At 68.5% G+C, this 55,275-nt stretch carries 54 protein-coding genes and 4 tRNA genes (1 of these 58 only partly in view); 38 read left to right on the top strand and 20 right to left on the bottom strand.

All coding sequences use genetic code 11. The annotated features are described in order from the left end of the window. The 3 genes in view from SNE35_RS27400 to SNE35_RS27390 are tightly spaced (at most 2 nt apart) and all read left to right on the top strand, a layout consistent with a single transcriptional unit that may run on beyond the window. A protein-coding gene (locus tag SNE35_RS27400; protein ID WP_320426227.1) for a Rieske 2Fe-2S domain-containing protein crosses the window boundary here: on the top strand, nt 1–537 show its 3' portion. 96 nt of this gene lie to the left of the window's left edge; 537 of the gene's 633 nt are visible here — the last part of the coding sequence; its start codon lies beyond the left edge, outside the window; it ends in the stop codon at nt 535–537. Further along, on the top strand, nt 534–1,391 hold the full coding sequence (locus SNE35_RS27395; RefSeq protein ID WP_320426226.1) for an aromatic ring-hydroxylating dioxygenase subunit alpha: 858 nt from the start codon (nt 534–536) through the stop codon (nt 1,389–1,391). The genes SNE35_RS27400 and SNE35_RS27395 overlap by 4 nt, the downstream gene beginning before the upstream one ends. 2 nt (nt 1,392–1,393) lie before the next feature. Beyond that, nucleotides 1,394–2,029 (top strand): glutathione S-transferase family protein, encoded by a 636-nt coding sequence (locus SNE35_RS27390; RefSeq protein WP_320426225.1) that lies wholly within the window; start codon nt 1,394–1,396, stop codon nt 2,027–2,029. 3 nt (nt 2,030–2,032) lie between these two features. Here SNE35_RS27390 and SNE35_RS27385 read toward each other — a convergent pair whose 3' ends face one another. Then, nucleotides 2,033–3,241 (bottom strand): MFS transporter, encoded by a 1,209-nt coding sequence (locus SNE35_RS27385; RefSeq protein ID WP_320426224.1) that lies wholly within the window; start codon nt 3,239–3,241, stop codon nt 2,033–2,035. A gap of 71 nt (nt 3,242–3,312) precedes the next feature. Here SNE35_RS27385 and SNE35_RS27380 point away from each other — a divergent pair, with 71 nt between their 5' ends. Beyond that, nucleotides 3,313–4,116, top strand: a complete 804-nt coding sequence (locus SNE35_RS27380; RefSeq protein ID WP_320426223.1) for an AraC family transcriptional regulator — start codon at nt 3,313–3,315, stop codon at nt 4,114–4,116. Here SNE35_RS27380 and SNE35_RS27375 read toward each other — a convergent pair. Next, nucleotides 4,104–4,607 (bottom strand): acyl-CoA thioesterase, encoded by a 504-nt coding sequence (locus tag SNE35_RS27375; RefSeq protein ID WP_320426222.1) that lies wholly within the window; start codon nt 4,605–4,607, stop codon nt 4,104–4,106. The two genes, SNE35_RS27380 and SNE35_RS27375, sit on opposite strands and share 13 nt — an antisense overlap. An 82-nt stretch (nt 4,608–4,689) precedes the next feature. Further along, nucleotides 4,690–5,949 carry a glycerate kinase type-2 family protein gene (locus tag SNE35_RS27370; RefSeq protein ID WP_320426221.1) on the bottom strand — a complete coding sequence of 420 codons (1,260 nt, stop codon included), beginning with the start codon at nt 5,947–5,949 and terminating at the stop codon, nt 4,690–4,692. Between the two features lie 145 nt (nt 5,950–6,094). On the opposite strand from SNE35_RS27370, the gene SNE35_RS27365 reads away from it, so the two are divergent. The 3 genes from SNE35_RS27365 to SNE35_RS27355 all read left to right on the top strand — a co-directional run bounded on the left by SNE35_RS27365 (nt 6,095) and on the right by SNE35_RS27355 (nt 9,382). Then, entirely contained in the window at nt 6,095–7,546 is a 1,452-nt protein-coding gene (locus SNE35_RS27365) for an aldehyde dehydrogenase family protein (protein ID WP_320426220.1), read from the top strand. A 46-nt stretch (nt 7,547–7,592) separates the two neighbouring features. Then, nucleotides 7,593–8,999 (top strand): ATP-dependent RNA helicase DbpA, encoded by a 1,407-nt coding sequence (dbpA, locus tag SNE35_RS27360; RefSeq protein ID WP_320426219.1) that lies wholly within the window; start codon nt 7,593–7,595, stop codon nt 8,997–8,999. Nucleotides 9,000–9,160: 161 nt separating this feature from the next. Next, nucleotides 9,161–9,382 (top strand): hypothetical protein, encoded by a 222-nt coding sequence (locus SNE35_RS27355; RefSeq protein WP_320426218.1) that lies wholly within the window; start codon nt 9,161–9,163, stop codon nt 9,380–9,382. 9 nt (nt 9,383–9,391) lie between these two features. Here the strand turns inward: SNE35_RS27355 and SNE35_RS27350 are convergent, their stop codons facing one another. The 6 genes from SNE35_RS27350 to SNE35_RS27325 form a co-directional block, all read right to left on the bottom strand. Further along, nucleotides 9,392–11,176: a glutamine--tRNA ligase/YqeY domain fusion protein gene (locus tag SNE35_RS27350; protein ID WP_320426217.1), complete on the bottom strand. Its 1,785-nt coding sequence runs from the start codon at nt 11,174–11,176 to the stop codon at nt 9,392–9,394. 58 nt (nt 11,177–11,234) lie between these two features. After that, nucleotides 11,235–12,392, bottom strand: coding sequence for a low temperature requirement protein A (locus tag SNE35_RS27345; protein WP_320426216.1), 1,158 nt, complete (start codon nt 12,390–12,392; stop codon nt 11,235–11,237). A 7-nt stretch (nt 12,393–12,399) separates the two neighbouring features. After that, nucleotides 12,400–13,203, bottom strand: a complete 804-nt coding sequence (locus SNE35_RS27340; RefSeq protein WP_320426215.1) for a LytR/AlgR family response regulator transcription factor — start codon at nt 13,201–13,203, stop codon at nt 12,400–12,402. Then, entirely contained in the window at nt 13,200–14,273 is a 1,074-nt protein-coding gene (locus tag SNE35_RS27335) for a sensor histidine kinase (RefSeq protein WP_320426214.1), read from the bottom strand. Before SNE35_RS27335 ends, SNE35_RS27340 begins: the two co-directional genes overlap by 4 nt. A gap of 23 nt (nt 14,274–14,296) precedes the next feature. Then, the gene (locus SNE35_RS27330; RefSeq protein WP_320426213.1) at nt 14,297–14,830 is read right to left on the bottom strand and encodes a DUF6622 family protein; all 534 of its coding nucleotides are present in this window, start codon (nt 14,828–14,830) and stop codon (nt 14,297–14,299) included. A gap of 105 nt (nt 14,831–14,935) precedes the next feature. Continuing rightward, a complete protein-coding gene (locus SNE35_RS27325; RefSeq protein ID WP_320426212.1) occupies nt 14,936–16,477 on the bottom strand; it encodes a helicase HerA-like domain-containing protein in 1,542 nt (513 codons plus the stop codon). Nucleotides 16,478–16,578: 101 nt separating this feature from the next. Here SNE35_RS27325 and SNE35_RS27320 point away from each other — a divergent pair, with 101 nt between their 5' ends. The 17 genes from SNE35_RS27320 (at nt 16,579) to SNE35_RS27240 (ending at nt 29,345) form a co-directional block, all read left to right on the top strand. Next, on the top strand, nt 16,579–17,304 hold the full coding sequence (locus SNE35_RS27320; protein ID WP_320426211.1) for a YebC/PmpR family DNA-binding transcriptional regulator: 726 nt from the start codon (nt 16,579–16,581) through the stop codon (nt 17,302–17,304). Continuing rightward, nucleotides 17,301–18,581: a phosphoribosylamine--glycine ligase gene (gene purD / locus SNE35_RS27315; RefSeq protein WP_320426210.1), complete on the top strand. Its 1,281-nt coding sequence runs from the start codon at nt 17,301–17,303 to the stop codon at nt 18,579–18,581. Before SNE35_RS27320 ends, purD begins: the two co-directional genes overlap by 4 nt. Before the next feature lie 4 nt (nt 18,582–18,585). Next, nucleotides 18,586–19,221, top strand: a complete 636-nt coding sequence (locus tag SNE35_RS27310) for a 1-acyl-sn-glycerol-3-phosphate acyltransferase (RefSeq protein ID WP_320426209.1) — start codon at nt 18,586–18,588, stop codon at nt 19,219–19,221. Beyond that, nucleotides 19,218–20,156: an oxygen-dependent coproporphyrinogen oxidase gene (gene hemF, locus SNE35_RS27305; RefSeq protein ID WP_320426208.1), complete on the top strand. Its 939-nt coding sequence runs from the start codon at nt 19,218–19,220 to the stop codon at nt 20,154–20,156. The genes SNE35_RS27310 and hemF overlap by 4 nt, the downstream gene beginning before the upstream one ends. Continuing rightward, nucleotides 20,147–20,755, top strand: a complete 609-nt coding sequence (gene nadD, locus SNE35_RS27300; protein WP_320426207.1) for a nicotinate-nucleotide adenylyltransferase — start codon at nt 20,147–20,149, stop codon at nt 20,753–20,755. The genes hemF and nadD overlap by 10 nt, the downstream gene beginning before the upstream one ends. Further along, a complete protein-coding gene (rsfS, locus tag SNE35_RS27295; RefSeq protein ID WP_320426206.1) occupies nt 20,742–21,458 on the top strand; it encodes a ribosome silencing factor in 717 nt (238 codons plus the stop codon). The genes nadD and rsfS overlap by 14 nt, the downstream gene beginning before the upstream one ends. Beyond that, the gene (gene rlmH / locus SNE35_RS27290; RefSeq protein ID WP_320426205.1) at nt 21,458–21,928 is read left to right on the top strand and encodes a 23S rRNA (pseudouridine(1915)-N(3))-methyltransferase RlmH; all 471 of its coding nucleotides are present in this window, start codon (nt 21,458–21,460) and stop codon (nt 21,926–21,928) included. The genes rsfS and rlmH overlap by 1 nt, the downstream gene beginning before the upstream one ends. After that, nucleotides 21,925–22,518 carry a Maf family protein gene (locus SNE35_RS27285; protein ID WP_320426204.1) on the top strand — a complete coding sequence of 198 codons (594 nt, stop codon included), beginning with the start codon at nt 21,925–21,927 and terminating at the stop codon, nt 22,516–22,518. The genes rlmH and SNE35_RS27285 overlap by 4 nt, the downstream gene beginning before the upstream one ends. Before the next feature lie 72 nt (nt 22,519–22,590). Continuing rightward, nucleotides 22,591–24,072 (top strand): ribonuclease G, encoded by a 1,482-nt coding sequence (rng, locus tag SNE35_RS27280; RefSeq protein ID WP_320426203.1) that lies wholly within the window; start codon nt 22,591–22,593, stop codon nt 24,070–24,072. Between the two features lie 78 nt (nt 24,073–24,150). After that, entirely contained in the window at nt 24,151–25,476 is a 1,326-nt protein-coding gene (gene tolB, locus SNE35_RS27275; RefSeq protein WP_320426202.1) for a Tol-Pal system beta propeller repeat protein TolB, read from the top strand. A gap of 185 nt (nt 25,477–25,661) precedes the next feature. Next, nucleotides 25,662–26,207, top strand: coding sequence for a peptidoglycan-associated lipoprotein Pal (gene pal, locus SNE35_RS27270; RefSeq protein ID WP_320426201.1), 546 nt, complete (start codon nt 25,662–25,664; stop codon nt 26,205–26,207). A gap of 2 nt (nt 26,208–26,209) precedes the next feature. Continuing rightward, the gene (gene ybgF / locus SNE35_RS27265; protein ID WP_320426200.1) at nt 26,210–26,986 is read left to right on the top strand and encodes a tol-pal system protein YbgF; all 777 of its coding nucleotides are present in this window, start codon (nt 26,210–26,212) and stop codon (nt 26,984–26,986) included. Between the two features lie 70 nt (nt 26,987–27,056). Further along, nucleotides 27,057–28,175 carry a YeeE/YedE family protein gene (locus tag SNE35_RS27260; protein WP_320426199.1) on the top strand — a complete coding sequence of 373 codons (1,119 nt, stop codon included), beginning with the start codon at nt 27,057–27,059 and terminating at the stop codon, nt 28,173–28,175. 2 nt (nt 28,176–28,177) lie between these two features. Next, on the top strand, nt 28,178–28,990 hold the full coding sequence (locus SNE35_RS27255; RefSeq protein ID WP_320426496.1) for a tRNA threonylcarbamoyladenosine dehydratase: 813 nt from the start codon (nt 28,178–28,180) through the stop codon (nt 28,988–28,990). 56 nt (nt 28,991–29,046) lie between these two features. Beyond that, nucleotides 29,047–29,122: transfer RNA gene (locus SNE35_RS27250), tRNA-Lys, on the top strand. 30 nt (nt 29,123–29,152) lie between these two features. Continuing rightward, a tRNA-Lys gene (locus SNE35_RS27245) sits at nt 29,153–29,228 on the top strand. Nucleotides 29,229–29,269: 41 nt separating this feature from the next. Continuing rightward, nucleotides 29,270–29,345: transfer RNA gene (locus SNE35_RS27240), tRNA-Lys, on the top strand. Between the two features lie 42 nt (nt 29,346–29,387). Here the strand turns inward: SNE35_RS27240 and SNE35_RS27235 are convergent. Further along, nucleotides 29,388–29,999, bottom strand: coding sequence for a nucleoside/nucleotide kinase family protein (locus tag SNE35_RS27235; RefSeq protein ID WP_320426198.1), 612 nt, complete (start codon nt 29,997–29,999; stop codon nt 29,388–29,390). 67 nt (nt 30,000–30,066) lie between these two features. Between SNE35_RS27235 and apbC the strand changes: the two genes are divergently transcribed. The 13 genes from apbC (at nt 30,067) to SNE35_RS27170 (ending at nt 43,643) form a co-directional block, all read left to right on the top strand. Continuing rightward, complete coding sequence (gene apbC / locus SNE35_RS27230) at nt 30,067–31,158, top strand: iron-sulfur cluster carrier protein ApbC (protein WP_320426197.1); 1,092 nt, start codon at nt 30,067–30,069, stop codon at nt 31,156–31,158. 112 nt (nt 31,159–31,270) lie between these two features. Beyond that, entirely contained in the window at nt 31,271–34,342 is a 3,072-nt protein-coding gene (fdnG, locus tag SNE35_RS27225) for a formate dehydrogenase-N subunit alpha (RefSeq protein ID WP_320426196.1), read from the top strand. Between the two features lie 13 nt (nt 34,343–34,355). Continuing rightward, on the top strand, nt 34,356–35,234 hold the full coding sequence (gene fdxH, locus SNE35_RS27220) for a formate dehydrogenase subunit beta (RefSeq protein WP_320426195.1): 879 nt from the start codon (nt 34,356–34,358) through the stop codon (nt 35,232–35,234). Nucleotides 35,235–35,236: 2 nt separating this feature from the next. Then, nucleotides 35,237–35,857 (top strand): formate dehydrogenase subunit gamma, encoded by a 621-nt coding sequence (locus tag SNE35_RS27215; RefSeq protein ID WP_320426194.1) that lies wholly within the window; start codon nt 35,237–35,239, stop codon nt 35,855–35,857. Continuing rightward, complete coding sequence (gene fdhE / locus SNE35_RS27210) at nt 35,854–36,822, top strand: formate dehydrogenase accessory protein FdhE (RefSeq protein ID WP_320426193.1); 969 nt, start codon at nt 35,854–35,856, stop codon at nt 36,820–36,822. Before SNE35_RS27215 ends, fdhE begins: the two co-directional genes overlap by 4 nt. Nucleotide 36,823: 1 nt before the next feature. Then, entirely contained in the window at nt 36,824–38,287 is a 1,464-nt protein-coding gene (selA, locus tag SNE35_RS27205; RefSeq protein WP_320426192.1) for an L-seryl-tRNA(Sec) selenium transferase, read from the top strand. Beyond that, nucleotides 38,280–38,810, top strand: coding sequence for a TlpA family protein disulfide reductase (locus SNE35_RS27200; protein ID WP_320426191.1), 531 nt, complete (start codon nt 38,280–38,282; stop codon nt 38,808–38,810). Before selA ends, SNE35_RS27200 begins: the two co-directional genes overlap by 8 nt. 20 nt (nt 38,811–38,830) lie before the next feature. Further along, nucleotides 38,831–39,946 carry a transglutaminase-like domain-containing protein gene (locus SNE35_RS27195; protein ID WP_320426190.1) on the top strand — a complete coding sequence of 372 codons (1,116 nt, stop codon included), beginning with the start codon at nt 38,831–38,833 and terminating at the stop codon, nt 39,944–39,946. 158 nt (nt 39,947–40,104) lie between these two features. Beyond that, entirely contained in the window at nt 40,105–42,006 is a 1,902-nt protein-coding gene (gene selB / locus SNE35_RS27190; protein WP_320426189.1) for a selenocysteine-specific translation elongation factor, read from the top strand. 3 nt (nt 42,007–42,009) lie between these two features. Continuing rightward, a tRNA-Sec gene (locus SNE35_RS27185) sits at nt 42,010–42,102 on the top strand. A gap of 24 nt (nt 42,103–42,126) precedes the next feature. After that, on the top strand, nt 42,127–42,534 hold the full coding sequence (locus SNE35_RS27180; RefSeq protein WP_320426188.1) for a VOC family protein: 408 nt from the start codon (nt 42,127–42,129) through the stop codon (nt 42,532–42,534). A gap of 31 nt (nt 42,535–42,565) precedes the next feature. Beyond that, nucleotides 42,566–43,081: a hypothetical protein gene (locus SNE35_RS27175; protein ID WP_320426187.1), complete on the top strand. Its 516-nt coding sequence runs from the start codon at nt 42,566–42,568 to the stop codon at nt 43,079–43,081. Continuing rightward, nucleotides 43,071–43,643 carry a nitroreductase family protein gene (locus SNE35_RS27170; RefSeq protein WP_320426186.1) on the top strand — a complete coding sequence of 191 codons (573 nt, stop codon included), beginning with the start codon at nt 43,071–43,073 and terminating at the stop codon, nt 43,641–43,643. The genes SNE35_RS27175 and SNE35_RS27170 overlap by 11 nt, the downstream gene beginning before the upstream one ends. A gap of 16 nt (nt 43,644–43,659) precedes the next feature. Here SNE35_RS27170 and SNE35_RS27165 read toward each other — a convergent pair whose 3' ends face one another. The 6 genes from SNE35_RS27165 to SNE35_RS27140 form a co-directional block, all read right to left on the bottom strand. Next, nucleotides 43,660–45,213: a methyl-accepting chemotaxis protein gene (locus SNE35_RS27165; RefSeq protein WP_320426185.1), complete on the bottom strand. Its 1,554-nt coding sequence runs from the start codon at nt 45,211–45,213 to the stop codon at nt 43,660–43,662. Nucleotides 45,214–45,401: 188 nt separating this feature from the next. Then, nucleotides 45,402–45,617, bottom strand: a complete 216-nt coding sequence (locus SNE35_RS27160) for a DUF3820 family protein (protein WP_320426184.1) — start codon at nt 45,615–45,617, stop codon at nt 45,402–45,404. Further along, nucleotides 45,614–46,780 (bottom strand): MFS transporter, encoded by a 1,167-nt coding sequence (locus SNE35_RS27155; protein ID WP_320426183.1) that lies wholly within the window; start codon nt 46,778–46,780, stop codon nt 45,614–45,616. The genes SNE35_RS27160 and SNE35_RS27155 overlap by 4 nt, the downstream gene beginning before the upstream one ends. Then, nucleotides 46,777–49,065, bottom strand: a complete 2,289-nt coding sequence (locus SNE35_RS27150; RefSeq protein ID WP_320426182.1) for a glycoside hydrolase family 3 C-terminal domain-containing protein — start codon at nt 49,063–49,065, stop codon at nt 46,777–46,779. Before SNE35_RS27150 ends, SNE35_RS27155 begins: the two co-directional genes overlap by 4 nt. Before the next feature lie 33 nt (nt 49,066–49,098). Beyond that, nucleotides 49,099–50,118: a 2-dehydropantoate 2-reductase gene (locus SNE35_RS27145; protein WP_320426181.1), complete on the bottom strand. Its 1,020-nt coding sequence runs from the start codon at nt 50,116–50,118 to the stop codon at nt 49,099–49,101. Between the two features lie 60 nt (nt 50,119–50,178). Then, nucleotides 50,179–50,724 (bottom strand): Mpo1 family 2-hydroxy fatty acid dioxygenase, encoded by a 546-nt coding sequence (locus SNE35_RS27140; RefSeq protein WP_320426180.1) that lies wholly within the window; start codon nt 50,722–50,724, stop codon nt 50,179–50,181. 69 nt (nt 50,725–50,793) lie between these two features. Here SNE35_RS27140 and SNE35_RS27135 point away from each other — a divergent pair, with 69 nt between their 5' ends. Continuing rightward, nucleotides 50,794–51,507 (top strand): YceI family protein, encoded by a 714-nt coding sequence (locus SNE35_RS27135; RefSeq protein WP_320426179.1) that lies wholly within the window; start codon nt 50,794–50,796, stop codon nt 51,505–51,507. A 3-nt stretch (nt 51,508–51,510) separates the two neighbouring features. On the opposite strand, the gene moeA is transcribed toward SNE35_RS27135, so the two are convergent. From moeA to moaA, 4 genes are read right to left on the bottom strand one after another with little or no spacing between them, the layout of a single operon-like run. Beyond that, entirely contained in the window at nt 51,511–52,785 is a 1,275-nt protein-coding gene (gene moeA, locus SNE35_RS27130) for a molybdopterin molybdotransferase MoeA (protein WP_320426178.1), read from the bottom strand. 15 nt (nt 52,786–52,800) lie between these two features. After that, nucleotides 52,801–53,352, bottom strand: coding sequence for a GNAT family N-acetyltransferase (locus SNE35_RS27125; RefSeq protein WP_320426177.1), 552 nt, complete (start codon nt 53,350–53,352; stop codon nt 52,801–52,803). Then, the gene (mobA, locus tag SNE35_RS27120; RefSeq protein ID WP_320426176.1) at nt 53,345–53,944 is read right to left on the bottom strand and encodes a molybdenum cofactor guanylyltransferase MobA; all 600 of its coding nucleotides are present in this window, start codon (nt 53,942–53,944) and stop codon (nt 53,345–53,347) included. Before mobA ends, SNE35_RS27125 begins: the two co-directional genes overlap by 8 nt. Beyond that, complete coding sequence (gene moaA / locus SNE35_RS27115) at nt 53,937–55,049, bottom strand: GTP 3',8-cyclase MoaA (RefSeq protein ID WP_320426175.1); 1,113 nt, start codon at nt 55,047–55,049, stop codon at nt 53,937–53,939. The genes mobA and moaA overlap by 8 nt, the downstream gene beginning before the upstream one ends. Nucleotides 55,050–55,275: the final 226 nt, after the last annotated feature.

The raw sequence follows: 55,275 nt of genomic DNA, 5'->3' as shown, positions 1-55,275 counted from the left end.
TCGGTCGATGGCGTCGCCCAGGCCTGGGAGAACCGCTGCCCGCATCGCGGCACGCGGTTGACGATGGGGCGCATCCTGGAAGGGCGGCTTTCCTGCGCGTACCACGGCTGGGAGTTCGAAGCCGGTACCGGCAACTGCAGCCACATCCCCGCGCAACCGCAGCAGGCCGCGCCGCAGGGCGTGTGCGTCAAGACCTGGCGCGTGGCCGAAGCGCAGGGCATGGTGTGGGTGTCGTCGCGAGCGATCGGCACGGCGGCACCCGCCCTGGCCGCGCGTGCCGAGCAGCAGTTCTGCCGCTCGCTGTCGGTGCGTCGCTCGGGCGAGGCATTGCAGCAGCGCCTGCGCGCCCTTGGCTTTGCCGAGTCGCAGCCCTGCGTCTGGCACGGCGAGCTGGGCGGCGTGCCGGCGACGCTCTATCTCAACGAGGCCAAGGCCGACTGGACGATGCTGCACCTGTTCGCCCGCACGGCAGATGAGGCGGCTGTGGCCACCCAGGCATCGCGCCGGCTGCGCGATGCGATCGAGGAGGGCGCATGAGCGGCTTCAACACCATTGATCCGAACATGCTGGGCGACTGGCTGACCGTCGGCCCGGCCACGCGCCTGGACCACGGCGCCTACGAGACGAAGCTGCTCGGCAGCCGCGTGCGCCTGTGGCGCGATGAGGCTGGCCAACTGCAAGCCTGCGCCGCCGATGGCCGCACGCTGCAGGCGCAGCAGCGCTACGGCTACCTGTGGGTCTGCGCCGGCGAAGGCGCCGAGCCCAGGCCCCTGTTCGACTTCCCCGAGTTCGACGAACCCGGCCGTCGCATCGTCGATTGCGACGGCATCGGCGTGAACGTCTCCGGCCTGCGCATGGTGGAGAACTTCCTCGACATGGCGCACTTCCCCTACGTGCACTCGCACTACCTCGGCGAGGTGCCGCATACCGAGGTGGCGCCGTACAAGGTCAGCATCGACGAGGAGGCCGACGAGATCTGGGCCACCGAGTGCCGCTTCTACCAGCCGCGCACTTCGGGCAGCGCCACCGAGGGTGTGGAGGCGCAGTACCGCTACCGCGTGATGCAGCCGATGACGGCGATGCTCTACAAGACCTCGGTGCCGCGCCCCGGTGCGCAGGACGCGATCGGCCTGTTCGTGCAGCCGGTCGACGAGGAGCACATCATTGCCTACTGCCTGCTGGCCTATTTCGAGGACACGCTTAGCGACACCGAGCTGATCGCCTTCCAGCACACGATCTTCGGCCAGGACAAGCCGATCCTCGAGAACCAGATGCCCAAGAAAATGCCGCTGGTGGCCGGCATGGAGACGCCGACCCGCTGCGACGCGATGTCCGGTGCCTACCGCCGCTGGCTCCGGAAGCGCGGCATGAGCTACGGCGCGATCGCCTGATCATGAAGCTCTACGACTACGAACTCTCCGGCAACTGCTGGAAGGTGCGCTACCTGCTGAACGCGCTGGGGCAGCGCTTCGACAGGCAGCCGATCAACTTCCACCCGGGCCGCGAACACAAGTCGGCCTGGTTCATCGAGCAGGTCAACCCGCTCGGGCAGATTCCGGTGCTGGAGGACGGCGGCTTCCTGCTGCGCGACGCGCAGGCCATCCTGGTCTACCTTGCGAGTGCCTACGACCCGTCGGGCCGCTGGTATCCGGCCGGAGCGCGTGCCCGTGGCGAGATCCAGCTGTGGCTGGCGGTGGCCGAGGACATCACCCGCAGCGCCTCGGCGGCGCGCCTGCACGATGGCTTCGGCTTCGCGCACATCGACCTGGAGGCCGCGCGCCGCAGTGCGCGCGCGCTGTTCCGCCAGCTCGACGACCACCTGGCTGAGCGCCAGCAGCAGGGCCAGCGTTGGCTCGTGGCCGGCGAGCGTTCGACGATCGCCGACCTGGCCTGCTTCCCCTACGTGGCGCTGGCGCCCGAGGGCGGCATCGCGCTGGACGAATGGCCCGCGCTGCGCCGCTGGGTCTGGGACTTCCGGCACCAGCCGGAGTTCATCGGCATGCCCGGCATCCTCGCGCCGGGGCTTTGAGAATCAGGCCTTCTTCCGAATTGTCGGAAGGAGTGCCGCCGTGATACCCAGCAGCGGCAGCCAGGCGATCGTCTCGTAGACGAAGTCGATGCTGGTGCGGTCAGCCACGATGCCCAGCACCGCGGCGCCCAGGCCGCCCATGCCGAAGGCGAAGCCGAAGAACAGGCCTGAGACCATGCCCACCTTGCCGGGGATCAGCTCCTGCGCATAGACCAGGATGGCCGAGAACGCCGAGGACAGGACGAGGCCGATCAGGATCGTCAGCGCCGTGCTCCAGAACAGGTTGGCGTGCGGCAGCAGCAGGGCCAGCGGGGCCACGCCCAGGATGCTGAACCAGATCACCGGCTTGCGCCCGATGCGGTCGCCGATCGGGCCGCCGGCGAGGGTGCCCAGCGCCGAAGCGAACAGGAAGATGAACAGGTGCATCTGCGCGCTCTGCACCGAGACGTGGAACTTCTCGATCACGTAGAAGGTGTAGAAGCTCGACAGCCCGGCGATGTAGAAATACTTCGAGAAGATCAGCAGCAGCAGGATGCTGACGACGAAGGCCGTCTTGCCCGGCGGCAGCGGTGCCTTGGCGGCGGGTTTCATGGGCTTGCCCTTGGCGGCCAGATGCTGGTGTGCATACCAGCGGCTGACCTGGCTCAGCAGCGAGATCCCGACCAGGGCCACCAGCGCGAACCACGCGACGCTGCGCTGGCCGAAGGGCTCGATCACCAGCGCGGCCACCAGCGGGCCCAGCGCGCTGCCGGTGTTGCCGCCGACCTGGAACAGCGACTGCGCCAGACCGTGTCGCCCGCCCGAAGCCATGCGCGCCACGCGCGACGATTCGGGGTGGAACACCGACGAACCCGTGCCGACGAAGGCCGCGGCCAGCAGCACGGTGCCGTAGTTCGGTGCAAAAGCCAGCAGCAGCAGGCCGCACAGCGTGAAGCCCATGCCGATCGGCAGCGAGTAGGGCGTCGGCTTCTTGTCGGTGTACAGGCCGATCAGCGGCTGCAGCAGCGAGGCGGTCAGCTGGTATGTCAGCGTGATCAGGCCGATCTGGGTGAAGCTCAGCGAGAACGTGCCCTTCAGGATCGGATACATCGCCAGGATCAGCGACTGCATCATGTCGTTGATCATGTGCGAGGCGCTGATGAAGCCGATGATGCGGAAGACGGTCCGGTTCGGAGCGCCGCTCGTGGGGATGGAGGCGGGGATTGCAGACATGGCGCGAAGAATAAGGGTTAGCATCGATGTCTGTCTTGCGCCGTTCGGGCGATGACTTTTGCAAAAAGGACATGAACTACTCTGTTCCCTCCTACCCCGTTCCCTCGCTGCCCGAGCGCCTGATCGACATCGACGCCTCGACGATGCCGATCTTCAGCAAGGCCACCGACTACCCGCGCGGCCACCTGATCGCCCGCCACTCGCACAACAAGGGTCAGCTGATCTACGCCTCCAGCGGCGTGATGGTGGTGACCTCGGACGACGGCCAGTGGGTGGTGCCGCCCACGCGGGCGATCTGGATGCCGACGGGCTTCGTGCATGGCATCCGCTGCGTAGGCGACCTGCGGATGCGCAGCCTCTACGTGCGGCCGGAGGTGGCGCCCCAACTGCCCGCGCTGCCGCAGGCGGTGGGCGTGTCGGGGCTGCTGCGCGAGCTGATCCTGGCGGCGATGACCCTGAGCGAGAGCTACGCCGCGGATTCCCGCGACGGGCGCCTCGCCGCACTGATCATCGACGAGCTGCAGGCGCTGCCGGTGCTGCCGCTGCACCTGCCGCAGCCCGGCGATGCACGGCTGCGCCGGATCTGCGAGCGCTTGCAGGCCCAGCCCGATGACGACACCACCTTGCAGGACTGGGCGCTGCGCCTGTCTGTCGACGTGAAGACCCTGCAGCGCAGCTTCGCGCGCGAGACCGGCATGACCTTCGGCCAGTGGCGCCAGCAGTCCCGCCTGATGCACGGGCTGGAGCTGCTGGCCGGCGGCGAGAAGGTGATCAACGTCGCGCTGGCGCTGGGCTATGCCAGCCCGAGCGCGTTCGCGACGATGTTCAAGCGGCAGTTCGGGCAGACGCCCAGCGAGTTCTTTCAGTTGGCCTGAGGAGGCTGTTCCATCTTGCGGCTGGCCTCCAGCCGCTGCGCGAACTCATGCCGCAGATCCTTGCGCACCTTGGCGGCAGCGTGGCGGCGCTCTTCATCGGCATTGCCCGGTACCAGCTTCGGCACGGCCACCGGCTTGCGGTTGTCGTCCACGGCGACCATCGTGAAGAAGCAGCTGTTGGCGTGCCGCAGCTCCTGCGTGCGGATGTTCTCGGTCAGCACCTTGATGCCCACCTCCATCGACGAGGTGCCGGTATGGTTGATCGAGGCCTTGAAGGTGACCAGTTCGCCGACGTGGATCGGCTCGCGGAACATCACCTGATCCACCGACAGCGTGACGACGTAGCGGCCGGCGTAGCGGCTCGCGCAGGCGTAGGCCACCTGGTCGAGGAACTTGAGGATGGTGCCGCCGTGGACGTTGCCGGCGAAGTTCGCCATGTCCGGCGTCATCAGCACCGTCATTTCCAGTCGATGTTTGTGTTCGTCGCTCATTGGAGCCCCTCGGTCGATGGGTACATCGCCCGGTCCCCCGAGGGGACGCGAGCTTGCTTGGGGCGGCCCTGCGCTGCGCTCGTCATTCGATATAGATCGCGCGGAAGTCGTTGACGTTGGTCAGCGTCGGGCCCGTGACGATCGAGTCGCCCAAGGCCTGGAAGAAGCCGTGGCCGTCATTGTTATCCAGGCTGGCGCGCGGGTTGATGCCTTGTGCCCAGGCACGTGCCAAGGTGTCGGGCGTGCAGACCGCGCCGGCGATCTCCTCGGCGCCGTCGACGCCGTCGGTATCTCCAGCCGCCGCGTACACGCCCTTCAGGCCGTTGAGCCCGACGGCCAGGCTCAGCAGGAATTCGACGTTGCGCCCGCCACGGCCCGTGCCCGTCAAGGTCACCGTCGTCTCGCCACCGGACAGCAGCACGCAGGGCCGCTTGAACGGCTGTTCGTGCACCACCACCTGCCGCGCGATGCCGGCCATGGCCAGGCCCAGGTCGCGCGCCTCGCCTTCCAGGCTGTCGCCGAGGATGTAGGGCGTGATGCCGGCGTCCAGCGCCACCTGGGCTGCGGCCACCAGCGCGATCTGCGGGGCGGTGATCATGCGCGTCTCGCTGTTGGCCAGGCGCGGATCGCCGGGCTTCACCGTCTCGGCCTCGCCGTTTTCGAGCCGCGCGCGCACGGCCGGCGGGATCTCGATGCGGAAGCGATCGATGATGGCCAGCGCGTCCGCGCAAGTCGTTGGGTCGCCCACCGTCGGGCCGGAGGCGATGTCGATCGGGTCGTCGCCCGGCACGTCGGAGATCAGCAGGGTCACCAGCCGCGCCGGGTGGCAGGCCGCGCCCAGCCGGCCGCCCTTGATGGCGGACAGGTGCCGGCGCACGCAGTTCATCTCGGAAATCGTCGCGCCGCTGGCCAGCAGCGCCTTGTTGATCGCCTGCTTGTCCTGCAGGGTCAGCCCCGGCGCGGGCGACACCAGCAGGGCCGAGCCGCCGCCGGAGATCAGCGCGATGACGAGGTCGTCCTCGGTGAGGCCGCTGACCTTGTCCAGCAAGCGCTGCGAGGCGGCCAGGCTGGCAGCGTCGGGCACCGGATGGGCGGCCTGGATGATCTCGATCCGCTCGCAGGGGACTTCATAGCCGTAACGCGTGACCACGACGCCCTCCAGCGGGCCGGGCCAGTGCTTTTCCAGCGCCTGCGCCATCGCGGCCGAGGCCTTGCCGGCACCGATGATGATCGTGCGGCCCTTCGGCGGGGACGGCAGATGCGGCGGCAGGCACAGGGCTGGCTGGGCTGCGGCGACGGCGGCGTCGAACATCGAGCGGAGCAGGGTGCGCGGATCGGTCATGTCGGGTCCTGGGCGTCTTCTCGTAGGGGCGGAGGGCGCACGAACCATACCAGCGGATCGGCAAGCGATTCTTCGCCAGAATCGAAGTAAGCTCACGCGCTTTCAGGATCCAATCCGCCTTTTCACATTGCAGGAACGCTCCACCATGACCTCGTCCTCTCAGCAACGCTTCGACAACCTCATCAACGGTGAATGGGTGCCCGGCGCCAGCTACGCCCCGAACATCAACCCGTCGGACGTCAGCGATGTGCTGGGCGAGTACGCGCAGGCCGATGTGGCGCAGGTCGAGGCGGCCGTTGCCGCCGCGCGCGCTGCCTTCCCGAAGTGGAGCGTCTCCGGCATCCAGGCCCGCGCCGACGCGCTGGACAAGATCGGCACCGAGATCCTGGCCCGCCGCGACGAACTGGGCCGCCTGCTGGCCCGCGAAGAGGGCAAGGTGCTGCCGGAAGCGATCGGCGAGGTGGTGCGCGCCGGCAATATCTTCAAGTTCTTCGCCGGCGAATGCCTGCGCCTGTCGGGTGAGATCCTGCCCTCGGTGCGCCCGGGCATTGGCGTCGAAGTCACGCGCGAACCGATCGGCGTCGTCGGCATGATCACGCCCTGGAACTTCCCGATCGCGATCCCGAGCTGGAAGATCGCCCCCGCGCTGGCCTACGGCTGCTGCGTCGTGCTGAAGCCGGCCGACCTGGTGCCGGGCTGCGCCTGGGCGCTGGCCGACATCATCCACCGCTCGGGCATTCCGGCCGGCGTGTTCAACCTGGTGATGGGTCGTGGCAGCCTGGTCGGTAACGCGATCGTGACGAACCCGCAAGTCGACGCGATCAGCTTCACCGGCTCGGTAGGCGTCGGCCGCCAGATCGCGCAGACGGCCGTGGGCCTGGGCAAGAAGGTGCAGCTCGAGATGGGCGGCAAGAACCCGCAGGTGATCCTGGACGACGCGGACCTGAACCTGGCCGTCGAGCTCAGCGCCAACAGTGGCTTCTTCTCGACCGGCCAGCGCTGCACGGCGTCCAGCCGCCTGATCGTCACCGAAGGCATCCACGACAAGTTCATCGCCGCGCTGGCCGAGCGCACGAAGAAGCTGAAGGTCGGCGCCGCGCTGGCTGCCGGCACCGACATCGGCCCGGTCGTCTCGCAGGCGCAGCTCGACCAGGACATGAGCTACGTGACCCTGGGCCAGGAAGAGGGCGGCAAGATCGTCGCCGGCGGCTCGCTGGTCGAGTACGAGACCAAGGGCTTCTTCATGGCCCCGACCTTGCTGACCGAAACCACGTCCGCGATGCGCATCAACCGCGAGGAAGTGTTCGGCCCGGTCGTCAGCGTGATCCGCGTGAAGGACTACGAGGAAGCGCTGGCCGTGGCCAACGACACGCCGTTCGGCCTGTCCGCCGGCATCGCCACGACCTCGCTGAAGTACGCCACGCACTTCAAGCGCCACTCGCAGGTCGGCATGGTGATGGTCAACCTGCCGACGGCGGGCGTGGACTATCACGTACCCTTCGGCGGCCGCAAGGGCTCGTCCTACGGTCCGCGTGAGCAGGGCCGCTACGCGGCCGAGTTCTTCACCGTGGTGAAGACGGCCTATACGCTGGCTTGAACGCTGGCCTGAGAAAGTGATCGGAGCGCTCGGGGACAATAGCCCGATGAGCGCTCCCTTCACCGAACTTTCCGAACTCTCCGCACCGATGCTGGCCAACCTGGCCCAGCTCGGCTACGAGCAGATGACGCCGATCCAGGCCGCCAGCCTGCCGCACGCGCTGGCCGGCCAGGACCTGATCGCCCAGGCCCAGACCGGCAGCGGCAAGACGGCCGCCTTCGCCATCGCGCTGCTGCACCGCCTCGATGCCGCCGATCCGCGCACCCAGGCCCTGGTCCTGTGCCCGACGCGAGAGCTGGCCGAACAGGTCACGCAGGAGATCCGCCGCCTGGCCCGCGCGGCCGACAACGTCAAGGTGCTTACCTTGACCGGCGGTTCGCCAATGAAGCCGCAGATGGAGAGCCTGGCTTTCGGCGCGCACATCGCCGTCGGCACGCCGGGCCGCGTGCTCGATCATCTGGATCGAGGCAGCCTGGACCTGTCGGCGCTGAACACGCTGGTGCTCGACGAGGCCGACCGCATGCTGGACATGGGCTTCGTCGACGACATCAAGTCCGTCGCCAAGCGCGCGCCCAAGGCCCGCCAGACCTTACTGTTCTCCGCCACCTACCCGGAAGGCATCGCCCAGCTCAGCGCGCAATTCCTGCGCGAGCCCCGGCGGATCGAGGTCGCCACCGCCGCGCCGGCGCAGATCCGCCAGCTCGCCTACGAGGTGGCCGAGGACGAACGTCTGCACGCCGTCTCGCTGCTGCTGAACCACTTCCGCCCGGCCAGCGCGATCGCCTTCTGCAACACCAAGCGCCAGTGCAACGACCTGGTGGACGTGCTGAGCGCCCAGGGTTTCGTCGCGATGGCCCTGCATGGCGACCTGGAGCAGCGCGATCGTGACCAGGTGCTGATCCAGTTCGCCAACCGCTCCTGCTCGGTGCTCGTCGCCACCGACGTGGCGGCCCGCGGCCTGGACATCGCGCAGCTGGAATGCGTGATCAACGTGGACACGACGCCCGACGCCGAGGTCCACATTCACCGCATCGGCCGCACCGGTCGTGCCGGCGCCGAGGGGCTGGCGCTGACGCTGGCGAGCCTGGACGAGATGGGACGTATCGGCCGCATCGAACAGATGCTGGGCCGCGAATCGACCTGGGGCAAGCTCGACGAGCTGAAGCCCGCGCCCGGCGGCCCGCTGCTGCCGGCGATGGACACCCTGCAGATCCTCGGCGGCCGCAAGGACAAGATCCGCCCCGGCGACATCCTCGGCGCGCTGACCGGCGAGGCCGGGTTCACGGCCGCGCAGATCGGCAAGATCAACGTGACCGACTTCCACAGCTACGTGGCGGTGGAGCGCAGCATCGCCCGCGAGGCGGTGAAGCGGCTGAGCAACGGCAAGCTCAAAGGCCGCAAGGTCAAGGTGCGGCGCATGGCCGACCTGGCCTCTGCTGAAGGTGACCGTTAGGTCGTGACGTAGTTCCACGAACACCCGACCGCGGGGGTGATCCCCCAAACAGTGGGTAATTCCTGCGGCGTTTGCACGTGCAGCGCCCGCATCATCGGCCTAGTCTTGCGTCAACGGTTCTGCAAAAGAATGCGTTGCAGCCGTACACGTTGGAGCAGTACATGGACACCACCACCGCTTCCGCCAGCAAACGCCCGCCCTCGAAGTTCGAGCTGCGCTTCCAGTCGCTGTTCCACAGCGGCAAGGCGCTGATCTTCCCCTGCGACGAGCATGGCTCGGTCTTTCTCGACATGCTCAGCGAGCGGGCGCGCGAGAACTACCTGTTCGCGCGCGCCGTCATCGGCCACGAGTACGCCACGCCGGTCGTCCTCGCGAGCGATTGAACCAGACGTTTACTTCGCCCAGTTGCTGTCGCGCAGCCCGGTGATCTTGTTGAAGACCGGCTTGTCGGCGCGATGATCGACGCGATCCGCCACGAAGTAGCCGTGGCGTTCGAACTGGAAGGCGGCGCCGGCCGCCACGTCCTTCAGTGAAGGCTCCAGCCAGGCCTGGACCACCTTCAGGCTTCCCGGGTTCAGCACCTCCAGGAAGTCCCGGCCGCCCGCATCGGGCTGGGCCTCGGTGAACAGCCGGTCGTACAGCCGCACCTCGGCGGCGACGGCGTCCTGCACGCCGACCCAGGTGATCACGCCCTTGACCTTGATCGCGTCGGCGCCCGGCGTGCCGCTCTTGGTGTCCGGCACGATGGTGGCCAGCACGGCGGTGATCGTGCCGTCGGCATCCTTCTCGCAGCCGGTGCACTCGACGACGTAGCCGTACTTCAGGCGCGTCTTGTTGCCCGGGAACAGGCGCTGGTAGCCCTTGACCGGCACTTCCAGGAAGTCGTCGCGCTCGATCCAGACCTCGGAGCCCATCTTGAACTCGCGCGTGCCGAGTTCCGGCAGGTGCGGGTGGGCGGGGGCGTGGGACAGCTCGACGTGGTCTTCGCTGCCGAACAGCTCGGCCCAGTTCGTGAACTTCAGCTTCACCGGGTCCAGCACCGCGCAGGCACGGGCGGCCTTGCCTTCGAGGTCGGCGCGCAGGTAGCCGTCGAGCACCGAGTAGTCGATCCAGGAATTGCTCTTCGTCACGCCGGTCGAGTCGACCATGTTGCGGATGCTCTCCGGCGTGTAGCCGCGGCGACGCATGCCGACCAGGGTGGGCATGCGCGGGTCGTCCCAGCCCTTGACGTGCTTCTCCTCGACCAGCTGGCGCAGCTTGCGCTTGCTGGTGACGACGTAGCTGAGGTTCATGCGGCCGAACTCGTATTGCTTGGGCAGCGGGTGGGCCAGCAGGCCGCCGGCGGCGAGCGATTCGAGCAGCCAGTCGTAGAACGGGCGCTGGTCTTCGAACTCCAGCGTGCAGACGCTGTGGGTGATCCGCTCCAGCGCGTCCTCGATCGGGTGCGCGTAGGTGTACATCGGGTAGATGCACCACTTGTCGCCGGTGTTGTGGTGGGTGGCGCGGCGGATGCGATACAGCGTCGGGTCGCGCAGGTTGATGTTGGGCGAGGCCATGTCGATCTTCGCGCGCAGCACCATCGCGCCGTCGGCATGCTTGCCGTCGCGCATCTCGCGGAAGCGGGCCAGGTTTTCCTCCGGCGTGCGCGAGCGGAACGGGCTGTCGGTGCCGGGCGTGTTGAAGTCGCCGCGGTGCAGGCGCATCTCTTCGGGCGTCTGCTCGTCCACGTAGGCCAGGCCGGCGGAGATCAGGTACTCGGCCGCGCGGTACATGAAGTCGAAGTAGTTGCTGGCGAAGAACAGATGCGAGGTGTCGTTCGATTCCCAGTTCCAGCCCAGCCACTTCACCATCTCCTCGATGGCGTCGACGTACTCCTGCTCTTCCTTCTCCGGATTGGTGTCGTCGAAGCGCAGGTGGCAGATGCCGCCGTAGTCGCGTGCCAGGCCGAAGTTCAGGCAGATGCTCTTGGCGTGCCCGACGTGCAGGTAGCCGTTGGGCTCGGGCGGGAAACGGAGGCGCACCTTGGCCGGATCGGGGGCGCCCGCCTGGTGGTGGGCGGCATCGCCGGGCGTGCCGGCGAAGTTGCGGCCGGCGTTGGTGCCGGCCTCGAGATCGCGTTCGATGATGGCGCGCAGGAAGTTGCTGACCTTGACGGTGTCGTCGGCGGAATGGGACATGAATGCCAACGCCGCCCGGCGAGGGGCGGCGCGTCGAGTTATCGGGTTAGGTCGATTATCACTGCCGCTGCGTGCAGCCGTCCCAGGCCGCGACGATCAGCAGCAGTGCGACGATGCCGGCGCACAGCGCCAGCAGGCTCAGGCCCAGCGCCGTCGCGGCGGCTGCCCACACCGCCAGCCCCAGCAGCCCGGCGATGTGCGAGGCCGGCACGCTGCCGTAGACGACCCGGCGGAACAGCGCATTGCCGAGCAGGTACAGCCCCGGCCCGCCCAGGGTGGCCGCCACGTGCTGGAGGCCGACGTGCTCGTGCGGATGCGCCATCAGCAGCTCGCAGCCCACGGCCACGACGATCACGCTGCCGACGATCAGCACGTGCAGGTAGTGGAACAGCGCGCCCATGCCGCCCGGGTCGGCCGCATGGGCGATGCGATGGCTGGCATCGCGGCTGCTGGTGTCGAAGTAAATCCACCACAGCACCAGGCTGGTGGCGAAGGCGAGGGCGAAGGCCAGCGGCGTGTCGCCGCCCCAGTCGGCCGACTGGGCCAAGGTGGCGCCGGTGACGAGGATCGATTCGCCCAGCGCGACGATCACGAACAGCTGGCAGCGCTCGGCCAGGTGGCCGCCTTCGATCGTCCAGTCCTGCGTGCTGGAGCGCCCCAGGCCCGGCAGCACGAAGCCGAACATCGGCGAGACGTATTCGCACAGCACGGCCACCGCCCACAGCGCCAGCCGCAGCGTGGCGTCCTCCTGCAAGGCGCCAGCGATCCAGAAGATGCCGGAGATCACGGTCCAGCCGAGGATGCGCAGGAAGTTCGGCGTCAAGGCGTTTCCACGGCCCAGGCACAGCAGCACGAAGACCGAACGGCCGACCTGCAGGCCCACGTAGCAGGCGGCGAAAAGCAGCCCGCGCTCGCCGAAGGCCTCGGGAATCGCCGCCGACATCGGCAGCGCGACCAGCATCAGCGCGAACAGCAGCACACGGATCTGCAGCTTCTCCGGGTCGAACCAGTTGGTTACCCAGCAGGTGTATTGCCAGCCGAGCCAGACGGCGAACCACAGCAGCAGGGTCTGCAGCGCGCCGATCGGGCTCATGTGCTCCAGCAGGCGGTGCGAAAGCTGCGTGACCGCGAACACGTAGACGAGGTCGAAGAACAGCTCGACGCTGGAGACCTTGGCTTCCTCGCCGTGGATGCGTTCGCGCAGCAGTGTGCTCATGAGGTGACTACAGGCCTTTGAAGAGATGGGTGTGCATGCGGCTGACGGCCAGCTTGTCGGGGCTGCCGCGCAGGTGCAGGGTCAGCTTGCCGGCCTCGTCGCGCACGGCGCGCTCGATGGCGTCGGCCCGCACGATCGTGCCGCGGTGGACCTGCCAGAAGCGCTGCGTGTCCAGCTGCGGCAGCAGTTCGCGCAGCGAGACCCGCACGAGATGCTCCTTGCCGCCCTCGGTCATCACGCGCACGTACTTGTCGGCCGCCTCGAAGTACAGCACCTCGTCGACCGGCACCATCAGGATGCTGTTACCCAGGCTCACCTGCAGCAGGCGCAGCGGTGCGGCGGCGGGCACGGCGGCTTGCGCGCCGAGCAGGCTGCGCAACTGGTCCACGGCGGCGCCGAGGTCGAGCTGGCGCTGCTGTTGTTGCGACTGGAGCGCGGCCTTCAGCCGCTGCACCGTCTGCGCCAGCCGTTCCGTCTGCAGCGGCTTCAGCAGGTAGTCGAAGGCGGCGCGCTCGAAGGCCTGCACGGCGTACTGGTCGTAGGCGGTAACGAAGACCAGCAGCGGGAAGGGCGTGCCGTCGTCGGGCCACTCGTCGGCCAGGGCCGCGGCGGCCTCGAGGCCGGTCATGCCGGGCATGCGGATGTCGAGAAAGCAGACCTGCGGGCGCTTCGCCAGCGCCTCGTCGACGGCGGCCTGGCCGTGCGGCGCGAGGGCGACGATCTGCAGCTCCGGCCACAGCCGGGCCAGCTCCTGCTTCAGGTGGGCGGCGAGCAGCGGCTCGTCCTCGGCGATCAGTGCGCTTGGATTCATGAAAGGGGAAGGGTGAGGGTGACGAGGGTACCGGCGCCGGGCGCAGGCACAGGCGCGATCGCGAGCGAGGCTGCGTCGCCGTAACGGGTGACAAGGCGTTCGCGGACCTGGTGTAGGCCGAACTGCGTTCCCTGCTCGCGGGAATTGCCCAGGCCCACGCCGCCGTCGCGGACTTCGAGGATCAGTTGACCGCCTTGCCGGCGCGCGCTGACGACCAGCGCGCCGCCCTCGATCTTGGGCTCCAGGCCGTGTTTGATCGCGTTCTCCACCAGCGGCTGCAGCAGCAGCGGCGGGACGGGCTGCTCGGCCAGCTCCGCCGGCAGCTCGAAGGCCGGCTGCAGGCGCTCTCCCATGCGCACCTGCATCAACGCCAGGTAGTCCTGCAGCCGCGCGAACTCCTCGCGCAGCGAGTGGCTGCCGCTGCGCGAGGCGGTGAGCGTGGCACGCAGGAAGGCGATCATGTGGTCCAGCATGGCCTGGGCACGCGTGGGGTCCAGCCCGATCAGCACGCGCAGGTTGGCCAGGGTGTTGAACAGCATGTGCGGCTCGAGCTGCGATTCGAGCAGCCGCAGCTGCGTCTCGGCGGCTTGGCGCTGGGCGGTCTGCACGCGCAGTTCGGCGGCGGCCAGTCGTCCGCGGCTGAGGAAGAAGTAGGTGGTGCCGATGCCGGGGATCAAGGCCACGACGAGGATCGTCAGCGCATCGCGCAGGTTGACGTCGTGCAGCGCGCTGTTGTGCAGGCCGGTCAGCCAGTTGCCGGCGGCGGTGCCGACACCGTAGCCGCCGATGGTGCCGAGCACCAGGCTGACCAGCATCAGCGGCCAGCCGGGCCACTGCCGGCGCTCCTCGCTGGCGTCGCCCAGGCGCTGCATCAGCAGGCGGCTGGCACGGCTCAGGCTCTGGACGAAGAAGGCGCAGGCGGCGGTGATGCAGAAGCTGTAGACCAGCGTGATGCCTACCGGCAGCCGGAAGACCACCACGAGACCGACAGAAACGGCCAGGGCGACGATGACGATCAACAGGACCTGGCGGCCGGCCCAGCGCGCCAGATCGGGAACGGAAAGGAGCATGGCCGTATTGTCGGCGCCGGTCATCAGGCCTGGGCCTCGCACAAACCCGCCGCGGGGCGCACGCCGCGGGCCAGGATGTTGCGTGAACGGCCGAGGAACGCACCGCTGAGCGCGCCGAACAGGGCGCTGAAGCCGATCGCGGCGGCGGTCTGCTGCGCCAGCGCCGGGTTCATCGCCAGGCTCATGCCCAGGGCGAACTTGGCGCAGAAGATCGTCAGCATCAGCGCCATCGGCGTCCAGCTGCCGGGCACGAAATAGCGCTGAGCTTCGGCCTTGCCTTCGGCGTAGGCACCACCGGGCCAGCCCGAGCGGCGGACCAGCGCGAGGCTCGCGGCCAGGCCGGCCACCCAGGCGAGCAGCGGCGCGGCGTGCAGCCCGAAGGTCGTCTCCACGCCCCAGAAGCCGAAGGCCAGCCAGACGATCGGCAGGATCAGCAGGCGGCCGCGGCTCATCGATTGATCGCGGCTCTGGCGGACGCCCATCACGATGATGAAGACGAGGATGGCCCAAACCCAGGTCGGGACGTGGGAGAGGATCTGGGTGATGACTTCTTGCATGGCGGGCTCCGATAGGCGGGTTGGAATGGTCGCCATCGTGCCCAGCCCTGCCGCCGCCGGCGATGCCGCTGCGACGAACGGCGGCGGCGCGGCGCGAACGGTCGGTCAGCGGCGCCGGCTGTTGCCCCCGCCGAGGATGCTGCCCAGCACGCCGCGGATGATCTCCCGCCCGGCTGCCGAACCCATCGTCCGAATGGCTGAGCGGGCCGCCACCTCCACCAGGCCCTCGTGGTGCGCGCCACGCGGGCCGGTGGTGCCGAACAGCACGCCCTTGAGGCCGTCGAACATGCCGCCGCCCCCATCGCTCCCCGCCTGGCCGGCCGGCGTCGGGACGCCCGGTATCGGCTGCACCGGCTGTCCGCCCGCCGCGGGCGCCGCCACGCCGCGCAGCTTCTCGTAGGCGGACTCCCGGTCCAGCACCTTCTCGTAGACGCCGGCGACCAGGGAGTTCTGCATCAGCGCCGCACGCTGCTCGGCCGTGATCGGCCCGATCTGGCTGCCCGGCGGCAGCACGAACACGCGCTCGGTGACGCCGGGCCGGCCCTTCTCGTCGAGCAGGCTCACCAGCGCCTCGCCGACGGCCAGTTCGGTGATCGCCGTGGCGATGTCCAGCCCCGGCTTGGCGCGCATCGTCTCGGCCGCGGCCTTGACGGCCTTCTGGTCGCGCGGCGTGAAGGCCCGCAGCGCATGCTGGACGCGGTTGCCGAGCTGGCCCAGCACCGAGTCCGGGATGTCCAGCGGGTTCTGTGTCACGAAATAGACGCCGACACCCTTGGAGCGCACCAGCCGCACGACCAGCTCGATCCGGTCGATCAACGCCTTGGGCGCGTCCTTGAACAGCAGGTGCGCCTCGTCGAAGAAGAACACCAGCTTCGGCTTGTCCAGGTCGCCGACCTCGGGCAGGGTCTCGAACAACTCTGACAGCATCCACAGCAGGAAGGTGGCGTAGAGCAGCGGCGAGGCCATCAGCTTGTCGGCCGCCAGGATGTTGATGACGCCCAGGCCGTTCTCGGTCTGCATCAGGTCGGCGATGTTGAGCATCGGCTCACCGAAAAACTTGTCGCCGCCCTGGGCCTCGATGCTCATCAGCCCGCGCTGGATCGCGCCGACGCTGGCCGCGCTGACGTTGCCGTACTTGGTCTGGTACTCGGACGCGTTGTCGGCCACGTGCTGCAGCATCGCGCGCAGGTCCTTCAGGTCCAGCAGCAGCAGGCCGGCGTCGTCGGCGATCTTGAACACCAGCTGCAGCACGCCCTGCTGGGTGTCGTTCAGCGACAACATGCGCGCCAGCAGCAGCGGCCCCATGTCGGAGATGGTGGCGCGCACCGGGTGGCCCTGCTCGCCGAACACGTCCCAGACGGTGGTCGGGCATTTGATCGATGCGGGGGCGTCCAGGCCCCGTTCCTTCAGTGTGGCGAGCAGCTTGGCGCCGGGCTGGCCGGCCTGCGAGATGCCGGTCAGGTCGCCCTTGACGTCGGCCATGAAGACCGGCACGCCCAGCCGCGAGAAGCTTTCCGCCAGCGTCTGCAGGCTGATCGTCTTGCCGGTGCCGGTCGCGCCGGTGACGAGGCCGTGGCGGTTGGCCAGCGCCGGCAGCAGCAGGCATTCGACGTCCTTGTTTCGGGCAAGCAGGATCGGGTCGGTCATGGGGACTCCAGGGGGCACAGACTAAAATGCCAGTCTATCCAAGCAAAACCAGGGCCGCGGCCTCACGCAGCCCCTACGAGCAAGAGCAGGAGCAGGACTCAATGGCTGGTCATTCCAAATGGGCCAATATTCAGCATCGCAAGGGCCGCCAGGACGAGAAGCGCGGCAAGGTCTGGACCCGTATCGTTCGTGAAATTGCCGTGGCGGCCCGCCAGGGTGGCCCCGACCTGAACGCCAACCCGCGCCTGCGCCTGGCCGTGGACAAGGCCAAGGCCGCCAACATGCCGGCCGACCGCATCAAGTACAACATCGAGAAGGCCAGCGGCACGCTCGAAGGCATCAGCTACGAGGAAATCCGCTACGAGGGCTACGGCATCGGCGGCGCCGCCATCATCATCGACACGATGACGGACAACCGGGTCCGCACGGTCGCCGAGGTGCGCCACGCCTTCAGCAAGTACGGCGGCAATATGGGCACCGAAGGCGCGGTGGCCTTCCAGTTCAAGCACTGCGGCCAGCTGATCTATGCGCCCGGCACCTCGGAAGACAAGGTGATGGAAGTGGCGCTGGATGCCGGCGCCGAGGACGTGGTCACCGATGACGACGGCGCCATCGAGGTGCTGACCGCGCCGGCCGATTTCGAGAAGGTGCGCGACGCGCTGGAAGCTGCCGGCCTGAAGGCCGAGGTGGCCGAGGTGACGATGCGGCCCGAGAACACGATCGCCCTGACCGGCGAGGACGCCCAGCGCATGCAGAAGCTGCTGGACGTGATTGAAGACCTGGATGACACGCAAGCCGTGTTCCACAACGCGAGCATCGAAGAATGAAGGTCCTGGTCCTGGGTGGTGGCGGGCGCGAGCATGCGCTGGCCTGGAAGCTGGCGCAATCCGAGCGGGTGAGCCAGGTCTACGTGGCGCCGGGCAATGGCGGCACGGCGCGCGACGAGCGCTTGAAGAACATCCCGATTACCGACGTCAAGGCGCTGGCCGACTTCGCGGCCGACGAGAAGATCGCGCTGACCGTCGTGGGCCCGGAGGTCTATCTGGCGGCCGGCGTGGTCGACGAGTTCCGCGCTCGCGGCCTGCGCATCTTCGGCCCGACCAAGGCCGCCGCGCAGCTCGAATCGTCCAAGGCCTTCGCCAAGGACTTCATGAAGCGCCACAACATCCCGACGGCCGCCTACGAGACCTTCGGTGACGCGCCCTCGGCGCATGCCTACGTGGACCGCATGGGCGCGCCGATCGTCATCAAGGCCGACGGCCTGGCGGCGGGCAAGGGCGTGGTCGTCGCGATGACGCTGGCCGAGGCGCACGAGGCGATCGACTGGATCCTTGAAGACAACAAGCTCGGCGTCACCCACAACGCGGGCGGCGCCTGCGTGGTGATCGAGCAGTTCCTCGAAGGCGAGGAAGCCTCGTTCATCGTGCTGTGCGATGGCAAGAACGTCGTCTCGCTGGCCACCAGCCAGGACCACAAGCGCCTGCTCGACAAGGACGAAGGCCCGAACACCGGCGGCATGGGTGCGTATTCGCCCGCGCCGGTCGTCACGCCCAACGTCCATGCCAAGGTGATGCACGAGATCGTCATGCCGACGGTGGCCGGCATGGCCAAGGACGGCATCCCGTTCACCGGCTTCCTGTACGCCGGCCTGATGATCGACAGCCACGGCGACCCGCGCACCGTGGAGTTCAACACCCGCATGGGCGACCCCGAGACGCAGCCGATCATGATGCGGCTGAAGAGCGACCTGTTCGAGGTGCTGCTGCACGCGACCGACGGCACGCTCGACCAGGTCGAGCTGCAATGGGACCGCCGCGTGGCGCTGGGCGTGGTGATGGCCGCCGACGGCTACCCGCTGACGCCGCGCAAGGGCGACGCGATCAGCGGCCTGCCGGCCGACGCGGAAGATGCGATGGTCTTCCACGCCGGCACGGCCGACGTCGACGGCAAGCTCGTGACCTCCGGCGGCCGCGTGCTCTGCGTGACGGCGCTGGGCGAATCGGTGAAGAAGGCGCAGCAGCACGCCTACGAGGCGCTGACCGGCATCCAGTTCGACGGCAAGCAGTACCGCCAGGACATTGGTCATCGCGCCGTCAAGCGCTGAGCGGATGAGCGCCCGCGACGTCCTCGTCCCGCCCGAACTGATCACCGGCCCGCGCGTCTTCAAGCCGGCCGGCAGCGCGCTCGCGCGCGGGCTGATGGGGCTGTTCGGCTGGAAGGTGGATTTCGATGGCCTGCCCGCGATGCAGGGCGTCGTGATGGTCTATCCGCACACCTCGAACTGGGACTTCATCGTCGGCATCTTCGCCAAGTGGGCGTTGGGCCTGCAGGTGCGCTACTGGGCCAAGGACAGCCTGTTCCGCGTGCCGCTGTTCGGCCGCTGGGCGAAGTGGCTCGGCGGCGTGGCGGTCAACCGCGCCAGCAGCAGCGGCCTGGTCGGCGGTACCGTGCAGCAGATGCAGGCGGCGCGCGAGCGCGGCGAGCTGTTCTGGCTGGCCGTGGCGCCGGAAGGCACGCGCTCGCGGGCGGCCGGCTGGCGTTCCGGCGCCTATCAAGTGGCGTTGCAGGCGCAGGTGCCGGTGGGCCTGGCCTACCTGGACTACGCGACGCGCACCGTCGGCTTCAACACCTTCGTCCGCCTCGGCGGCGACCCGGAACGGGACCTCGCGCTGATGGCCGCGCACCTGGCTCAGCACACCGGCAAGCGCCCCGAGATGGCGAGTCCGATTCGCTTCCGCACATGATCGACACCCTCGCAGTCCGGAACTACCTGCTCGACCTGCAGCAGCGCATTGCCGCGGCCCTGCAGGCGGCAGACGGCAACCCCTTCATCACCGACGCCTGGGAGCGCGAGCCCGGCGGCCGGCTGGAGGGTGACGGGATCGTGCGCCTGATCGAGAACGGCGCGCTGTTCGAACGCGGCGGCTGCAACTTCTCGCACGTGCGGGGCCGGGTCTTGCCGCCATCGGCCACGCAGCACCGGCCGGAGCTGGCCGGCGCCGCCTTCGAGGCGATGGGGGTCTCGCTGGTGATCCACCCGCACAACCCTTTCGTGCCCACGGTGCACATGAACGTGCGCATGTTCGCGGCGATGCCCCCGGATGCCGAGCCCGTCGTGTGGTTCGGCGGCGGCATGGACCTGACGCCCTACTACGGCTTCGAGCGCGACGCCCAGCACTTCCACCGGACCTGCCGCACCGCGCTGCAGCCGCACGGCGAAGACCTGTACCCGCGCTACAAGACCTGGTGCGACGAGTACTTTTTCCTGAAGCACCGCGACGAGCCGCGCGGCATCGGCGGCATCTTCTTCGACGATCACGACGAAGGCGGTTTCGACGCCTCGTTCGCGCTGATGCGCGCGGTCGGCGATGCCTTCTTGCCGGCCTACCTGCCCATCGTCGAGCGCCGCCAGGTGCTGGCCTATGGCGAGCGCGAGCGCGACTTCCAGGCCTATCGTCGTGGCCGCTACGTCGAGTTCAACCTGGTGTTCGACCGCGGCACGCTGTTCGGCCTGCAGTCGGGCGGCCGCACCGAATCGATCCTGATGAGCATGCCGCCGCAGGTGAAGTGGCGCTACGACTGGGCGCCGGAGGAGGGCACGCAGGAGGCCCGCCTCTACACCGATTTCCTGCGCCCGCGCGACTGGGCCGACGAGCAGGCCACGCATCTATGGCTCTAGCGCGGATCGGGCTGTTCGGCGGCTCCTTCGATCCGGTTCACCTGGCCCACCTGGCGCTCGCGCGCTGCGCGGTCGATCAGTTGAAGCTGGATCAATTGCTCTGGGTGCCAGCCGGCAATCCCTGGCAGAAGCCGGGGGTGACCGAGGCGGCGCACCGGCTGGCGATGGTCTACCTGATGGTGGAGGGCGAGCCCTCATTCGCCGTCGACGAGCGGGAGCTGAAGCGCGAGGGCGCCAGCTATACCGTCGACACGGTGGAGGAACTGCGGGTGGCCCACCCCGGCGCCGAGCTGTTCCTCGTCATCGGGCAGGACCAGTACGCGCGCCTGCCCAGCTGGCATCGCTGGCAGGATCTGCTCGGGCAGGTGACCTTGGCCGTGGCGGCGCGTGCCGACGAAGAAGTTCATGCCGCTGCGGAAGTCGCAGCGGTGTCAGGAAAGGTGCAGAGACTGGCGATGCCGGCGATGCACGTTTCATCGACCGAAGTGCGCGAGAAAGTCTCGCGCGGCGAGGACATCCGCCCGCTGGTGGGCGACGCGGTGGCGCAGTACATTAGCCGCCACCGCCTTTACAACAAGGTAATGAATGGACATTCGTAAGCTGCAACGCGCCATCGTCGATGGTCTGGAAGACGTGAAGGCACAGAACATCGTCGTCTTCAACACGGAGCACCTGTCTCCGCTGTTCGAGCGCGTGATCATCGCTTCCGGCACCAGCAATCGGCAGACGAAGTCGCTGGCCAACAGCGTGCGCGAAACCGTCAAGGGCCGCGGCATGCAGGTGATGCGGACCGAGGGCGAGGACAACGGCGAATGGATCATCGTCGACTGCGGCGCCGCCGTCGTCCACGTGATGCAACCGGCGATCCGCGACTACTACCACCTCGAAGAAATCTGGGGCGGCAAGCCGGTCAAGCTGAAGCTGGGCGACAGCGAGGTCCGGCTGGTCAAGGCCTCGGAACCCGACGACGAGGACGACGCGCCGAAAGCGAAGAAGCCGCGCGCTGCCGCGAAGAAGGCCGCTCCGGCCAAGACACCCGCCGCCAAGAAGGCACCGGCCGCCAAGAAGGGCGTGACCCGCGTGGTCGGCGTGAAGACGCCGGCGACCAAGACGATCAAGGTCGGCGCGGCCAAGCCGGCTGCCAAGAAGGCCGCATCGTCAGCCAAGCCCGCGGCCAAGCCCGCAGCCAAGAAGGCGGCGCCGGCCAAGAAGACTGCCGCTCCCGCCAAGAAGGCCGCAGCGCCCGCCAAGAAGGCGGCTCCTGCAAAGAAGGCTCCCGCCCGCAAGACGACGAAGGCCTGATGCGCTTGTTCCTTGTTGCCGTCGGCCAGCGCCAGCCGGCCTGGGCCGACGCGGCCTACGAGGACTTCGCCAAGCGCTTCCCGCCCGAGCTGCGGCTGGAGCTGAAGGCCGTGAAGGCCGAGCCGCGCACCAGCGGCAAGACGGCCGAGCAGCTGATGACGGCGGAGGCCGCGCGCATCGAGGCGGCCTTGCCCAAGGGCGTGCGCCGCCTGATCCTCGATGAGCGCGGCGAGCGTCGCACCAGCATGCAACTGGCCGAGCGGATGAAGCTCTGGATGGGCGATGGCCGGGACGTGGCGCTGATCATCGGCGGGCCCGACGGCCTGCTGCCCGCGCTGAAAGCCACGGCCGACGAGACGCTGCGCCTGTCCGACCTGACTTTGCCGCACGCCTTCGCCCGTGTGCTGCTGGCCGAGGGCCTGTACCGCGCCTGGACTGTGATGACCGGTCACCCCTACCACCGCGAATGATCTACCTCGCCTCCCAAAGCCCGCGCCGCCGGCAACTGCTCGACCAGCTCGGCGTGCGCCACGAACTGCTGCTGGCCGGTCCGGACGAGGATGCCGAGGCGCTGGAGGCGGTGATCGATGGCGAGGATCCTGAGCGTTATGTCACCCGCGTCACCGCGGCCAAGCTCGACGCCGCTCTGGTTCGGCTGCAGCGGCGCGGTCTGCCGCGGGCGCCGGTGCTCTGCTCCGACACGACCGTGACGATCGATGGCCGCATTCTCGGCAAGCCCGCCGATGCCGGCGATGCGTTCGCGATGCTGAGCCTGTTGTCGGGCCGCACGCACCGCGTGATGACGGCGGTGGCGGTGGGTTCGAGCGAGCGGCGCGAGGCTGCGATCAGCATCTCGGAAGTGGACTTCGCCCCGGTCTCTGCCGCCGAGATCCAGCGTTATGTGGACGGCGGCGAGCCCTTCGGCAAGGCTGGCGCGTATGCTATACAAAGCCAGGCTGCGGCCTGGATCTCGCGCATCGCGGGCAGCTATTCAGGCATCATGGGCCTGCCGCTGTTCGAGACCGCGCAGCTGCTGCGAGCCTGGCAGATCGAGTTCTGAGCGAGTTCCGACGAGTCGTGCTGCATGGCCCGGCGCCATGCAACAACACTCAAAAAGAATTGGCGACGAGCGATGGAAGACATTCTGATCAACTGGTCCCCGCAGGAGACGCGCGTGGCCATCGTCGAGAACGGCGCGGTGCAGGAGCTGCACATCGAGCGGACGCTCGAGCGGGGTCTCGTCGGCAACGTCTATTCGGGCAAGGTCGCGCGGGTGCTGCCCGGCATGCAGTCGGCCTTCATCGACATCGGCCTGGAGCGTGCGGCCTTCCTGCACGTGGCCGACCTGCACGTCAACGGCGCCACGCCGCGCAACCACCATGGCGAGGCCGGCGCGGCCGTGCCGATCGAGCGGCTGGTGTTCGAGGGTCAGGCCTTGACCGTGCAGGTCATCAAGGACCCGATCGGCACCAAGGGTGCGCGGCTGTCCACGCAGATCTCGATTGCCGGGCGCATGCTGGTCTTCCTGCCGCAGGACGACCACATCGGCATCTCGCAGAAGATCGGCTCGCCCGAGGCGCGCGAGCAACTGCGCGCGCGGATGCAGGGTCTGGTCGGCAAGCGTGAGGAGGGCGGCGGTGGCGGCTTCATCCTGCGCACGAACGCCGAGGACGCTTCCGACGAGGAGCTGGGCTCGGACATCGCCTACCTGCGCAAGACCTGGGGCACGATCCGCGAACGGGCGCAGAAGTCGCCGCCCGGCAGCCTGCTGCATCAGGACCTGAGCCTGGTGGAGCGCGTGCTGCGCGACCTGACCAGCGAGAAGACCAACTCGATCCGCATCGATTCCAAGATGCAGACCGAGGTGCTGCACGGCTTCGGCGAGGTGTTCATGCCGGCGGCCACGGCCAAGCTGGAGCACTACCGCGGCGAGCGGCCGATCTTCGATCTCTACAACATCGATGCGGAGCTGGATCGCGCGCTGGCGCGGCGGGTGGACCTGAAGTCCGGCGGCTACCTGATCGTCGACCAGACCGAGGCGATGACGACGATCGACGTCAACACCGGCGGCTTCGTCGGCGCCCGCAACTTCGACGACACGATCTTCAAGACCAATCTCGAAGCGGCCGGCGCCATCGCGCGGCAACTGCGGCTGCGCAACCTGGGCGGCATCATCATCGTCGACTTCATCGACATGACGCGCGAGGAGCACAAGACCGCCGTGCTCAGCGAGTTCCGCAAGCAGCTCGCCAAGGACCGCACGAAGGTGACGGTGGGCGGCTTCACGCAACTGGGCCTCGTCGAGATGACCCGTAAGCGCACGCGCGAGTCGCTGGCGCGCATGCTCTGCGAGCCGTGCCCGACCTGCGAAGGCCGCGGCCAGATCAAGACGGCCCGCTCGGTCTGCTACGACATCATGCGGGAGATCCTGCGCGAGGCGCGCCAGTTCAGTCCGCGCGAGTTCCGCGTCGTGGCGGCGGCCAACGTCGTCGAGATGCTGCTGGACGAGGAGAGCCAACACCTGGCCGGCCTGTCCGACTTCATCGGCAAGCCGATCTCGCTGACCGCGGAGCCGGCCAACCAGACCGAGCACTACGACATCGTGCTGCTCTAGGCCTTTCCGGGTTACAGCCGTAATTCAAGCGGCGCTGTCTTACAAAGCCTTTCAAGTTTGCTGAGGCAAAATGAGTGGATGCTTGAGCCCGAAAAATCCAAGAGCACCCTCTCGAGTTCGCGCCGCCACTGGCTGACCGGTGCGGCGGCCGTAGCAGCCACGACACTCGTCGGCAGACCGGCCCTGGCGCAGTTCCGCGTCGAGATCTCCGGCGTCGGCAGCGTCCAGGTGCCGATCGCGATTCCCGATCTGCGCGACGAAGCGCGTGCCGGCCAGCCGGTCGCCTCGATCGTGCGTGCCGACCTGGAGCGCAGCGGCCAGTTCCGCATCATCGATGCGCCAGCGGGCCTCACCGAGACATCCTCCCCGGTCTGGACCGAATGGCGTGGCCGTGGTGCCGATGCGCTGGCCGCGGGTTCGTGCGCCAAGCTGGCCGATGGCCGCGTGGACGTGCGCTACAAGCTCTGGGATGCCGTCAAGGGCCAGGACCTCGGCGGCGAGGCCCAGGCCGTGGCGCCCGACGACGTGCGCTTGGCGGCGCACCGCATGGCCGATGCCATCTATCAAAAGCTCACTGGCGAGCGCGGCGTGTTCGCCACGCGCATGGCCTACGTCACCAAGGCCGGCGGCCGCTACAGCCTGCGCATCGCCGATGCCGACGGCGAGGGCGGCCAGGTCGCGCTGGCGAGTCCCGATCCGATCATCTCGCCGGCCTGGTCGCGCGATGGCCGCGAACTGGCCTACGTGTCCTTCGAGACGCGCAAGGCGGTCGTGTGGATTCAGAACCTGCAGACCGGCCAGCGCCGGCAGGTCGCCAACTTCAAGGGCAGCAACAGCGCACCGACCTTCTCGCCGGACGGCTCGCAACTCGCGCTGACCTTGTCGCGCGACGGCGGCTCGCAGCTCTTCCTGATCAACCGCGACGGCAGCGGCGTGCGGCGCCTGACGACCTCGCCGGCCATCGACACCGAGCCGGTGTTCACGCCCGACGGCTCGGCGATCTACTTCGTCAGCGACCGCGGCGGCAGCCCGCAGATCTACCGCATGCCGGCCCAGGGCGGCCCGGCACAGCGCGTCACCTTCACCGGCAACTACAACATCAGCCCGGACATCTCGCCCGACGGCCGCACGCTGGCGTACATCACGCGCGTGGGCGGCGGCTCGTTCAAGCTCTGCGTGATGGACCTGGCCAGCGGCAGCGTCAACCAGATCACCGAGACGACCGACGACGAGAGCCCCAGCTTCGCGCCGAACGGCCGGCTGATCGTCTATGCCACCAAGGCCGGCGGCCGCGACGTGCTCGTCACGACGACGCTGGACGGCAAGATCAAGGCCAAGCTGATTTCCACTTCGGCGGATGTTCGCGAGCCGACCTGGGGCCCGTTCGGCCAGGACAGGAAGTAATGACACCCATGCGAAATTGCGCGTCTTGCAGGCCTGCCTTCAGCCAGTCCTAAGCAAGTCGCCGACAAGCATTGGACAATTACATTTGTTACTTTATTTCGCCGCGGACCGGTCGGCGTTCTTGTCATAGACATGCCGGCCCGTAGTGCCTACCGATCAAACGCCACCCCAACAGGAGCAATCCAATGAAGATGAACCGCACCCTGAGCTATTTCGCACTGAGCCTGTTGGCGTCGGCCGCCCTGGTCGGCTGCTCGTCCACCAAGCTGGAAGAACCCGCACCGGTCGAGAGCCGTCCGGTCGCCCCGGCCCAGCCGACCGCTGCCCAGCCCAGCACCGCTCCGGTGGCTGAGTCCAAGGTCGCCACCGTCGACCTGAACGCCCAGTACACGGCCGAAGTCGCCAACCAGCGCGCCGTCTACTTCGACTTCGACAGCTACACCGTCAAGGACGACTACCGTGGCCTGATCGAAGCTCACGCCAAGCGCCTGAACTACAACAAGAACCTGAACCTGCGCCTGGAAGGCAACACCGACGAGCGCGGTGGCAGCGAATACAACCTGGCCCTGGGCCAGAAGCGCGCTGAAGCCGTTGCCAAGTCGCTGACCCTGCTGGGCGTGAACGCTGCCCAGGTCGAAGCCACCAGCTTCGGCAAGGAGCGCCCGATGGACGCCGGCCACACTGAAGCCTCCTGGGCCAAGAACCGTCGCGTTGACCTGAAGGACAAGTGATCATGATGTTGCGTCATCGTTTCTCCGCGCTGGGCCTAGCCGTGGCGTTGGCCGCGGCAGCGCTGCCTGCGCGCGCCGCGCTGTTCGAGGACGACGAGGCCCGCAAGGCCATCCTCGACCTGCGCGCCAAGCAGCAGCAGAACGATGACGCGACGCGTGCGCGCCTGGACCGCCTGGTCCAGGAGCAGATCGATCCGCTGCGCCGCAGCATCCTCGACCTCAACGGCCAGATCGACTCGCTGCGCGGCGAGATCGCCAAGCTGCGCGGCCAGAACGAGCAGCTCGCCCGCGATCTGTCGGACACGCAGCGCAAGCTGCTCGACCAGCAGGACTCGCTGAACACCCGGCTCAAGCCGCTGGAGCCGCAGAAGGTCTCGCTGGACGGCAAGGAGTTCCAGGTCTCGCCGGAAGAGAAGCGCGGCTACGACGCAGCGATGGCCGCGGTCCGCCGCGGTGATTTCGACGAGGCGGCCTCCGGCCTGAACGGCTTCCTGCGCCAGTTCCCGGCCAGCGGCTATGCCGACTCGTCGCGCTTCTGGCTGGGCAATGCCCAGTACGGTCAGCGCAACTACAAGGACGCCGTGGCGACCTTCAAGGCCTTCCTCGCGGCAACGCCGGATCATCCGCGCGCACCCGAGGCGATGCTCGCGCTGGCGAACTGCCAGATCGAGCTGAAGGACAACAAGAGCGCCCGCAAGAGCCTGCAGGACCTGATCAAGGCCTTCCCCACGTCCGAGGCGGCCCAGGCCGGCAAGGAGCGGCTGGCTTCGCTCAAGTAAGGCGTTAGTGCACTGACACGAGGCCCTGCGACGCAGGGCCTTTTTATTGGCTATTTACAATCCGCGCCCTATGCAAGACATCGACATGGCCGCCTTGGGCCACCAAGTTCTCTGGGCGGCCTTCGGTCTGTCTTTCCTGTTCGGCGCGATCGCGCAACGCACGCACTTCTGCACGATGGGCGCCGTGGCCGACATCGTGAACATGGGCGACTGGGCACGCATGCGCATGTGGGTGATGGCCATCGGCGTGGCGATGCTGGGCTTCAACGCGATGGTCTTCCTCGGCTGGCTCGATGCCGGCAAGACGATCTACGCGGCGCCGCGGCTGCTGTGGCTGTCGAACATCGTCGGCGGGCTGATGTTCGGCTTCGGCATGGTGCTGGCCTCGGGCTGCGGCAGCAAAACGCTGGTGCGGCTCGGCGCGGGCAACCTGAAATCGCTGGTGGTCTTCCTCGTGATGGGCATCGCAGCCTTCGCGACGTTGAAGGGCATCACGGCCGTGCTGCGCGTGGAGACCGTCGACGCGGTGGCGGTGACCTTGCCGACCGGCCAGGACCTGCCTTCGTTGCTGGCGCCTTCGCTCGGTGCGGCCAAGCAGACGCTGGCCCTCGCCATCGGCGGCGTGCTGGGCCTGCTGCTGGTCGGCTGGGCGCTGATGAAGGGTGAGGGGCGCAGTGCCGATGCGCTGGTCGGCGGCATCGGCAGCGGGCTCGTGGTGGCCGGGCTCTGGTGGGTCGGCGGCCGGCTCGGCTATGTGGCTGAGGATCCGAACACGCTGCAGGAAGCCTTCGTCGGCGCCACCACCGCATCGCGCATGGACGGATTGAGCTTCGTGGCGCCGGTTGCCTACACCCTGGACTGGCTGATGTTCTTCAGCGACAAGAGCAAGGTGCTGACCTGGCCGATCGTTGCCTGCCTCGGCGTGGCCGCCGGCTCGGGCGCCTATGCGCTGGCGACGAAGAGCTTCCGCTGGGAAGGCTTCGGCCGCGTCGATGACGTGGCGAACCACCTGATCGGTGCCGTGCTGATGGGCGTCGGTGGCGTCGTCGCGCTGGGCTGCACGATCGGGCAGGGCATCTCGGGCGTGTCGACCCTGAGCATCGGCAGCTTCCTGGCGCTGGCCGCCATCATCATCGGCGCGGTGGCCTCGCTGCGCTTCCAGATGTGGCGCATGGAGCGGATGGTCTGATGATGCTCACCGAACTCGATGCCGATCTGGAGCGCCGCTTCGGCGGGCTGAGGCGTCTCTATGGCGCGCGCGACTATGCGCGGCTGCGCGGCGCGCGCTTTGCCGTCGTCGGCCTCGGCGGCGTCGGCTCCTGGGTTGTCGAGGCGCTGGCACGCTCGGGCGTGGCGGCCCTGACCCTGATCGATTTCGACCAGGTCTCCGAATCGAACATCAACCGCCAGATCCAGGCCCTGGGTTCGACCGTCGGCATGGCCAAGGGCGACGCGCTGAAGCAGCGCATCGCCGACATCCACCCGGGCTGCGAGGTCACGATCGTCGACGACTTCGTGACCGAGGAGAACTGGCCCGCGCTGCTAACGACAGAAGTCGACGGACTGATCGACGCCTGCGACCAGGTCCGCGCCAAGGCGAAGCTGGCGGCCTGGGCGCGCGAGCGCAGTCTGCCCTTCGTCACCGTGGGTGCAGCCGGCGGCAAGCGGCAGGCGCATCTGCTGTCGATCGAAGACCTGGCCGACACGACGCACGACCCGCTGCTCGCCTCGCTGCGCCAGCGCCTGCGCAAGCAGTACGGCGCGCCGCGCAGCGGCAAGATGAAAGTGGCCTGCGTGTTCTCGCGTGAGCCGGTGCACATGCCCGCGGCGGACGAGAGCGATGCCTGCGAAGTTGCCGAGTCCAGCGACGGCAGCCTCAACTGCCACGGCTATGGTTCGAGCGCGGCGGTGACCGCGAGTTTCGGCATGGCGGCAGCTGCCGAGTTGATCAGAAGTTTTTTGCAAAACTCTTGCGAAGGCCAAAAAACTCGTCCTATAATGTGAGGCTCTGCTGAAGAGCAGAACAACTACAAGTTCTCTCGAAAGAGGGGATGTATTCAGGGTTGTTAGCTCAGTTGGTAGAGCACCGGACTTTTAATCCGATGGTCGTGGGTTCGAGCCCCGCACAACCCACCAGATTTCAGTCTCTCGCGATGTTTTTGTCGTGGGTCCTTAGCTCAGTTGGTAGAGCAGCGGACTCTTAATCCGTTGGTCGAAGGTTCGAATCCTTCAGGGCCCACCACAAAAACATTGCAGTACCAGATTCCCCCGCAAGGGAGAGCTGGGTCCTTAGCTCAGTTGGTAGAGCAGCGGACTCTTAATCCGTTGGTCGAAGGTTCGAATCCTTCAGGGCCCACCAAAAACGAAGAAGCACCTGACGCGAAAGCCTCAGGTGCTTTTTTCATTCATGCACGACTCGATCGGCGCGTCCGCGCGTTGCGGCAATGACTTCCGCATTCAGCGCATCGTTGCCCGCGATCCAGGCCAGCGCAGCCTCGCGAGTGCGGCCGAAGCGCTGATGCCGGGCGACGAGCCGCTCGTTGCGCAGCGTGTCGTCCACATCGACGAACCACACCTCGTCCAGCAGCGGCCGCACGCGTGCCCATGGGCTTTCGTCCAGCAGCAGGTAGTTGCCTTCGGTGATCACGAGGCGCGTCTCGGGGAAGACGGGAATCGCGCCGGCGACGGGCTCCTCGATTTCGCGACGGAACTCGGGCGCGTAGACGACTTCGCCCTCGCGCTGCGCGCGCAGTCGCTGCAGCAGCGCGACGTAGCCGGCCGCGTCGAAGGTGTGCTGCGCGCCCTTGCGCGAGGCGAAGCCGAGCCGCTGAAGCTCGACGTTAGCGAGGTGGAAGCCGTCCATCGGCACGACCTGCGCGATGTCGGGGAAAGCTTGTTGTAGCGACTCGGCGAGCGTCGACTTGCCGGCACCGGGGCAGCCGACCAGGCCCAGCATGACGCGCCGCCCGCCGGCAAGCAGGCCGCTCAGATGATCGATCAAGGGTGTATTCATGGCCACCAGTGTAGGCACGCCTTGCGTGGAACAATGGCGGCCATTCCCTCTGACCAGACTCATCGCCATGATCCAAGAATCCGCGCTGCTCCAGGCTTTGCAGGCCGTCATCGACCCGAACACGGGCAGCGACTTCGTCAGCACCAAGCAGCTGAAGAACCTGAGCATCGCCGCCGACGGCGATGTCGGCTTCGAAGTCGAACTGGGCTATCCCGGGGCCAGTCAATTCGAGGCGCTGCGTGCGGCGCTGGAAGCCGCGGCGCGCACCGTGTCCGGCGTGAGCCGGGTCGTCATCGACATCCGCAGCCGCATCACCGCCCACGCGGTGCAGCGCGGCGTACAGCTGCTGCCGGGCGTCAAGAACATCATCGCCGTCGCCTCCGGCAAGGGTGGTGTCGGCAAGAGCACGACGGCGGCGAACCTCGCACTGGCACTGGCCGCCGAGGGCGCGCGCGTCGGCATTCTGGATGCCGACATCTACGGCCCCAGCCAGCCGACGATGCTGGGCGCCAAGGGTCGGCCCGAGAGCCTGGACGGCAAGATCATGGAGCCCCTGCGGAACCACGGCCTGCAGATCATGTCGATCGGCTTCCTGGTCGATGACGACCAGGCGATGATCTGGCGTGGTCCGATGGCCACGCAGGCGCTGGAGCAGTTGCTGCGTCAGACCCGCTGGCAAGACCTGGACTACCTGATCGTCGACATGCCGCCCGGCACCGGCGACATCCAACTGACCCTCTCGCAGCGCGTGCCGGTGACCGGCGCCGTCATCGTGACGACGCCGCAGGACATCGCGCTGATCGATGCCAAGAAGGGCCTGAAGATGTTCGAGAAGGTCGGCGTGCCCATCCTCGGCGTGATCGAGAACATGGCGGTCCACGTCTGCACGAACTGCGGCCATGCGGAGCACATCTTCGGCGCCGATGGTGGCGAGAAGATGGCCCGGCAATACGACATCGACTATCTCGGTGGCCTGCCCCTGGCGATGGCGATCCGCGTCCATGCGGACGAGGGCCGCCCGACCGTCGTCGCCGAGCCGGACGGCGAGCATGCGAAGCAGTACAAGGCGCTGGCCCGCCGCATCGCCGTGAAGATCGCAGCGCAGGCCAAGGACTACTCGGCCAAGTTCCCGACGATCTCGATCTCCAAGAACACCTGATCTTCGGTTCGTCTGCGCAAATCCGGCCGCAGCGCGTAATATCGCCACAAGGCGCTCCACGCGCCTTGCATCAGCTCACCCAACAGCGGCATGACCGCAGGAGGCCCAGGCGATGGACATGGACCGGAGACAGTTCTTCCGGGTGAGCGGGGCGGGCCTGATCGGCTCCAGCCTGGCGGTGCTGGGGTTCTCCCCCACGGCAGCTCTTGCCGAGACCCGCAACTTCAAGCTCGCGCGGACCACCGAGACCCGCAACACCTGCCCCTACTGCTCGGTAGGCTGCGGGATCATCATGTACTCGCTCGGCGACCGGGCGAAGAACGTGACCACCGAGATCCTCCACATCGAGGGCGACCCCGACCACCCGGTCAACCGCGGCACCTTGTGCCCCAAGGGCGCCGGCCTGCTGGACTTCGTCCACAGCCCCAACCGGCTGAAGTGGCCGGAGATCCGCGAGCCCGGCGCCAAGGAGTGGAAGCGCGTCAGCTGGGACGAGGCGATGGACCGCATCGTCAAGCTGATGAAGGCCGACCGCGACGCCAATTTCGTCGCCCAGAACGCCGACGGCAAGACGGTCAACCGCTGGCTCTCCACCGGCATGCTCTGTGCGAGCGCATCCTCGAATGAATCGGGCTACATCACGCACAAGGTGATGCGCTCGATGGGGATGCTGGCCTTCGACAACCAGGCGCGCGTTTGACACGGACCGACGGTGGCCAGTCTGGCCCCGACGTTCGGACGCGGCGCGATGACCAACCACTGGGTCGACATCAAGAATGCCGACCTCGTGCTGATCATGGGCGGCAATGCCGCCGAGGCGCATCCCTGCGGCTTCAAGTGGGTGATCGAAGCCAAGCATCACAACAAGGCGCGGCTGATCGTCGTTGATCCGCGCTTCACCCGCTCGGCCGCGATGAGCGACTACTACGCGCCGATCCGCGCGGGTAGCGACATCGCCTTCCTCGGCGGCGTCATCAACTACCTGTTGAGCAAGGATCTGTACCAGAAGGAGTACGTGCGGAGCTACACGAACGCCAGCTTCATCATCAATGAGGGCTACGCGTTCAACGAGGGGCTCTTCAGCGGCTACAACGAGGAGAAGCGCAGCTACGACAACAAGTCGTGGAACTACGAGATGGACGACAAGGGCTTCGCCAAGGTCGACGACACGCTGCAGCACCCGCGCTGCGTGCTGCAGATCATGAAGACCCACTACTCGCGCTACACGCCCGAGATGGTCAGCCGCATCACCGGCACGCCGCAGGACAAGTTCCTGAAGATCTGCGAAATGATCTCGGCCACGGCCAAGCCGGACAAGGTGATGACCATCATGTACGCGCTGGGCTGGACGCAGCACAGCCAGGGCTCGCAGATCATCCGCACCGGTGCGCTGGTGCAACTGCTGCTGGGCAATATCGGCGTGGCCGGCGGCGGCATGAATGCGCTGCGCGGGCACAGCAACATCCAGGGCCTCACCGACCTGGGTCTGCTGAGCACCAGCCTCACCGGCTACATGACGCTGGCCAAGGAGAGCGAGCAGGACCTCGAGACCTACTACAAGCCCCGCGCCACCAAGCCGCTGCGGCCCAACCAGATGAGCTACTGGCAGAACTATCCGAAGTTCTTCGTCAGCCAGCAGAAGGCCTGGTGGGGCGCCGCGGCGACGGCCGAGAACGACTGGGCCTTCCACTGGCTGCCCAAGTACGACAAGCTCTACGACGGCCTGCAGGCCTTCGACCTGATGAACCAGGGCAAGCTGACTGGCTACATCTGCCAGGGCTTCAACCCGGTCGGTTCCTTCCCGAACAAGGGCAAGATCGTCGCCTCGCTGTCCAAGCTCAAGTTCCTCGTCACCATCGATCCGCTGAACACCGAGACCTCGGAGTTCTGGAAGAACTACGGCGAGCACAACGACGTCAAGAGCGAAGACATCCAGACCACCGTGTTCCGCCTGCCCAGCACCTGCTTCGCGGAGGAGGAGGGCTCGCTCACCAACTCCGGCCGCTGGCTGCAGTGGCACTGGAAGGGTGCCGAGCCACCGGGCGAGGCCAAGGGCGATGCCGAGATCATCGGCGAGCTGTTCGTGCGCATGCGCGCGGCCTACCAGAAGGACGGTGGGGCCTTTCCCGACCCCATCGTCAAGCTGAGCTGGCCCTACCTGATCCCCACCAGCCCCTCGCCCGAGGAACTGGCCAAGGAGTTCAACGGCAAGGCGCTGGCCGACCTGCCTGACCCGAAGGACCCGACCAAGCTGCTGGCCAAGGCCGGCGAGCAGCTCTCGGGCTTCGGCCTGCTGCGCGACGACGGCAGCACGTCCAGCGGCTGCTGGATTTACGCCGGCGCCTGGACCCAGGCCGGCAACCAGATGGCCCGCCGCGACAACGCCGACCCCTACGGCATCGGCCAGACGCTCAACTGGGCCTGGGCCTGGCCGGCGAACCGGCGCGTGCTCTACAACGCCGCCGCCGCCGACCCCGCCACCGGCAAGCCCTGGAACCCGAAACGGCGTCAGGTCTTCTGGAACGGCAAGGCCTGGGTGGGCTCCGACGTGCCGGACATCCGCCCTGATGCCGACCCCGCCGAGGCCGACCGCGTCCAGCCCTTCATCATGACGGCCGAGGGCGTGGCCCGGCTGTTCGCACCCTCGGGCATGGCCGACGGCCCGCTGCCCGAGCACTACGAGCCCTTCGAGTCGCCGTTGGAAAACAACCCGCTGACGCACAACCCCAAGGCCCGCGCCAACCCGGCCGCCCGCATCTTCAAGGGCGACCTGGCCGACCTGGGCAAGCCCAAGGACTTCCCGTACGTCGCCACGAGCTACCGGCTGACCGAGCACTTCCACTACTGGACCAAGAACGTCCAGGTGAACGCCATCATCCAGCCGCAGCAGTTCGTCGAGATCAGCGAGGAACTGGCCCAGGAGAAGGGCATCACCCACGGCGGCTGGGTCAAGGTCTCGTCCAACCGGGGCTTCATCAAGGCCGTGGCGGTCGTCACCAAGCGCATTCCGGTGCTGACGGTGGACGGCAAGAAGGTGCACACGGTGGGTCTGCCCAACCACTGGGGCTTCGTCGGCCTGGCCAAGCCGGGCTTTCTGGTGAACACGCTGACGCCCTTCGTCGGCGATGCGAACAGCCAGACGCCCGAGTACAAGAGCTTCACCGTGAACATCGAGAAAGCTTGAGGAGATACACACCATGTCATCGCTTCAATCGCTCGACATCCATCGCCGCTCCGCCACGACGACGCAGTCGCCCGACGCGCGCCGCCACGTCACCGAAGTCGCCAAGCTGATCGACGTGTCCTCCTGCATCGGCTGCAAGGCCTGCCAGGTGGCATGCATGCAGTGGAACGACCTGCGCGACGAGGTCGGCGACAACCTCGGCACCTACGACAACCCGCGCGACCTGAGCGCGCAGTCCTGGACCGTGATGCGCTTCAGCGAGGTCGAGCCGGAGCCCAACCGGCTCGAATGGCTGATCCGCAAGGACGGCTGCATGCACTGTGCTGATCCTGGCTGCCTGAAGTCCTGTCCCTCGCCCGGTGCGATCGTGCAGTACACGAACGGCATCGTCGACTTCATCAGCGAGCACTGCGTCGGCTGCGGCAACTGCGTCACCGGCTGCCCGTTCGACGTGCCGCGGCTCTCCAAGGCCGACAACAAGGCCTACAAGTGCAGCCTCTGCTCCGACCGCGTCGGCGTGGGCATGGAGCCCGCCTGCGTCAAGGCCTGCCCGACCGGCGCCATCCGCTTCGGCGCCAAGGAAGACATGCTGGACTTCGGCGCCGAGCGCATCGTCGACCTGAAGTCCCGCGGCTTCGACAAGGCCGCCGTCTACGACCCGCCCGGCGTCGGCGGCACCCACGTCATGTACGTGCTGCAGCACGGTGACCAGCCCGAGCTCTACGCCGGCCTGCCGTCGAACCCGACGATCAGCCCCTGGGTCTGGCTCTGGAAAGGCGCAGCCAAGCCGCTGGCGGTGGCGGCGATGGTCGGCGCCGCGGTGATGGGCTTCCTGCACTACGTCAAGGTCGGCCCGCTGCGCACCGAAGGCGGCACCAAGGAGGAGTCCTGATCATGCGCATGCTCCAACGCTACAAGGACGGCGACCGCGTCAACCACTGGATCGTCGCGCTGCTGTTCCTCTGTGCCGGCCTGTCGGGTCTGGCTTTCTTCCATCCGGCCTTCTTCTTTCTCAGCGCCTTGTTCGGCGGCGGGCCGTGGACGCGCATCCTGCATCCCTTCTTCGGCGTGCTGATGTTCCTCGGCTTCGTCGGCCTGTTCCTGCGCTTTCGCAGCCGCAACGTCTGGAAGGCGCGCGACAGCGAATGGGTGCGCAAGGCGCCGCAGCTGCTCCGAGGACATGAAGAGGGCATGCCCGCCGTCGGCAAGAACAACGCCGGCCAGAAGGGCGTGTTCTGGGGCATGACCGTCTGCCTGCTCCTGCTGCTCGTCACCGGCGTGATGTTCTGGCAGCCCTGGTTCGCCGATAGCTTCCCGATCCTGGCGCGGCGCATCGCGGTGGTGGTGCACGCACTGTCCGCCACGATCCTGATCCTGATCGCGATCGTTCACATCTACGCCGCCATCTGGGTCAAGGGCTCTGTGCCGGCGATGATGCGCGGCACTGTCAGCGAGGCCTGGGCGCGCAAGCACCACCTGCTGTGGTACCGCGAAGTGACGGGCGACAAGCAGTGACGGGCCGCATCCTCAGCCCCGAAGAGATCGCGGTTCGCGCGGGGCGGGCCGACCCCTTCCTGCGCCTGCCCGACGCGACCGTGTTCGCCGAGCGCGAGATGCGCCTGCGCCAGCGCGCCGCCGGCCATGCGATGCGCGAGTACCTGCTGTTCATCGCCGACGTCGCGCACGCGCAGCACGAGTTGCTGCAACAGCTGGTGGCGTTGCAATTGCCCGATGTCGCCCAGGTCGAGCTGGCCGCCAATGCCGGCGTGCCGCTGCTGCCGGCGGACGTCTTCCCGCGCGAGGCCGCCTGGCGCGAGGGCCTGCGTGCGCTGCTCGACAAGCTGCTGGCGCGCACGGCCGCAGTGCCTGCGTTGGCGATGTTGGCCACGCTGCGCGAGGCCGACGACGCCCATCTGGATATGCAGGCCCAGCGCCTGCTGAACGGCGTGATGCTGGGCCTGGACCTCGGCAGCGCGCCGCTGATCGGCGCGGCGCTGCAGCTGCACTGGGTCCGCCTGGTCAGCCAGACGCAGGCGGCGCACGGGCAGGCGCGTGTCGTGCCCTTCGGCCGCACCGACGTGCCCACGTTGTGCCCCTGCTGCGGCTCGCGCCCGGTGGCCGCCATCACGCGGCTGGGTGCCGAGCTGTCGGGCACCCGCTACCTGCACTGCTCGCTGTGCGCGGCCGAGTGGCATTACGTGCGCATCAAGTGCACGCACTGCCAGAACACCAAGGGCATCCATTTCCAGGAGCTGGAGGGCGGAACGCACGCGGCGCAGGCCGAGTGTTGCGACGAGTGCGGCCACTACCTCAAAATCGTTCACATGGAAAAGGATCATCAGGTCGACCCGGTGGCAGACGATCTCGCCTCGCTGACCCTGGACCTGCTCGTCTCCGAGACCGGCCTGCAGCGCAGCGGCGTCAACCTGATGCTGCTGTTCGGCGATCCCGAGCCGCCGCCAGATCCGGGAGGTCCTTGAGATGAAGCCCGAAGCATCCGTGGTCCACGGTCTGAAGGCGGAACCCAAAGATATCCCCTCCGTCGACCGACTGCTGGCCCGCGTGCCCGCGCTGGTCGAGGCGCACGGCCACCGCTTCGTGGCCGACGAGGCGAGGGCGCTGCTGGACGGTCTGCGCGTGCGCGCGTTGGCGACTGAGCTGGAACGCTCGGAACTCGAACCCGCCACGCTCGCCGCCGCGCTGGAAGCGCGCTGCGTGCAACGGCTGACGCCGCGCATCCGCCGCGTGCTGAACCTTACCGGCACCGTCATCCACACCAACCTCGGCCGTTCGCTGCTGGCCGATGCCGCGCTGGCCGAACTGCCGGCGCTGATGAGCGCGCCGAACAACCTGGAATACGACCTGGCCAGCGGCGGCCGCGGCGATCGCGACAGCCTCGTCGAAGGCCTGCTGTGCGAACTGACCGGCGCCGAGGCCGCGACCGTCGTCAACAACAACGCGGCGGCCGTGCTGCTGTCCATCGCCGCCCTGGCTGGCGGCAGGGAAGTGATCGTCTCGCGCGGCGAGCTGGTCGAGATCGGCGGCGCCTTCCGCATGCCCGACGTGATGGCCGCCGCCGGGGCGCGGCTGGTCGAGGTCGGCACCACCAACCGCACCCACCCGCGCGACTACGAGAACGCGATCGGCCCGCAGACGGCGATGCTGATGAAGGTCCACACCAGCAACTACCGCGTGCAGGGCTTCACCTCGGCGGTGGACGAAGCCACGCTGGCCGAGATTGCGCATCGCCACGGCCTGCCATTGGTCAGCGACCTCGGCAGCGGCTCGCTGGTCGACCTCGCGCAATGGGGTCTGCCGCGCGAGCCACTGCCACAGGAGATGCTGAAGGCCGGCTGCGATGTCGTGACCTTCAGCGGCGACAAGCTGCTAGGCGGCCCACAGGCCGGCCTGATCGTCGGCAAGAAGGCCGTCATCGAGCGCATCCGCAAGTTCCCGATGAAGCGGGCGCTGCGCATGTCCAAGCTGCCGCTGGCGGCGCTGGAGGCCACCTTGCGGCTGTACCTGCAGCCCGAGCGCCTGACCAAGGACTTGCCGACGCTGCGATTGCTGACCCGCCCGCTGGCCGAGATCGAGCGGCAGGCGCAGCGCCTGCAGCCGGCCGTGCAGCAGGCGCTGCAGCCGCGCTACGCCGTCTCGGTGCGCGCGATGCAGGGCCAGATCGGCTCCGGCTCGCTGCCGGTCGAAAGCCTGCCGTCCGCCGGCCTCGTGATCGCGCCGTTGGCCGCGAAAGGCCGGGGCCGGGCGCTGGAGGCACTGGCGAAGGTGCTGCGCGAGTTGCCGGTGCCGGTGATCGGCCGCATCGCGGACGACATGCTGTGGCTGGACCTGCGCTGCCTGGAACGGGACGAAGATCTTGCAGCACAACTGGCTTCACTTTCACGCTGGACAATCGCCGCTTCCAACGACGAGGCTCCGCTTGAGTAACGCAACCGTTCCACTGACCCGACGCAGCGTCATCGCCCTGGGCGCCGGCGCGGCCCTTCCGGCGCTGGCGCAGGAATCCAAGGGCTTCCTGCGCCGCCCCTGGCCCAAGGGCCAGGCCACGCCGCCGCTGGACCTGCCTGGCTATGACGGCCCGCGCTGGAAGCTGGGCGACGCGCACGGCAAGCTCGTGCTGCTGAACTTCTGGGCCACCTGGTGCGAGCCCTGCCGCGACGAGATGCCCACGCTGGAACTGCTGGCCACCTTGTACGAGAAGCAGGGCCTCGTCATCATGGCCGTGAACCAGCGCGAGACCGATGCCGCGATCAAGCGCTTCATGGACCAGATGCCCATCAGCCTGCCGATCCTGCGCGATGCCGACGGGCTCACCTCCCGCGCCTGGGGCGCCCGCGCGTTCCCGACCAGCGTCGTCGTCGGCCGCGATGGCCAGGCCCGCTTCACCGTCGTCGGCCAGGTCGACTGGAACGGGCCCGAGGCCCGCCAGTGGATCGCCACTCTTCTCTGAACTTTCTCGAGCCCATCATCATGTCCATTAACAAGCTCTCCCGCCGCGACCTGCTCAAGACCACGGCTGCTCTTGCCGCCATTCCCGGCGCGGCCTTGCCGGTTTTTGCGGCCGACGCGCCGCGCCAGTTCGCCCCGCAGCCCGGCCCGTGGCGCACCTTCGAGATGACGACCCGCGTCGACGTGGCCGACGCCCAGGGCATGACCCGCGTCTGGCTGCCGATGCCCGACATCGAGACCGACTTCCAGAAGACGCTGAGCCAGGACTGGCGCAGCAACGGCGGCGAGGTCCGCATCGTCTCCGACACTGCCCGCGGCGTGCGCATGCTCTACGCCGAGTTCCCCGCCAGCGTGAAGGCGCCGCAGCTCGAACTGGTGAGCCGCATGCAAACCCGCGGCCGCGCGGTCGACTGGAGCCGCCCGGTGCGCGCCAGCGAAGACGCGGAGGTGCTGAAGCTCAACCTCGCCCCGACCGAGCTGATCCCGGTCGATGGTCTGGTGAAGGAGACAGCGCTGAAGGCCATCGGTGGCGCGCGCACCGACGTCGACAAGACCCGCGCGATCTACACCTGGCTGGTCGCCAACGCGCACCGCGAGCCGACGGTGCGCGGCTGCGGCCTCGGCGACGTGCGCACGATGCTGGAGACGGGCAATCTGGGCGGCAAGTGCGCGGACCTGAACGCGATCTTCGTCGGCATGTGCCGCTCGGTCGGCGTCCCGGCGCGCGACCTGTACGGCCTGCGCGTCGCGCCCTCGGCCTTCGGCTACCGCGAGCTGGGCGGCAACCCGGCCAACCTGAAGGGCGCGCAACACTGCCGCGCCGAGGTGTTCCTGAAACAGTACGGCTGGGTGGCGATGGACCCGGCCGACGTGCTGAAGGTGATGCGCCAGGAAACGCCCGAATGGATCAAGGACCCCAGCGTGCCGCTGGTCGCACCGGTCAACAAGGCGCTGTTCGGCAGCTGGGAAGGCAACTGGATCGCCTACAACACCGGCCACGACGTGATGCTGCCCGGCTCGTCCGGCAAGGCCACCTTGCCCTTCCTGATGTACCCGCAGGGCGAGAACGCCAGCGGCCGTTTCGACGAGCTGTCGCCGGACACATTCAAGTACACGATCTCCAGCCGCGAAATATGAGCCCCTCGTCCAGTCACGCCCTGCTGAACGCGGGCATGCCTGGCCGGTCCCCCGAGGGGACGGCGATGCTTGCGGCATCGAGCCGCAAGCACATCGCCAGACGGGCCGGCTTGGGGCGGCCCGGCGCTCGGCCCGAAAGCGCGCGTCGAGCGACGTAGATGATTGTCGGGACGGCCGGTCACATCGACCACGGCAAGACGACGCTGGTGAGGGCGCTCACCGGCGTCGACACTGACCGGCTGCCCGAGGAGAAGAAGCGTGGCATCAGCATCGAGCTGGGCTACGCCTTTCTCGACGATCCGAATTCCGAGGCCCGCATCGGCTTCGTCGACGTGCCCGGGCACGAACGCTTCGTGCACACGATGCTGGCCGGCGCCACCGGCATCGACTACGCGCTGCTGCTGGTGGCCGCCGACGACGGCGTGATGCCGCAGACGCGCGAGCACCTCGCGGTGCTGAGCCTGCTGGGCCTGTCGCGCGGTGCGCTGGTGATCACGAAGGCGGACCGCGCGACGCCCGAGCGGCTCGCCGCCGTGCAGGCCGAACTGGAAGCGCTGCGCGCCGGCAGCAGCTTGAGCGAGGCGCCGATCCTTCAGCTCAGCGCCACCACCGGCGAGGGCCTGGATGCGCTGCGCACGCTGCTGTTCGCCGAGGCGTCGAGCCCGCGCCAGCGGCCACTCGACGCCGCATTCCGCCTCGCCGTCGATCGCAGCTTCAGCCTCGACGGCGTCGGCACCGTCGTCACCGGCAGCATCCATGCCGGCAGGGTCAGCGTCGGCGACGAACTGGTGCTGAGCCCCGATCCGCAGGCCCGCCGCCTGCGCGTGCGCAGCCTGCATGCGCACAACCGACTGGTCGCCACCGCCCATGCCGGCCAGCGCTGCGCGCTGGGCCTGGTGGGCATCGCCAAGGACGAGATCGCGCGCGGCCAGTGGCTCAGCACGCCGGACGCGGCCCTGGCCAGCGATCGCATCGATCTGCGGCTCAAGCTCTGGCCCGGCGAGCCGCGCCCGCTGCGCTCGGGCACGCCGGTGCACGCGCACATCGGCGCCCGCGCGGTCACCGGCACCGTCGCGCTGCTCGATGCGGACACGCTGCAGCCCGGCGGCGAGGCGCTGGCGCAACTGCTGCTGCGTGAGCCGATCGGCGCCTGGCGTGGCGACCGAGTCGTGCTGCGCGATGCCTCGGCCAGCCGCACGATGGCCGGTGGTACGGTGCTCGATCCCTTCGCGCCGCAGCGTTATCGCCGCACGCCGGCGCGGCTGGCGGAACTGCGTGCGCTGCACGAGGCGACGTCGCCGGCGGAGCGCCTGCAGGCGCTGCTCGACGCGGCACCGCTGGGGCTGGACCTGCGCCGCTTCGCCGTGGCCGAGGGCCTGAAGCAAGACCTGGCACCGGACGGTGACGCCGCGCTGCTGGCGGGCGACTGGGCGCTGTCGGCCGCCCACGCCACAGTGCTGGCGCAGCAGGTGCAGGACCGCCTGGCCGATTTCCATGCCCGTCAGCCCGACGAACTCGGCCCCGAAGCATCCCGCCTGCGCCGCCTCGTCGCACCGCGCCTGCCGGAGCCGCTGTGGCGCGCGTTGCTGGCGCGCGGCCGCGAGCAGGGCCTGCTGGCCCAGCGCGGCGCCTTCGTCCATCTGCAGGCGCATGGGGTCGAGCTGTCGGCGCTGGAGAGCCGCATCGCGCAGAAGGTGGCGCCGCTGCTGGCTGCCGCCGGCTTCGACGGCGCCTGGGTCCGAGACCTGGCCCGCGACACGCAGGAGGCCGAGACGCTGATGCGCGCGACCCTGGCCCGGCTCGCCCAGCAGGGCGACGTGCACCAGATCGTCAAGGACCTCTATTGCGGTGTCGCCGAGATCGCGAAGATGGCCGCCCTCGTGCGCGAATTGGCGGGGCAGAATCGCGAGGCCCAGGTGTCGGCCGCCGGCTTCCGCGACGCGACCGGCCTGGGCCGCAAGCGCGCGATCCAGGTGCTGGAATATTTCGATCGCGTCGGCCTGCTGCGTCGCGTTGGCGACGTGCACCGCCTGCGCGGCGAGGCCGACTTGTTTGCATGATTCGGAGGGGAGACGACACCGGTGTGTCGGCCGGGCTTCAAACCCGGTGGGTGGCGCCACGCGCCGCCGGGTGGGTTCGACTCCCATTCCCCTCCGCCCGTCTTCCCTGGTGAAGTAGCCATGATCCACATCCGCGAACTCGACCACCTCGTCCTGCGCATCGTCGACCTCGATCGCATGCTGCACTTCTACTGCGAGGTGCTCGGCTGCACCGTCGAGCGGCGGCAGGACGAGATCGGCCTCGTGCAACTGCGTGCCGGCCGCCACCTGATCGACCTGACCCCGGTCGACGGCAAGCTCGGCCGCGCCGGTGGCGCCGCGCCCGGCGCGGAGGGCCGCAACCTCGACCACTTCTGCCTGCGTGTCGAGCCCTTCGACGAGGCAGCGATCCGCGCTCACCTGTCGGCGCACGGCATCGAGGCCGGCCGCGTCGAGTCCCGCTACGGAGCGGAAGGCGAGGGGCCGTCGATCTACCTCAGCGACCCCGAGGGCAATGTCGTCGAGCTGAAGGGGCCGCCGGCACCGTAGTACGGACCGAGGTCCGCGCCACAATGGCGCGATGAGAACATTCACGAGACGGGCGTTCGCGAGCGTGATGCTGGCGTTTGCCGCTTGGGGCGCACAGGCGGCCGATGCCCTGACGATGCACAGCGTCGTGCTGCTGCAGCCCGATGCGCTGATGAAGGAGCGCGTGCAGGACGTGGACCGCTTCAGCGCCTACATCAAGGCCCTGGTTCGCGAGGCGCAGGTGCCCGGGCCCGGTGCGGCGGCCAGCGGCTTCATCGTCGTGGCCTTGAGGCCGGGTGCGCAGTCGCGCTTCTGGCTCGATTTCGATGGTGGCGAGGCCGCGTTGAATCCGATGGTGCGCGCGGCACTGCTCAAGCAGCTGACCCATGTGCCGGCGATTGAGGTGCGGCAGGGGCCGGTCGTGTTCGCCTTGAACGTGGGCCTGTATGGCGGCAAGCCCTCGCCGCGGATCGCACCGTCGCCGCAGGAGTTCCGCGAGGCGTCGAAGCAGGCGGGGCGCCCGTTGGAGGTTGGAGAACTGGTGGAGCGGATCTGGAATGAGCAGTGACAAGAACCTGCTGCAAGACCTGCTGGGCCGCTACTCGATCGGCCCCAAGCACCTGGTGGAGCCGGGGCCGAGCGACGATGAACTGCGCCTGATGGTCGAGGCCGCGCTGCGCGGGCCTGACCATGGCGAACTGGTGCCCTGGCGCCTGAAGATCGTGCGCGGCGAGGCGCGGGCGCGGATGGCGGAGCTGTTCGCCGCGGCGGCCCGGCGGGCCGGCAAGGATGAGACCGGTGCGGCGATGGATGCCGAGCGGGCGCTGCGCCCGCCGATGACGGTGGCCGTGGTAGCGCGCATCGACATGGGCCATCCGCAGGTGCCGGCGCACGAGCAGTGGGCCTGCGTCGGCGGCGCGCTGGCGAACTTCCTCAATGCCGCTCATCTGCTTGGTTATGGCGGCAAGATGCTCAGCGGCGCCAAGGTGCGCGATCCCGGCATCGCTGCGGCCTTCTGCGAGCACGGCGAGACCTTGCTCGGCTGGATCGCGCTGGGCACGCCGCTAAAGAAGCCCGCCGGCCCCGCGCGCAAGGGCGGCGTGGACGAGGCGATGAGCTTCTGGTCCTGAGCGAACGCCCGTTTGCTTAAAGCCTGAACAACGACACCGCCTGCGAGAGCGAGGCCGCCTGGTGCTTCAGGCTCTCGGCCGCGGCGGCGCTTTCCTCGACCAGCGCGGCGTTCTGCTGGGTCACCTGATCAAGCTGGCTGACCGCGTCGCCGACCTGGCTGATGCCCGTGCTCTGCTCGCGGCTGGCGGCGCTGATCTCGCCGATCAGGTCACTGACGCGCTTCACGCGGGCGACGATGGCTTCCATCGATTCGCCGGCCTCGCCGACGAGCCGCGTGCCGCCATCGACCTTCTCCACGCTCTCGCTGATCAGCGTCTTGATCTCGCGGGCGGCCTGGGCGGAGCGCTGCGCGAGGCTGCGCACCTCGCCGGCGACAACCGCGAAGCCGCGCCCCTGTTCACCGGCGCGCGCCGCTTCGACGGCCGCGTTCAGCGCGAGGATGTTGGTCTGGAAGGCGATGCCGTCGATCGTGCCGATGATCTCGGCGATGCGGTGCGAGGAGGCGGAGATGGCCTTCATCGTCGCTACCACGCGGCCCACGACGCGGCCGCCATCGGCCGCAGCCTGCGAGGCATCGCCGGCCAGCGCCGTCGCCTGGCTGGCGGTGTCGCTGTTCTGCCGGACGGTGGCGGTCAGCTGTTCCATCGACGCGGCCGTCTGCTGCAGGTTGCTGGCCTGCTCTTCGGTGCGCTGGCTCAGGTCCGCATTGCCGTTGGCGATCTGCACCGAGCCGGTGGCGATCGAGTCCGCGCCGTTGCGCACCTCAGAGACGATGCGCACGAGACTTTCGTTCATGCGGCGCAGCGCGGCGAGCAGCAGGCCGGTCTCGTCCTGGCTGTCGACCTCGATGCGCGAGCTGAGATCGCCGGCGGCCACCGTCTCGGCCACCTGCAGCGCGCGGCCGATGGGCACGGTGATCGAGCGCGTGATGACCCTCGCGAACACCGCACCGATCACCACTGCCACAACCAGCAGCGCGATGACGGCGCTGCGGGTCTGGTGGTACGAGTCTTCGGCGGCGCGATAGGCCTGGTCGCCGCCCGAGGTCTGGAATTCGACGTCGCGCTTGAGCGCCTTCATCGTTGCGTCGAAGCCGGCGCCCGACTCGTTCAGCGAGATCGCGCGGGCCTTGTCGAGGAAGCCGGCATCCGCATGCGGGAGCGCGAGCAGCTTGGCCAGCGCGTCGTGATAACGCTGCTGCGCGGACTGGATGTCGTTCGCGTACTGCTCTTCTTCGCCCGGATTGATCGTGGCGGCGTAGTCCTTCCAGGCCTGGTCGGCGGCGCGGCGCGCCTCGTCGATGCGCTGGCGCTCGGGCTCATAGGCCGCGGGCTGGTCCTGGATCACGTAGATGGTTTCGGCGCGGCGCTCGTCGGAGATCGCGGCGCGGTACTCGCCCAGCGCGCGCATCGCCGGCAGCCAGTTGGTGGCGAGGTCGGACGTGGCGTCGTTGACCTGGCCCAGCCGGTTGACCGAGAACAGGCCGACGATCAAGGTCAGCACCAGCACGGCGGCGAAGCCCAGGCCCATGCGCGGGCCGATCTTGAAGCGGGCGAGGAGAGAGTTCATGCGACAACCTTCGGGGCAGCTTGGTAGGTAGTGACCCCAGTACAGGCCGCCGGGGCTGACCCGGAACTGACCCTTGCCCGCGCCGCGGCCCGGCGCGGGGAATCTGCCACGCGGTGTCAGAGCGGCGTCAGGGCGCTGACAGCGGGCCGTCAGCGCCTGACTTCAACGCCCGATTTCAGCGCCCGACTTCAACGCCGTCTCCGCAGCGGATCGAGCAGGCCGCGCAAGTCGTTGTGATCGATCTCATACATCAGCGCCAGCAGCCGGCCGATCTCGCCTTTCGGAAAGCCTTCCCGTGCGAACCACCCGAGATAGTTGCCGTTCAGGTCGGCGATTCGCGTGCCCTTGTGCTTGCCGAAGGGCATCTCGGTGATGACGAGCTTCAGCAAGTCTTCGGGGTTCATGGCTTGGGTTTCGGCCGTAGCACGCCGGTAACGGCCAGGCTCAGCAGGGTCAGCGGCAGGCCGATGCCGAAGGCCCAGCGGATGCCCAGGTGCTCGGCCACGAAGCCCAGCGAGGGCGGAGCCAGCAGGAAGGCGACGAAGGCGGTTTGCGCGAGCGCCGCCACGTTGGTGGCCGCGGGTCGGTCGGTGCGCTGCGCGGCGGCCGACATGGCGAGCGGGAACAGCACGCTGGTGCCCATGCCCATCAGCGCGAAGCCGATCAGCGCCAGCAACGGGTTCGGCGCGAAGTAGACGAGCAGCACGCCGCAGCACAGCACGCAGAGCAGCACCCGCGCGACGACCAGCGGGCTGTGGCGTTCCACATGGCTGTCCGCCAGGTAGCGCGTCACCGCCTGCGCGAAGGCGCCGGTGGCCACGGCCAGGCCGCCGAGCCAGGGCGCGGCCTCCATCGCGTCGCGCATGTAGATCGCCGACCAGTCGAAGCCGGCGCCCTCCATCACCAGTGCCGACAGCGACAGCGCCACCAGGCCCATGATGGGCATCGTCGGCATCGCGAAGTGCGGCGTGGGCTCGCCGGTCTGCGCCCGCTCCCGTGCGGGCTCGAAGCCGCCCAGCAGCACCAGGGAGAGCACCAAGGCCAGCGGCACCATCAGCGCGAGCTGCCACTGCGGGCTGATGCCGGCGCGTGCCGCCAGCGCGCCGAGCGCACCCGCGCCAAAGAAGCCGAAGCTCCAGAAGGCGTGCGCCCGGTTCATCAGCCGGCGGCCTTCCTGGTGCTCGACGCGGTCGGCCTCCAGGTTGACGACGACCTCGATCGCGCCGATCAGCAGGCCCGCCGGGACCAAGGTCAGGAACAGCGCCAGCACGCCGTCCGCGTGCGAGGCCAGCGCGTAGAAGGCGGGCACCAGCGTCGGCACGGTCAGCAGCATCCGGCGGTGGCCGATCCGCTCGATCAGCCGGCTGGCCAGGCTCAGCGAGATCAGCGTGCCGACAGCCGTGCCGATCAGGCCCAGGCCAAGCTGGCTTTCGCTGAGGCCCATCGTGCGCTGCAGCTCGCCCAGGCGCGGGAAGAAGCCGCCGAAGCCGAAGGCGTAGAGGAAGAAGCCGGCGAACACACGGCGATGGGCGGGCATTGCGATGCCCAGTTGGCGGGCGAGGCTCACTGTTTCTGCGCTTTCAGGATCTCGTCGATCCGCTGCTCGGTGAAGGCGCCGTGCGAGAAGGCCGGGATCTTGTCGATCGGCATCTCGTTGACGAAGACCCAGGTGGACATGCGCGTCTTGCGCAGCGCGCTTTCCTGCTCGGGTGTCAGGCCCTCGGGCATCGGCTCCAGCAGGGCGCCCATGCCCAGGGCTCGGACCAGCTCTTCGTAGATCGCTGGCTGGCCGCGGAAGTCCTCCACCAGCGAGGCGCTCGTCAGCGGTCCAACGAGCGGCGCGGTGCGCACCTCGACGGCGGCGCTCAGCGGCAGCTCGCGCGAGGAGCCGCCCACGCGCAAGTCGAAGTTACCGGGCTTGACGACCCAGGCCGCGGCGCGCGCGTCGTAGTGGGCGAAGTCGCGCCGCGTCAGCGTCAGGCGCACGGTCTTCTGCTCGCCCGGGGCGAGGCGGACCTTGTCGAAGGCGCGCAGCTCGTTGACCGGGCCAGGCGCGGCCGGCTCGCGCTCGTGCACGTAGAGCTGCACGATCTCCTGGCCCTCGACGGCCCCGACGTTCTTCACCGAGACCTCGACGGCGAGGGCGGCTGCGGCCTCGTCCGCATCGAAGCTCGACGCCACGCGGATGCCGGTGTATTCGAAGCGCGTGTAGCTCAGGCCGAAGCCGAAGGGGAACAGCGGCGCGAGGCCGCGCTTGTCGTAGTGGCGGTAGCCGACGAACACGCCTTCGCCGTAGAAGGCCAGGCCATTACGGCTAGGGAAGCCGGGGAAGGGCGGGGTCTGTTCCAGCGCCACGGGGAAGGTCTCGGCCAGCTTGCCCGAGGGGTTGGCGCGGCCCGTCAGCACGTCGGCGATCGCGCCGCCGCCGGCCTGGCCACCGAGCCAGGCTTCGACGAGGCCCTTGACCTTGTCCAGCCAGGGCATCTCGACGGCCGAGCCGTTCAGCAGCACGACGACGGTGTTGGGCTGGGCTGCGGCCACCGCCTCGATCATCCGCACATGACCCGGCGGCAGCGCCAGCGATGCGCGGTCGAAGCCTTCGGACTCGTAGCTGTCGGGCAAGCCGGCGAAGACGACCGCCACCGGGGCGGCTGCAGCCTGCGCGGCGGCCTCGGCCAGCAGTGCGTCGCTGGTCTCGCCTTCCTCGTCGCAGCCTTGGGCGAGCAGCAGGTGCTCGGCGCCCAGCAGCGCGGCCAGTTCGTCGGCGGCGTTGGTGACGCGGATCGGGTTGACCTGCGAGCTGCCGGCGCCCTGGTAGCGCGGCACCTTGGCGAAGGCGCCGACCAGCGCGATGCGGGCGCCGGCCTTCAGCGGCAAGACCTGCCCCTCGTTCTTCAGCAGCACGATGCCCTCGGCGCCGGCGCGGCGGGCCAGCGCATGGTGCGCCTCGGCATCGAAGCCGCCGGGCTTGCGCGCGGCATGGGCCTTCAGCATCACGGCGACCAGCTCGGTGGCCGATTGCGCCAGCACCTCGCGGGCGAGGCTGCCGGCCTCGACGGCGGCGATGATCTTCTTGCGGTTGTAGTCACCGCTGCCGGGCATCTCCAGGTTGTTGCCGGCGGCCACGCCAGCCACGCGCTCGTGCGTGCCGCCCCAGTCGGAAACGACGAAGCCCTCGAAGCCCCATTGCTCGCGCAGGATGTCGGTCAGCAGCCCGTGGTGCTCGGACGCGTGGGTGCCGTTGACCGGGTTGTAAGAGCTCATCACCGACCAGGGCTGTTCCTCGCCCGGGCGGCTCACCGCCATTTCGAAGGCGGGCAGGTAGACCTCGTGCAAGGTGCGCGCGTCGATCTCGGAGCTGGTGGACATGCGCCGTGTTTCCTGGCTGTTCACCGCGAAGTGCTTCAGCGAGGTGCCCACGCCTTCGCCCTGCACGCCGGCGATATAGGCCTCGGCGATGCGGCCGGTCAGCAGCGGGTCTTCGCTGAAGTATTCGAAGTTGCGGCCGCCCAGCGGCGAGCGCTTGATGTTGATGCCGGGGCCGAGGATGACCTGCACGTCGGCCGCCTGGCATTCGCGCCCCAGCGCCGCGCCGACTTCGCGGACCAGCGCCGTGTTCCAGCTGGCGGCCAGCGCCGGTGCGGTCGGGAAGCAGGTGGCGGGCACGGCGTCGCCGTAGCCGCTCTCGACCTTGCGCAGGCCGTGCGGGCCGTCGGACACATTGATCGGCGCGAGGCCCAGCCGCTCGACGCCATGGGTGCGCCACCAGCCGTCACCCAATAGCACCAGCGCCTGTTCTTCGATCGTCATCTGCGCGACCAGCTCGGCCGCCTGCTTCTTGAAATCCGTCATCTCTTGTCTCTTCCTCAGTACTGCTTCAACGCTTTAACGAATACCCAATGCACGTTCCAATTCGCGCGGCCCGTAGGGTTGCGGGCGTTGCGGCCAGGCCTGCACGAGGCCCAGCATCTTCTCGTTCAGCGGCGCGCGGCGGCCCAGGCGCTGCGCCAAGCGCACGACCTCGCCGCTCAGCGCGTCGATCTCGGTGACGCGACCCAGGGCCAGGTCATCGGCCATGCTGGAGCGGGCCTTGTCGTCGATCTTCAGCATCTTGGCCGCGATCAGCCGGAACAGCGGCGAGGGCAGGCGCAGCACGCGCAGCAGCTTGCGCGGCGGCAGGGCAGTCATCTGCGCCACGGCGATGCCGCCGGCTTCAAGCAGGTCCAATGCCTCGGCCTGCAGCGCGGCCCAGCAGCGCCGGTAGCCGCGCTCCAGTAGCTCGGCGCGCAGCGGCCGGCCGGAGAGCGCGTTGACCGGGTTGTTCAGGTTGATGACCAGCTTGCCCCATTGCACGGCGGCCAAGTCGGCATGCAGCTTCAGCTTGAGGCCCAGCGACTCGAAGGCCTGCTGCAGCGCGCGCAGCGCCGGCTCGTCACCATTGCCTTGCGCGGCCAGCGCGCCGCCGGTGCCGCGGTGAAAGCGCCCGGGCGCCAGCTCGGCGATGTTGAAGGGCACCATGCCGGGTCGCCAGTCGAGCCCCGGCGCTGCGACGCGGCCACGCTCGGCATTGCCGATGCCGTTCTGCATCGAGACGACGAGGCTGCCGGGCGGCAGCGCCGCAGCCAGCTCCCGCGCGGCCTCGGCGGTGGCGCCACTCTTGACGCTCAGCAGCGTGACCGCTGGCTGCAGTGCGGCGGGCACCGTCCCGTGCAGATGCAGCGCGGCGGCGGGCAGGGCGGTTTGCCGGCCGTCCAGGTCGCTGACGGTGAGGCCCTGCTGGCGCAGCCCGCCCAGCACGCGCGGCCGGCCGACGAAGTGGACCTCCAGGCCCGCTGCGGCCAGCACGCCCCCCAGGTAGCAGCCGACCGAGCCGGCACCCATGATCAGGATTCTTGTCGTCGTCATCGCCTGCAAAAAAATGACGCCGTCACGGCCGTGACGGCGTCGGTGTCAGAGGGAGGAGGGTCAGGCCATCGGATGGGCGAGATCGCGGATGTGCGTCGGGCCGGCGCGGCGCTCGATCTCGGCCAGCATCTTGCCGCCCCAGCCGAGCATGAACATTGCCTCGCCAACGACGAACATCGGCCCCACCAGCAGGCCCACCAGGTCGTCGACGAAGGCCGGCTTGCGCCCTTCGTAGTAGTGGCCGACGAACTGGATGATCCAGCCGACGATGAAGCTGCCCAGGCCCCAGGCCAGCCACGATGCCATCGAGCCGCTTGCCGGCGCCTCGGCCAGGGCCATCAGCGCGGCGTTGACGAGGCTGGTGGCCAGGCCCAGCGCGAGGTTGCCGCGCGTCAGGTACCAGGCCGTGCTGAGCGCCCAGACGAGCCAGGCGGCATTCGTCTGCAGATCGCCCAGGTGGATGTGCACGCGCGCCAGCAGTACGCCGATCGAGAACACGATCAACGGGATGCCGACGAAATGCGTCAGGATGTTGCGGCGGTCGCGGTGGTACTCGGCGTACTGCACCATCAGATCCAGCGCGGGGCGGAAGGGCGAGGTGGCCATTGGCGGTCTCCTTGATGGACTTTTGCCAATGCTAGTGCATGGTGGCGGCCCGCAGTCAAAATCGATGGGATGAAGATGCTCTGTTTTCCCGGGTCCATTTTTCTGCGCGCGACGCTGCCGGCCTTGATGCTTGTCGCCTGCGCGACGGGGAGCCCGCCGGAGACGGATGTGATGACGCCGGCTGCCACGGCGATGACGGCACCCGATCCCGCGGCCGGGCCCGTCTACCGCATCGACCCCGACGCCGGCTCTGCGCGCATCCTCGTGTTCCGCGGCGGCACGGCGGCGCGGCTGGGGCACAACCACGTGCTGGCCGTTGCCAGCATGAGCGGCTATGTGCAGGTGCCGCAGGGCAGGGCCGAGGAGGGGCGCTTCGCGCTGTCGTTCCGGCTCGACGGGCTGCGGATCGATCCGGCCGCGTTGCGGCAGTCGCTCGGCGCCAACTGGGCTTCCGAGGTCTCCGCCGAGGCGGCCGATGGCACGCGGACCAATATGCTGCGCAGCCTGGAAGCGGAGAAGTTTCCCGAGGTGCGCATCCGCTCGCTGCGTCTGGCCGGCGCGGCGCCGAAGCTGGCGGCCCAGGTGGAGGTGGACCTGCACGGGCAGCGGCGCGCGATATGGCTGCCGCTCGATGTCGAAGTCAGCGAGGCCCAGGTCAAGGCGACCGGTTCGCTGGTGATCCGTCAATCGGAATTTGGCATCCAGCCCTTCACGGTGCTGGGCGGGCTGCTGTCGGTGCAGGACGAACTGGTGGTGGAGTTCGACCTGCGCGCGGTCAGGTGAGTGTCAGATCAGGCCCTCGAAGGGCACGACGTCGACGAGGCTGCCGGCCGGCAGGTCGCCCTGCTCGTGGCCGAGCACGAGCAGGCCGTTCGCCAGGCTCATGCTGCTGAGCACGCCCGAGCCCTGGCTGCCGGTGATCTCGACCTGCCAGGCACCGTCCGCAGCGCGGCGGCTCACGATGCCGCGCTGGTACTCAGTGCGGCCGGGCTTCTTGCGCAGCGGCGCGGTGGTGGCGGCGCGCAGCAGCGGCAGCGGGGCCGGCATGGCGCCGCTCATCGCCAGCAGCGCGTCACGCACGAAGGCGTAGAAGCTGACCATCACCGCCACTGGATTGCCGGGCATGCCGAACAGCAGCGCATCGCCGAGGCGCCCGACGGCCAGCGGCCGACCGGGGCGCATCGCGATCTTCCAAAACAGCACTTCGCCGAGTTCGGCCATCACCGCTTTCGTGTGGTCCGCTTCGCCGACGCTGACGCCCCCCGAGCTGAGCACCACATCGGTCTCGGCAGCGGCACGGCGAAAGGCTTCGCGCAGTGCGGCCGGGTCGTCCGGGATCACGCCGAGGTCGATCACTTCGCAGACGCCCAGGCGCTGCAACATGGCCCACATCGTGTGGCGGTTGCTGTCGTAGACGCAGCCCGGGGGGAGCGGCTCGCCGACCGGGCGCAGTTCGTCGCCGGTGGCCATGATGGCCACGCGCAGCCGGCGCCATACCGGCACCTCGGCTCGCCCCAGCGACGCGATGAGGCCGAGGTCGGCCGGCGTCAGACGGCGGCCGGCCGGTAGCGCGACCTGGCCGCGGGCAAGGTCTTCGCCGGCGAGGCGACGGTTCGCCCCGGGTTGCACCGCGCCGGCGGGGATCACGATCGTGTCTCCGTCCAGCTCGACGAACTCTTGCGGTACGACCGTGTCCAGGCCCGCGGGCATGACGGCGCCGGTCATGATGCGCTGGCACTGGCCCGTTGCAATTTCGATCGCGGCGGCCGAGCCGGCCAGGCTGGTGCCGGCCAGCGCGAGGCGGGTCGGCTCGCCTGTTTGCAGTTCGCTGCCGCGCAGCGCGTAGCCGTCCATCGCCGAGTTGTCATGGGCCGGCACGTTGATGCCGCAGACAAGATCCTCGGCCAGCACGCGGCCCAGCGATTCGCGCAGGCCGACGCTTTCGCGCTGCGCAGGCCGCGGCAGCAGCCGTGCGATGAAGTCCTGCGCCAGCGGCACGGGCATCGAATCGGGGTCGTAGCCGGCGAGGCAGGAGGCGATGTCGGAGAGGGCGTTGGTCATCGATAACTTCGAAATTCAGCGGAGCCTGCGCATCATCAGGTCTTTGTCGAGCAGGCGGCCGTCGGGCAGCTTCAGAGCGCCTTCCAGCCGACCGTAGCGGACAAAGCCGCAGCGCTCGTACAGGCGCACCGCGCCGTGATTGCTGGCGGTGACGCTCAGCGTGGCGATCTCCAGCGTGGCGTCCTGCTGCAGCAGGCGCAACGCGCAGTCCAGCAGCAGGCCGCCGATGCCCTGGCCCTGCAAGTCGTCGGCCACCATCATGCCGACGATGTGCGAGACGTGGCGCACCTTCAGCCGCGGTTCGCGCTCGGCGCTGATCGCCCCGCCGAGGCGGCCACCGCGCCAGGTGCCCAGCGTGAACAGGCCGACGCCATTGGCGCCGCCGCCCAGGCGGCTGCGGTAGCTCTCGGGCTCGCGCCGCATCTCGGTCTCGGCGTCGGAGGTGAAGGCTTCCGGATGCCTGGCCAACATGCCGTCGCGCAGTTGCTTGTAGGCGAGCAGTTCGGTGTCGCGCAGTACGCGGACCTCCCAGTCCTGCGGTGCGCGGCGCGGTGCGATATCAGTCATTGCTGCGCTCCAGTGTGTGCAGCTCGGCTAACGTGTTGGCGTTGAAGAAGGCGCGTTCATCATCTGGCCGATCGAAGGGCACGCGACGCAAGCGCTGCGCGGCCATCCAGGTCTCGACCTTGCGACCGCCGTCGTTCAAGTAACGCTCCAGTTCAGCGGACAGGCTGCGGCGCAGCAGGCAGAAGACGGGCTGGAGGCGGCCGTCGGCGGTGAGCGGTACGGCGATGTCGGTGCTGTCGTCGATGGTCGCAGCGAGCCACGCGGCGAGATCTGCCGGCAGCAGCGGTGCGTCGCAGGGTGCGCTCAACAGCCAGTCACTGCTGCAGGCGCGCAGGCCAGCGAGCAGGCCCGAAAGGGGGCCGGAGAAGGAGTTGTCCGCATCGGCGACCACCTGGCAGCCCAGCGCCGCGTAGGCTTCTGCGTTGCGGTTGGCGCTGACCATCACGACATCGACCTGCGGCCGCAGCCGTGCCAACACATGTCCTGCGAGCGGCCGGCCGTCCAGCAGCTGCAAGCCCTTGTCGACGCCACCCATCCGGCTGCCGCGCCCGCCGGCGAGGATCAGGCCGGTGATGTCCTGGCGCTCAACCACCGATGTAGTGCATTTCGACGCGCCGCTCGCCCGCGTCCGTCGTCTCTGCCCCCGCGGCGCCGCGCAACTGCGAATAGCGGTCGCTGCGTCCATTCCAGACCTGCGCGATCGCGCCGGCCAGTTGGGCGTCGCCGATGTCCGGATCGCGCAGCAGGGCGCGCAGATCGTGGCCACGATGAGCGAACAGGCAGGTGTAGAGCTTGCCCTCGGTGGACAGCCGGGCGCGGTTGCAGTCGCCGCAGAAGGCCTGGGTGACGCTGGAGATCAGGCCGATCTCACCGCCGCCATCGGCATAGGCCCAGCGCTCCGCCGTCTCGCCCGGTGCGGCCGGCGAGAGCGGCTTCAGCTCGAACTCGCTGCGCAGAAGATCCAGCAGCTGGGCCGAAGGCAGCACCTCGTCCATGCGCCAGCCGTTGGTCGCGCCGACGTCCATGTACTCGATGAAGCGCAGCGTGACGCCGCTGTTGCGGAAGTGGCGCGCCATCGGCAGCACCTGGCTCTCGTTGGTGCCGCGCTTGACGACCATATTGACCTTGATCGGCCCGAGGCCCACGGCCTGCGCCGCCTCGATGCCGGTCAGCACCTCGGCGACCGGGAAGCCGACGTCGTTCATGCGCTGGAAGATCGCGTCGTCCAATGCGTCGAGGCTCACCGTCACGCGCTGGAGGCCGGCATCCTTCAAGGCGCGGGCCTTGCGGGCGAGCAGCGAGCCGTTGGTCGTCAGCGTCAGGTCCAGCGGCGCGCCGGTTGGCGTGCGCAGGCGCGCAAGCATCTCGATCAGGGTTTCGATATGGCGGCGCAGCAGCGGCTCGCCGCCGGTCAGACGCAGCTTCTGCACGCCGTGCGCGACGAATGCGCGCGTCAGCCGCGTGATCTCTTCGAAGCTCAGCAGCGAGGCATGCGGCAGAAACTCATAGTGCTTGTCGAAGACTTCCTTCGGCATGCAGTAGCTGCAGCGGAAGTTGCATCGGTCGGTGACCGAGATGCGCAGGTCTCTTAGAGGCCGACCGAGCACGTCACCGAGCAGGCCGGTGGGCACGACGGGCTCCGCCACCAGGCGGCGGATGTGCCGTAGATCGGTCAGCGGGATGACTTTGTCTGCCATGTTCATCATTGTGCCCCTGACACAGAAGACGCTTCCTACCGCGGTGGGTCAAGGAGCTTTCAAAAACTTTCGCGCCATCATCTTGCTTGCCCCGAAAAACCTGTGCTACAGTAGAGGGCTTCGCTACACACAAACCGCCTCGGCGGGTGCGGCGAAGGAGGTAGGGATTTGGTTGGCAGTGGTATGGCTAACCGGCGTTTCTAGTTTGATCGAACGGGCTTGTTGA

It is taken from the genome of Roseateles agri, from assembly GCF_034043675.1.
Classification (GTDB): Bacteria; Pseudomonadota; Gammaproteobacteria; order Burkholderiales; family Burkholderiaceae_C; genus KK5.
Note: the sequence above shows the minus strand (reverse complement) of the source record. Positions and strands in the feature narration are given on the sequence as shown.

Coding starts and splice junctions, on each gene's coding strand:
- SNE35_RS27395 (WP_320426226.1), top strand. CDS start 534: ATGAGCGGCTTCAACACCATTGATCCGAACATGCTGGGCGACTGGCTG.
- SNE35_RS27390 (WP_320426225.1), top strand. CDS start 1,394: ATGAAGCTCTACGACTACGAACTCTCCGGCAACTGCTGGAAGGTGCGC.
- SNE35_RS27385 (WP_320426224.1), bottom strand. CDS start 3,241: ATGTCTGCAATCCCCGCCTCCATCCCCACGAGCGGCGCTCCGAACCGG.
- SNE35_RS27380 (WP_320426223.1), top strand. CDS start 3,313: ATGAACTACTCTGTTCCCTCCTACCCCGTTCCCTCGCTGCCCGAGCGC.
- SNE35_RS27375 (WP_320426222.1), bottom strand. CDS start 4,607: ATGAGCGACGAACACAAACATCGACTGGAAATGACGGTGCTGATGACG.
- SNE35_RS27370 (WP_320426221.1), bottom strand. CDS start 5,949: ATGACCGATCCGCGCACCCTGCTCCGCTCGATGTTCGACGCCGCCGTC.
- SNE35_RS27365 (WP_320426220.1), top strand. CDS start 6,095: ATGACCTCGTCCTCTCAGCAACGCTTCGACAACCTCATCAACGGTGAA.
- dbpA (WP_320426219.1), top strand. CDS start 7,593: ATGAGCGCTCCCTTCACCGAACTTTCCGAACTCTCCGCACCGATGCTG.
- SNE35_RS27355 (WP_320426218.1), top strand. CDS start 9,161: ATGGACACCACCACCGCTTCCGCCAGCAAACGCCCGCCCTCGAAGTTC.
- SNE35_RS27350 (WP_320426217.1), bottom strand. CDS start 11,176: ATGTCCCATTCCGCCGACGACACCGTCAAGGTCAGCAACTTCCTGCGC.
- SNE35_RS27345 (WP_320426216.1), bottom strand. CDS start 12,392: ATGAGCACACTGCTGCGCGAACGCATCCACGGCGAGGAAGCCAAGGTC.
- SNE35_RS27340 (WP_320426215.1), bottom strand. CDS start 13,203: ATGAATCCAAGCGCACTGATCGCCGAGGACGAGCCGCTGCTCGCCGCC.
- SNE35_RS27335 (WP_320426214.1), bottom strand. CDS start 14,273: ATGCTCCTTTCCGTTCCCGATCTGGCGCGCTGGGCCGGCCGCCAGGTC.
- SNE35_RS27330 (WP_320426213.1), bottom strand. CDS start 14,830: ATGCAAGAAGTCATCACCCAGATCCTCTCCCACGTCCCGACCTGGGTT.
- SNE35_RS27325 (WP_320426212.1), bottom strand. CDS start 16,477: ATGACCGACCCGATCCTGCTTGCCCGAAACAAGGACGTCGAATGCCTG.
- SNE35_RS27320 (WP_320426211.1), top strand. CDS start 16,579: ATGGCTGGTCATTCCAAATGGGCCAATATTCAGCATCGCAAGGGCCGC.
- purD (WP_320426210.1), top strand. CDS start 17,301: ATGAAGGTCCTGGTCCTGGGTGGTGGCGGGCGCGAGCATGCGCTGGCC.
- SNE35_RS27310 (WP_320426209.1), top strand. CDS start 18,586: ATGAGCGCCCGCGACGTCCTCGTCCCGCCCGAACTGATCACCGGCCCG.
- hemF (WP_320426208.1), top strand. CDS start 19,218: ATGATCGACACCCTCGCAGTCCGGAACTACCTGCTCGACCTGCAGCAG.
- nadD (WP_320426207.1), top strand. CDS start 20,147: ATGGCTCTAGCGCGGATCGGGCTGTTCGGCGGCTCCTTCGATCCGGTT.
- rsfS (WP_320426206.1), top strand. CDS start 20,742: ATGGACATTCGTAAGCTGCAACGCGCCATCGTCGATGGTCTGGAAGAC.
- rlmH (WP_320426205.1), top strand. CDS start 21,458: ATGCGCTTGTTCCTTGTTGCCGTCGGCCAGCGCCAGCCGGCCTGGGCC.
- SNE35_RS27285 (WP_320426204.1), top strand. CDS start 21,925: ATGATCTACCTCGCCTCCCAAAGCCCGCGCCGCCGGCAACTGCTCGAC.
- rng (WP_320426203.1), top strand. CDS start 22,591: ATGGAAGACATTCTGATCAACTGGTCCCCGCAGGAGACGCGCGTGGCC.
- tolB (WP_320426202.1), top strand. CDS start 24,151: ATGCTTGAGCCCGAAAAATCCAAGAGCACCCTCTCGAGTTCGCGCCGC.
- pal (WP_320426201.1), top strand. CDS start 25,662: ATGAAGATGAACCGCACCCTGAGCTATTTCGCACTGAGCCTGTTGGCG.
- ybgF (WP_320426200.1), top strand. CDS start 26,210: ATGATGTTGCGTCATCGTTTCTCCGCGCTGGGCCTAGCCGTGGCGTTG.
- SNE35_RS27260 (WP_320426199.1), top strand. CDS start 27,057: ATGCAAGACATCGACATGGCCGCCTTGGGCCACCAAGTTCTCTGGGCG.
- SNE35_RS27255 (WP_320426496.1), top strand. CDS start 28,178: ATGCTCACCGAACTCGATGCCGATCTGGAGCGCCGCTTCGGCGGGCTG.
- SNE35_RS27235 (WP_320426198.1), bottom strand. CDS start 29,999: ATGAATACACCCTTGATCGATCATCTGAGCGGCCTGCTTGCCGGCGGG.
- apbC (WP_320426197.1), top strand. CDS start 30,067: ATGATCCAAGAATCCGCGCTGCTCCAGGCTTTGCAGGCCGTCATCGAC.
- fdxH (WP_320426195.1), top strand. CDS start 34,356: ATGTCATCGCTTCAATCGCTCGACATCCATCGCCGCTCCGCCACGACG.
- SNE35_RS27215 (WP_320426194.1), top strand. CDS start 35,237: ATGCGCATGCTCCAACGCTACAAGGACGGCGACCGCGTCAACCACTGG.
- selA (WP_320426192.1), top strand. CDS start 36,824: ATGAAGCCCGAAGCATCCGTGGTCCACGGTCTGAAGGCGGAACCCAAA.
- SNE35_RS27195 (WP_320426190.1), top strand. CDS start 38,831: ATGTCCATTAACAAGCTCTCCCGCCGCGACCTGCTCAAGACCACGGCT.
- selB (WP_320426189.1), top strand. CDS start 40,105: ATGATTGTCGGGACGGCCGGTCACATCGACCACGGCAAGACGACGCTG.
- SNE35_RS27180 (WP_320426188.1), top strand. CDS start 42,127: ATGATCCACATCCGCGAACTCGACCACCTCGTCCTGCGCATCGTCGAC.
- SNE35_RS27175 (WP_320426187.1), top strand. CDS start 42,566: ATGAGAACATTCACGAGACGGGCGTTCGCGAGCGTGATGCTGGCGTTT.
- SNE35_RS27170 (WP_320426186.1), top strand. CDS start 43,071: ATGAGCAGTGACAAGAACCTGCTGCAAGACCTGCTGGGCCGCTACTCG.
- SNE35_RS27165 (WP_320426185.1), bottom strand. CDS start 45,213: ATGAACTCTCTCCTCGCCCGCTTCAAGATCGGCCCGCGCATGGGCCTG.
- SNE35_RS27160 (WP_320426184.1), bottom strand. CDS start 45,617: ATGAACCCCGAAGACTTGCTGAAGCTCGTCATCACCGAGATGCCCTTC.
- SNE35_RS27150 (WP_320426182.1), bottom strand. CDS start 49,065: ATGACGGATTTCAAGAAGCAGGCGGCCGAGCTGGTCGCGCAGATGACG.
- SNE35_RS27145 (WP_320426181.1), bottom strand. CDS start 50,118: ATGACGACGACAAGAATCCTGATCATGGGTGCCGGCTCGGTCGGCTGC.
- SNE35_RS27140 (WP_320426180.1), bottom strand. CDS start 50,724: ATGGCCACCTCGCCCTTCCGCCCCGCGCTGGATCTGATGGTGCAGTAC.
- SNE35_RS27135 (WP_320426179.1), top strand. CDS start 50,794: ATGAAGATGCTCTGTTTTCCCGGGTCCATTTTTCTGCGCGCGACGCTG.
- moeA (WP_320426178.1), bottom strand. CDS start 52,785: ATGACCAACGCCCTCTCCGACATCGCCTCCTGCCTCGCCGGCTACGAC.
- SNE35_RS27125 (WP_320426177.1), bottom strand. CDS start 53,352: ATGACTGATATCGCACCGCGCCGCGCACCGCAGGACTGGGAGGTCCGC.
- moaA (WP_320426175.1), bottom strand. CDS start 55,049: ATGGCAGACAAAGTCATCCCGCTGACCGATCTACGGCACATCCGCCGC.